We start from the raw sequence: 57,671 nt of genomic DNA, 5'->3' as shown, positions 1-57,671 counted from the left end.
ACTGCCAGGCGCTGCATCTGCCCCTGACGTTCGACCTGTATTCCCGCCTCATCAGCCTGCTGTACCTGCAGACTGTCCCCCGCCCGCCAGGCCAGTCCCTCCATTTTCCCCAGTACACGCAGTTGCTCCCCCGAACTGACCGCCAGCGTCTGCGGCTGATACAATGACCAACGGCTGTCCAGGGACGAAAGACGCAGCGTCTGCGTCGCGCCCTGTTCGTCTCGTAAGGTCAGGGTATGGCTGCGTGCGGTGACACGATCGATGACATAACGGGTCGCCGTTTTGCTCTCGGCATCCCAACGCTCCATCACCATTCCCGCGCGATAGGTGTCACGGGAAAGCCGGTTTTTGCTGTCCAGCCAGACCGGCTCAAGTGCCATCAATGCCGTGTCAGGCTGTCCCAATGCACCCTGCGTTTTCATGGCACTGCGGATCGCCCGGGTAAGGTGTTGTTGATCGGTCGGCCCACTGACCTGTGCCACCACCGGATCACCCGCCTGCCGTGCCGCCACGTAATCGTCGGCTAAACGCGCAAAGCGGGACGGTTTGTCAGGCTCACTCAGGATCTGCGTTTCCACGAGCGCCGTTTGCGCATAGTGCAGGGTATCAATACCGCTCTCGCGCAGTACACTCAAGGCATTGCCGGTCGCTTGCCGCTGGGCGGTATCGAGGATCAACAGTTGAACATTGTTGCGCAGCGCCCCATCCAGCAACGTAACAGTCTCTTTTAAGGTCAGTTTTTCCCCCTCCGTCACGATCAGGGTACTGTTTGGCGTAAACGCCATGCCGTCGTTGAGCACGCGTTGCGGGAATATCGCGGCCTGGCCCAGCACCGCATCCTGTTGTAAAAAACGCTGTGATTTGGCGTCGGATACCAGGATTTGCACCTCGCGTCCCAACGCCTGGGTCGCCCGCACCAACTCAGACACCCGCTGACGCTGCACGCCGGCACCACCGGGACTGGCTAACATCGCGAGCGGAGGGCGCTCGGTCATCACCTGTTGCGCCAGCGGACTGTAATCATGCCGGGAGGACGATGACGCCATTGCGCCGACCGTAACGTGCCCTTGCTCCCCCAGGCTCTGGCCCAGCGTTCGCACGGAGAGCTCATCCAGCACATGAATATCGGAGGTGAATACTCCTTTTTCACGATCTAACGGAATGAGTTGCTGTTGCTCGATGGCGTGATCAATACCGGCACGCGCCCGGGCAATCACCCCGTCGGTGGCAGGCAGGAGACTGACCGTGGCGGCCAGCATGTCCGAATAGGTAAACTGCACCTTACGCTCACTGAGTTGGGATATCGCTTGGCGCACCGTTTTAGCCATATCAACAGCCGCAGGCTCGGCGGGAGCAGGGACGTGCCCTTGCGTCACCCGTTGTGCTGCGGCCTCCCGATACCCCTGGATATCAAATCCGGTCGATTTAAGGGTCGCCATCCATTCTGCCATCTTTTCGGTAGGATCGATGGCCATCTTCGCTTTACGGGTATCGAGTGTTGCCACATCGCGGGATTTCAACGAGGCATCCGGCCCGACCGCCTCCTGGATGGCCTGGCTACGCTGGGAGAAGGCTTCCACCGGCACATTTTTCATCTCCCACAGGCCATGTTTGCCGACCACCTCAACCTGATAACCCATCGCCTCGACTTCGCTACGCAAGGCTTGACGATAAATTTTCCCCAGGGCTATCTGATTGGCGAGAATATTTTCAGAAAACCCGGTTTTCCCCACCGTATCACTGCTTAACGCCTGCCACTTATCACCCTTTCGTGTCGCATTGATCACCACACTATGCGTATGCAGCTGTGGGTCCTGATCGCGCGAGGTGTCATGATTAAAGCGGGCAATGATGAGATTACCGGTAAGTACCGTCTCTGAAACGCCATTCCGCATTGAGCGCGTGGAGGCCAAAGCCTCCGCCTGCTTCAGGGCGACATCCACAGCCCGATTGTGAGCATCAATCAGCCGCCGATCACCACCTAGCATGGCCATCATTGAAACACTCTTTGGCGCAGAAAACGTAAGGTCATACCCAGGTCGATGTTTATTCACACCGTTCTCCATTCGTGAGAGATCGGCGCCATCGGGCAACCGCCCGTGCAATAACTGGGTAAACACCGCTTTATCGACAGCACCCGACAATCCCAATTGTTTAGCCCCCTCGCCATACCAACGGTCGTCCATGCTCCCCAAGACGTAATAGTTATCTTTGCCGGTGTAATACCCACCGGCATTGCCGGCTGATTTTACCTGGCTGAAGCTCATCAAGATGGCAGCCCTCTCTGAATGCGATCAATCCCCCGCCACGTATATCCCTTTGACATATCCAAAGAGATGCACCATAGTGGATATACATGAGATATATCCATGCGGAGGTGTACGATGGAAACGACCGTTTTTCTCAGCAACCGCAGCCAGGCTGTCAGATTGCCAAAGGCCGTTGCATTGCCCGGTGATGTCAAACGGGTCGATGTGGTTGCCGTTGGACGAACCCGCATCATTGCGCCCGCAGGCGAATCCTGGGATAACTGGTTTGAGGGTGAAGGCGTCAGTGCGGATTTTATGGCTAGCAGAGAGCAGCCGCAGGGACAGGAGCGTGAGGATTTCTGATGCTGAAATACATGCTGGATACCAACATTTGCATCTTCACACTGAAAAACAAACCCGCCCAGGTTCGAGAGAAATTTAACCTGCACCATAATCAGATGTGTATCAGCGCGATTACCCTGATGGAGCTGATCTATGGTGCGGAGAAAAGCCAAGCCCCTGAGCGTAATCTGGCGGTTATTGAAGGATTTATTGCCCGCTTGACTGTATTGAACTACGACGCCCCGGCAGCCGCTCACTCCGGTCAGCTGCGCGCAGAGCAAGCCAGGCTGGGTCAACCGATTGGCCCTTATGATCAGATGATCGCAGGCCACGCTCGTAGCCAGGGATTGATCCTCGTCACCAATAATACCCGCGAGTTTATGCATGTCTCCGGGCTGAGAGTTGAAGATTGGGTGTAACCGGCCACTCGGCATAGCCAGCACTCGGGCAGTATTCTCAGTCATACTGGTCACATTGATTGGATAGATACTCAACATCAGAAACCATCCCCCAACTCTTCATCACTCACGACATGGCTGTGGTTAACGTTGACTTCCTCTAGGCGCTGCTTATCGCGTAATGCATGAGAAGACTGATCGGCTTGCCACGCGGCATAGGCGTCGGGATCAACAATCTCACCCTGCGCATCAATACCGGGCGGTAACGCTGCCTCTTGCTTTTCTGACTGAGCAGATGGCAGTAATTCCTGTAAATCACGCTCAACCCCACCGCCCATCGCGGCTACCGTATCCGCTCCCCCTTGTACTGCAGCAACCGCAGCGGCTGCCGCAGTTGTCGCTGGCGTATGACGGGGTGCTACAGTGATGGGCTGGCTATCAACAGATGTAGGCTGAGAGGGCCGCACGCCAGCATCCGCTTGGCTATCGCTTTCAAACAAGCCATCGATACTGCGCCCCTCCTCCTCTCGTGCTGCCAATACGGCGCTAAGACGCGCCTCGGCATCGGTATCGATCACCCGGGGAATAAACTCCTGAGCAATACGGGGGCGCGACTGGTACTTCAACGCCAATTTAATAGCAGGATACGGCCCAGGCAGGGTGACAAAGCAGGTCAAGTCCGGCAGCGTCTGAATATCGCTATAACTGACCAGCGTGACGCGCTCCATATCCTTACCAACGGATACCCCATCACGTACCGGATCAGCACCGTAGGAGTATTGTTCGCTGGCTTTTTGGATCTCTTTCTCACCGATTTCCCCCGCCGCAAACTCGGCAATCTGTTTGCTGGGTGAGCGGAAAAATGCCCGAGTGTTGAGCACATCAAACAGCGTGGCCGCCCCTTTGACGCCATAGATATCTTCCAGCTGGGCATAGGCTTGGAATCCCAGGACATAGCAGCCCCCAAATTTGCGCGCTTCCGGCAGAATTTCGACCAAATCAGGCAGCTTATGCAGCGTCGGCAGCTCATCGGCAAAAATCCATACCCGGCGCTGGCGGTTCTCGCCCATCGCCAACAACCCCCGGATTGCGATGGATAACCACATCGAGATCACCGGTTTCAGGGAGGCGTGAGTATCAGCGTTAGAGGAAATGAACAACCAGCCATTCTGGCCATCTTCCCTGACACTGCGCATCCAGTCGCGGATCGTAAAAGACTCACCATTGCGCTCGATACCCTGCAGGTAACGAATGGCTTTCACATAGTTGGTCAGCACGGCACGAATGGAGATAGCGGTCTTTTCAATTTTCTCTTCTACCAGGTTCGCCGCCGGCGAGGACTGCAAGTAGGCACGGAGCTTGTCGATCTTGATGGACAGCAAAGTATCAACCAGCTTGGCGTAACTACGATCATCGTCCTTACGCATCCGGTAAGCGGCCTCAGCAAAGATGGTTCGCCCCGACCCTTGCCAGAAGGGATCTTCACTGCTGCCCATTGGGATGAGCGTGTTGGCCACGTTATCGAAATCAGGCTGGGTTAAACACTCGCGCCACAGGTCCCAATTGGCGCAACGCACATCAAGGGGATTGAGAATTTTATCTTTGGCGGGGTCATAGTAGCTTTTAACAAATTCACAGGAGCGGTCGTAGACGATAACCATATCGCCCCGCTGGCGGGCATGGTTCATCAGGCGGCGAATAAACTCCGATTTACCGGAGCCGACCGTACCATGTAAGCAAAAATTCTGGATCTCACTGTCCTTAATTAACGGCAATTTTTCGATTCGGATATCAGATTGGCGACCATCTCGCTTTAGCATCGCCGCAACCTCTTTCGGATTATCGGTCAATTGGCGCCCACCCGTGACTTCATCTTCACTCTGCTTCTTCCCCTGGTGGCCTAAAATCCAGGAGGCAACAAAGAAGGTAATAAGACAGGTAATACCGCCAATAATGGCCGCCAGAACAAAACTGCTCCATAACTGCTCGCCGCACCAGATGGTGTATTTATCCTGTAAGATTTGCTCGGCGTTATAGGCGAGCTTCCGGCCATAATATTCAATATGGTAAACCGGCTGCGACCGAAGCAAAGAGCGCATCGGAGCCAGTGTCTGGCACCACCAATACACGCAACCATTAACAAAGGTCTGCCAGGACAAGCGGGCCATCAGCGTTAATGCAGCGATAACCCAAAAAAGCAGAAAAAGACAATAAAAAATAATATTGGCAATTTGGCCAAACATGCGAAAACGCATAGAGGCGATCTGACCGCCCTGGGTCATATCTTTGGCATTAAAACTCATAATATTATCTCTTAATCAGAAAGAGCGAAAAGGTCAAGCGTAGAGGAAGTATGCCGCCAGAGAATTACTGGCGGCACAGATGCAAATCAGGCGTTTTTCGAATCTTTAAAGGCACTAATAACGTTGGAGAATGCTGCCAGTTGGAATCGACCAAAATCGAGCACCATAAACATGGCAAACAAAGTACCACAGGCAATAAATATCATCGGCAGTGACAATCTCATCACCCCACTTAAAAGTGTCATACAGAATGATAGAACGATTCCAGACAGAACATAAATATTTATTTTTCTTGACAAAAAAGAATATAAAATCGACTTATTTCTGAATGCCTTAGGAACTGATAAAAAAAGGCTCCTTGCACTATATGATGAAAGCAGAACCATTAACCCAACAACAAAACCAACAGCCAGGTTATCTACAATATTCCGCCACGAAAAAATAAATGCATTTAAAAATCCGCAAAAGATAAACCAAACCATAAAACAAAGCCCTGGCCAGACACATTCCCAAATAGAGGGGATTTCCATCTCTCCATTGGAAAGAATATTCTTTAACTCTTCTGTTTCGTGCTTAATCTGCATAGGTGTGATCATTTTTTCCGCCCTCTATCATAATCTTCCTGGAGCTTATTTGCTTTTTTTAATAGCTCCTCTTTTGTATCTGCACCGGGAATTGAATCCCTCTGTTCTTTTGCTGATTGATAGCCAACATGATGTTCACGCTGTTTCTGCTTATACTCCTGCCCTAAATGACTATATTCCCCTTTGACTTCACCTGTTTGATTATTGATCTCATTTTTAGCAGAATGCTGCCGATTCTGATTTTCATCGATCATATGATCGACTTTACCTTGTACATTATGAGGAAGATCTGCCTGCTGAGTCTGACGTTCAATGGCTGTACTATTGGTTTGATAGTCCGCCATCACATCAGCCTGATTACCGCCCGCTGATACCGCCCCCATTCCTTGCCCAGCCAGTTGACGACCATGCGCATACTCACCATCAACACGCGGTGCCACCTGCTCATGCACAAACTCACGCGCCAGTTCTTCCCGCTGTGCGGCAACCTCAGGCGACGCAGTGTTGGTCAGGATAGCCTCCGCATTTTCTGGTGCACGTTGCTGCACAAAGCTCACAAACTGTTGCGTCAGGTTTTCACTCATCTGCCCACTCATGCTTTCAGTCCGAGAAGCCATTTCCGCATACTCATGACTGCGAGTATTGCTGGCCGTATACTGATCGTAACTGTTCTTGGCGGAACTCAGCGAAGCAGACAACTGATCCACACGTGAGGCCGCGTTATTCTCAGTATGGCTCCCTGACTGACTGGTACGGTGACTGCTGAGATAATCCAGGCTTTCTTTAAAATCGCGGGCCGCCTGAGTATTGCTATCATGCCGCATCTCATTGGTTTGACGGTGTCCATCAGTAACACTATTCGTTTCACCGTCACTCCATGTATGGCCTTTACTTAACCGACCTCCTGCATAAGCACTGACTCCTGTACCCCATTTACCCAGTTTGGTTGCCAACATATCACCAGAGTCCCATTTACCTCCACCATATACTTCCCATGAAGCATTACCCCGAGATGTTGTATCCATTAATTTATTAAACGCCTGCTCATTACTGATATGGTTAGCCTTGGCATAGCTCTGCACCGCATTCCACATCTGGCCACGCATCATTGACTCCTGGGTATTTTGGGAGTTATCTGCGCCACTGACATAACTGCTGCTACTTCCCATATTGGAGCCAAACTGTTTCAGGCTGTTCCAGGCACTGTTCACACTGTTGGTATAGCCATGCAATGCACTTTCGGCCTGTACCGCCGACTCGCGCGCCATTTGCTGTTGCGCACTGGCAATCTGCCGCGTCACATTAATATCGACCGGCAGTTTCGACATGGCGCTACTGCTGTCATAAACCATATTGCCATCCCGCGTTTGTGTTGCCGTTCCCCCTGCGCCGGTTTGATGGGTCATTTGCCCAAACGACGTAGAGCTATTGGTATTCCAGCTATAACCGTTGACGTTTTCCGTCTGCATATTGCCAAACGCATAATTACCATCAACAGCACTGGATGAGGCGGAGGTTGTCGAACTGAGCGAGGCTGACCCCAAGGATGAGCTGATACTTGAAAACACCTGTCCCAAACCCATGACCATTTTCCAGGAGAGGAACGGGATCATCATCGAGATATACCCGGCAGTCGTGGCGATATCAGAATATTTCACCTGCACCTGTGACAGCTCAGATAATACAATCGGCACACCATTCTGTTTTGCATAATAGGTCATTGCACTATTGAGTATGGCATATAATAACGGCCATGTCTGTAGCCACATAAAAGTAAATAGATAACCTTTGAGCACCGTCATGGTTATCATATTAAACATCCCTGCAATCATCATTACTGGGAATAACCCAATCAGTATTCCCATGATAATAACCTGCATCATGGGCAGTGATCGTAATGCAACCTGGCCGACAGACGCATGCGCCAGACGTTGTTTTTCCAGTGAGGAAGTCGTAGCGATATTCATCAGACTGGCGGTATCGCCATTACGCGCGGCATAGCTGACAATCCCACCCCGTAATGCATTCAGGGTGACATTCTGGCGCAATATCTGTGCCGCATTTTTTGATGATCCGTAAAAATAATTATAGCTATCGCCGATCAATTGACTAAACAGCAAGTCAGGATTAGGACGGCCACCAAACAGTTGCCGAACATAATAGTGCCAGGTTTTACCCCCATTTTGGGTATCGAGTGCTAACATCCGTTTAAGGTCAACGGCGGCCTCAGCACAGGTATGGAAATTATTATTCTTGTCAAAAACACCCCGTAGCGGGCTTGGTTTGGAAAAAATAAGCGTATACGGTTCTGCCGAACTCATTAAATCTTCGAAAGTGTATTTGTGATTAAGGAAAATATCCCCCATCACACAGTTCTGCACATAATCCGTAAACAGATTGGTCATTTCAGGATTACGGGATAAGAAATCCGTGCTACGCGCCACCAGATTCGCCCCAAACAACATCCCCGTCTTACTGTAGGTCACACTGTCGGGCAGGGCAAAGACCATCTCATACCCTCGTACCAAGGCATGGCCGATACGCGTTGTCAGGGAAGCCGGTAACGCTAATCCCACCGGGACATTATCGACCTGATAAACACGCGTCATATCACTGGTATCGATAATCTGAATGGGCGAACGTATCCCCACCATCATCCAGATCACCGTAAGAGACACGGCCCAACCCAACATATCCATCACATTGTGCCGACGAACCCAGCTGATTGCCACCGCCAGGACAGAAAACAAAATCCCCATTCGCTGCAGCGTCTTCCAGGTATCTGTGCCCATAAAGGCCGCAATGGCGTTAAAGGTGCCGCGCAACCATTCACCACCGGCAATGGTATAAATCTCGAGCATCACTGTACCCCGCTAAAGTGGTAGTTATTCTGATAGCGTGTCATCATCCGGGCAGAGACTTGCTGGCGCATATAGCTCATTTGGCGATCAATCACCAGGAGGGCATCCTGTTGAACCTGTACTCGCGCCTGGAATGCGGCAAGTTGCTGCGTCGCCTGATTGAGGTTCTCAATCACTTTATCCATGGCCGCCTCGTCATAATTACTCACCGCCAACGACGCACGGGCCTGTTGGATCAGCTCCTGAATGTACTGCAGCAAGATGTCATAGCCGATATAGTCGGTCAGTTGATACAGCAAACTGTTGGAGACACCCAGCATCTGCGGATCGACTAGGTATTTAAAAATGGGGATAGTGGTACTGGAGATAAAGCCTTTTTCCTGATCCGTTAACGGAGTATCTGTGACTGCCTTATTTTGAATACTCGCTAACAGATTACGGATCTGCGACTTAAACGCCTTGTCCTGACTGACCGTGACATTGGTATTGGGCACGACCTTCAGACATTTATCGGAATCATTACAATGGTAGATTTGCGCGGTTCCGCCTTCCATCATCGCCTTGACCAGGTCACGATCGGTGGTTCTAGCCGGTAACGGCGTGATCTCGCCATCGGGGCCAAACACTAAGGAGCCCGTCAAGGTCATGATAAACTCCTTTAACTCCTTGTTGCCATCGAACATGCGGTTTTTAGTCAGGACATGCCAGATCAGGTTCAGGTTCTTGGTGATACGCTCCTTATCCTTGTCCGACGCTTTGTCGCGAACATTATCCAACTTGCCACCGACAGTACATCCCTGGCGTGATGCGGCCCAATCCGAAAAGATATTGCTCTCGCCAGCAATATCCTGGCAGACCTTCTGCTGGGAGACCTGAGTCCGGGGAAATAACCCACCGACAATGCCTTGTGCCGCCTGGCACGAACTGAGGTTCATGCTGTTAATGTCACTGGCCATCTTCTGCAAAAAGTCTTTGGCCTGTTTAATCTCCGGCACCGTGGTTTGCAACGCCAGGTCAAAAAAGTAGCCTGCCGCATTGGACATAATCTGTTTGGCAAAACGCTGCAGCTGTTCGCCGTTAATGAAACTGAATGCCCCTAAATAAGCGTCAATCCCGCCACAGCCGGCATTAATATCCGGCAAGGTCATCGAAATCAGCTGTATCTGCTTTACCTGCGTGCGTGCATACAGTGAGCCTCCAGACGCATAACCTGCTGCCTGCCCCTGCCAGACCTGGGGTTGGCTGGTATTGGACGCAAAACCGAGGCGGTTGAAGAAATTGTTCATATCATTATTCACATCCGCTGTCGCCGTACAGGACAGACCGAATAATGCACCGCATAAAAAAGCCACCTTACGCAGGGTCATGGTTTTCGCTCCATCAAGGTTTCCTGAAACACCGTATCAAGCCGGGTTAAAAACGCCTGACTATCGGTAGCCCCCTGTAACAGCGGCCAGGTCGCCAGCGTATTCACGTTCACCAGGAATGTCGTCGGGGTGGCGATCGGCATCGGCGCCGGAAAAAAGGCCTGCATCACCGCCACAGGGGCCGGTAACGCCGTGGGATAGGCCTCATCCCCCTGCCCATCGATGGTGTAGGGAAAAACCGATAACCCAATCTGTTCACTGAGGGACTTCAACAGCGGATCAAAACGCTGGCAGTAGGGGCAGTGCCCCTGCATGAATAACACCACCTTCCACTGGCTTAAATCGACACGCTGACCATTACTCAGGGTGTACCAGCGTGCGGCCGGTCGAGCAGGCGCGGGATCTGCGGGTACGGCTTTATCGGCTGTCGCCAATCCCTTCGGGTTATAAAGTGCCGCCACATCATCGCGCACCGACGCCTGGACGGCACCTACCATCAGCAGTGCCACGACAAGACTACGCATCGCCATTTTCATCATGCTGACGCTCCTTACGCTCAATGTCGGCCAGCCATTTATTCAAAATCTTGTAGCCCCCCACGATCACCATCACCACGGCAATCAGTTCGGCCAGCTGGATAGCCATCACCGGCTGTTTGCGTACCAGGCGGGCAACAATATGAAACCAGGCACCCACGGCCACCACCCACATCCCGGTAATATCAATGTCAGGGAAACGAAATTTACGCATACAGGTCACCTTAAAAATTGGGTTTAAAATCGGTCGAGACATTCAGGAACTGCTTGGCCAAATCGTCCTGACTGATAAAGCCATAAGAGAGCGGTTTCACGGTGCCAGCACGCGGATCGACCAGCATCATGGCGGGGAAATAACGCACACCCAGCCGGGCGGCCTGCCCCTGATCCTGACGGGTATCGGGCAACAAGGGGCTGACAACGCCATCGACGGTCACCGGAATAACACTGAGGTGATAGGTTTCGCGGAAATTTTTAATCACCTGCGCCAACTGGCCATCAATCGGCTCTTTCCCGCGATAAAACACCATCACGCCATAATGCTGGCTGAGTTTTTCGATCGCCTCGCGTTGCTGGGCATAATCGGCCGCCAGCTGATTTTTAACTGTGCCGTTGTAGTGGCTGTATTTCAGGTTGTAATCCAGCTCCGGGTGCTCAAGCATGGCTTTTTTAGCACTCATGGAAAATAACCCTGCCTGCTGCGTCCAATAATTCTGTAGCTGGAAATAACGAACAAAGTGAGGCACGCTTGGATAAAGGATAGCGTTATATAAGGCCTCTTTTGTCCCAGCCTGTAATCGCGCCAACTTAGCCATAATATTGGCGTCTTGGGTAATTTTTGGCTCAGAGGGTGGTTTAGGCTTATCTTCATCCTGCTGTTTTACCGGTTCATTATACCACTGCCATCCCGCATCCTGCGCCAGAGAAACCACCGGCATGATTAATGATAAACAAGCAACAAGCGTCAGAACACGCATGGCGTACTCCAATGGAAAATTAACAGAGATTTATTTAGTAACGCGCTTCATTTTATCGGCGATCTGATCACGCACCCGATTTAATAACGCATCATGATTTGGCATTGACTGATTTTTCATTAAGTCCTCAGAGAAATCAGCAAAATCCAGGCGATCAAAATTAATTCGCTGTAACTCCTCTACGGTGATCCCCCGACAATCGGGACCGCTAGCATCACCGAACCCAACACCCAGCTGCCATTCCCGACCTTGTTGCTGGACTATTTTCGCCAGAATACTGTCAAACTGACAGTAGCTCCGTTTCTTTTCTACACAAACACCCAAGACTTTCTTTGAACAAAACTCCCCGACGCTCACCGTCAGTTTTTTCGTTTTCGCTTTGGCCAAGGCTTTTTCTTCACTGCTGCAATGCGCCAAGCCTAAATCCTGCCCCCATCCCGAGTCGGTGCAGCAATTACTGAACCCCACCGCAAACTTCTTGCAAAACTTGGGCTGGCCGGTAAAGGCACGCACATCGATGCCATTCATCGCGGCGATATCCTTACCGGCTGCCGCCACCGCCGCCAGCTCGGAGACGGCCTGAACAAAGTCATTTCCTTTCGTGCCTTTTTGGGTTTTGTCACAAGTCCCATCGAGGCAGAATACATCCCCTCCGCAGATCATCATCTTCCCGCTGGTCCGGGTTTCACAGGAAAAGGTGGCATTCTCATGCAAACAGATTCCCTCTTCAGAGCTAAAGGCACATTTGCGGGTCGCCAGGGTACAGGCCGGATTTTTCATATACGCATCACAGGTACCATTACTGGCCGGTTGCGTCATATAGGTGTCTTTATATTGCCAACAGTCACTATGAAGTGAATAGGTTTTCCCCTCACGCTGAATGCTGCGCGTCCCGCCGGGGGAAATACATTCCTGTTTTAGCGGTTTTCCCTCTCGCTTATCAAAGGGGCAATTTTCTGTCCAGACAATACGTGGTTTAAATTCCTTTGAGCCAGTTTTAACATGCAGCGTGATAACAAAATACCCACTATGTCGATTGTAAAAATTAACCGTCATCCAGGGCATACCAACATGGGAAGTAAACATGGTAATTTTTTGCCCCGGTGAAATTCTGCCTTTAGGATAAAACGTACGCGTTCCCGAGTTCAGCGAAACCCACGTCCCCAAGACGTTAAGTGTCATATCCGTCGTAAAATCCAACTGATTATGGGCCAGCTTTGCCCACATGATTTCGCCGCTCATCCCTGCCGGGACGGTAAAACGCACCTCAGCCCGATAGTTCCCCTCGGTAAAGGTCAATTTCCTGGAGTCGATGATAATATCCTGCTCAACCGTTGAATCGACCCAATCACCCACAATCGAGGCCGTCCGGGTACAATATTGATCGACCTGGACATCCCGCTCACAGGTATAGTTGGTAAACTCACTGCGTGTAACCGTCTTGGCCTCACAAGCCATCTTGTCTTTGCCCACAATACTGTCAGCCCGCTTTTCCACATCCTGGGCTGCCTTGATAAAGGGGGCATCCGGTGAGATAGGCTCTTTAGGATTATTGAGCACCGAATCATTCACCGCCTTGCCAACCTCACTTTTACTCCAGTGCTGTGATCCCTGGTTTTTCAGTGCGCTATCATCCGAGGCCGTCACGCCACCATAATACGCTTGCTGAGGGGGTGTTGCCGTATAATTGGGGATCGCTGTAGCCGGGTTGAAATCTTTCAGGGTGCGCTCTCCTTGCCCTTGTACCTGTTTGGCAAAATCAGCCCCTGCCCGGTAATCGGTTTGGCCATCGGCCCACGCTGTCATCACAACGCCGATTAAGGTTAACGCGCCTAATCGGCATCGCCATGCTGCTCCCTTAGCCATGATGCCCCTCCTGCTGCAAAATCTGCTGCGCCTCGCCAGCACAGGTCCCTTGCTCCACCACTTTCTGCAGCGCTAAATCCAGCCGCAGATTGCCCCGGATCACATCAAAGCCCTGCTCGCAACGCACGACCAGCGCCGGTACGCTGGTAATGTGATAACGCTGATAGAGTGTCGGGTCGATCTGTACGCCCTGTGTCGCCCCAGCCTGAACCAGCTGCGTCACGGCCGTGACGGTCTGTTTCATGTCGTTATTCACCAGGCCGCGTAACGTCACCGGAATGGCATAGCGCCCTGCCTCTTGCAGCATGCGCTTGAGCCCTGTCTCGGGGATCGAGAACGACACAAAATAGAGGGCACCAGCTGCCGTTTTCTCCCCGGTACGCTGTTGTTGTTGCACCAGGCTCTCCAGATAGCGGCGATTGCCGGCATCCAATGGATTGTCCCGAACCTGTTTTTTTAACCACTGCTCCAGCTCAGAATGTGGCGTTTCCCGTAGACGCTGAGCGAAATCCTCCTGCTGTTTTAACCACTGGCGATCGGCCTCTGACGGTGCTCTTGATGCCATGGCCGAGGTATCTAGCTGTACGCTGGTATTGGGTGACGCGATGGCTGCAAGGGGGGCAATCAGCGCGGCCAACGCCGTTTGTCGTAAATTCACGCGATACTCCTTAGAGGAAAACACAGTTACGTTTACGCCACATCAGGTAGCCGAAATTCTTCTTGCTGTTTGGGGCGTTATGCCCGGCCTCCCACCGCATGACGCTGCGGCCCATCGGGTGACAACGCGCGCTATCCGGATACATATTGACCATCTGATAGCGCCAGCGCTCCTTCGGGATAATGGGGGTGGGGTATTCATAGCAGACCGCCTTATCCTTACCGATGCTCTCCATAATCTGCCCTTGCCGATGCAGCTTGAAGGCCATCCGCTCACTGACCAGCACCGAGGACTGCAACGGACTGAACTCATTACTGACCCAACCATTAAAGGGATACATCGAGCCCTGGGCGCCAGCGCACCAAAACAGCGGATCGAGGGGAAGATGGAATGCACTGGCCAACGCATCGGCCGCACAGGCGCCTTGTGCCAGCGGGTTGGCAAAAATCACCGCTTCCGGGTTCAGGATGGTCGTGAGACTGCTGTCCACCCAGGTCGGATCAATCTCGCTCAGGTAGGCAATATCGAGATCACCGCCCTCCAGGCATCCCACAGAGGTGATGATGTTCAGCCAATAGGTCAACGGGTATTTGTACCAGTGCACATGATAGAACGCCCCCGCCACATCCTTATCGCTCTGCCCCGCGGTACCGGTCCCGGTCTTACCGAGGTTGATACTGAATCCGCCCAGGTTCACCATGCAGCCCGGAGAGCGGGTGACATCGGTCAAGGCCATGGGCTCCCAATAACCAATCGCCAATCCAGGACGGATAAAAATCGGCGGGGGTGCGGGACAAAATTGCAGGGGCGAGCCGGGGTTAGCCGTATCAGGTGCCTCCCCACTGCCTCCGACTTTGATGCTGCCAATCGATAGGGGGAAAATACACTTCCAGCACACATCGGTGATCGGGTTGACAAAATGCCCTTCGCAGCTGGCATCGGCCTGTGCCGGTGCGACCGGTAGCCAGGCCGCCGCCAGAATGACCAACGCCGCACCGACGCGCTTGTAAATGGGGTTCATTGGGCAGTGTCCTCGGGTGCAAAGGTTTCAATATGCAGCCGTAACCCACTGGGTGCGGGCGTCACACGCGCCGGTACCGAGGTGATCCCCAGGCGTTGGCATAATGCTCCGTTCTGGTCGAAATAGACCCGGCTATCCAGGGCCACCGAGGCGGCGGGGATATCCCCCTTGACCAGAATAATCTTGAATAACAGCGTGGCGGGCTTCTGCCGCTTCATCCAGGCCACCTGCGCCGGTGAGTCAGCATCGATAAAGTAAAGCGTCTGCATGAACGGCACCGTCTTTAGCGGGTTAATCACCTCCCCCCGCCGGGCAAATAGCCGCCCCTGGTCATCACGCAGATCCTCAGAGAGCTGCACGCTCGGGTCGAAGTAGCGTGAGGCATAGTGTGTCGCCGTGGTGATCCCCTCGACAGGTACCGGACGCTGGCTATGTGTAATCACCCGCTTCTTGAAAGCCTGCATCTCCTTATCCCAGGCTCCCGACTTCTGTAGCTGTGCCAGACGCTGGGTGATCAGCGTCAGCATATCCTGCTCGGCAACCGGATACAGATCGCCCCAGGTACCCAAATCGGCCGCACAGGCCACCTGGGCAACCCAACAGATCCCTAACCATCCCCAACGCCGGCGCATATTACCCCGCCTCCCGCATACGACGTGCAATATCTTGCTGGATAACCCGGGTGATATCGGGCGCCCCCTGCACCACCGCCGGCGCGACCAGGATCAGCACATGGTGCTGTCGTTGATAGGTTTGCAGGCTTTGCTCCAGGGCCGCATTAAAGCGTGCTGATAGCGCCCGGGTTTGCGCTTCCGAGAGTGTCTTCTGACTGGCGCTATCAAAAAACGCATCGACGGTTTGCTTCATATCAAAGGCCACGGCACGCGGTGCGCTGTAATGACCAATGCCCCAGGAAATGGCCGCATTGGCCAACAGCAGGCTGGCAAACAACACGCCCCACCCCAGGCGGCGTTTCCGTTGTGACGTTATTGGTGACGTTGTCATGCTTCCTCCTGCTGATGTTCAGCTATCCAGGCTTCAAGGCTGGCCATCTCCTGGGGAAAGTTGCGGCAGGCCAGCGCATAGACCGCATCATGGATACCCACCCCCTCCCGGCGTTTTTGCTGGATAAACTCGAAGTCCACGCCTCTTGAGGAGTACATGGCGCGACTGAGTGGATCGACAAACAACCGGTGCCAGGAGGAGTAGGCTTCCACCGATAACATGAACGAACTGAACCATTGCTCTTTGGCGGAGCCGAATTTACCGATCATGTCTTTCTCAAACCGGTTGAACTGATCGGGATAAAGCTGGTTGTATTTGGTAAAGGATTTCGTACTCTGCTTCAGAATGATTTTGTAAGAGGAGTTGCCCCAGGCGGCGCGGGCCGCGCTGGAGGCCTCCGGGGAGTCGAAATCGACGATGTTTTGGGTAATGGTGATGTAGGAGCCATTGTGGCGCCGGGCTGTCCGGTAGCCCTTTTCGATAAACGTCCCGACTTTTTCATTCTTGAAGTCCAACAGCTTCCAGCCTTCATCGATAACGTTCAGTTTTTTCAGGCTGCGTGGGGAGTGGTACATGCGGTTCTCGATATAGATAATGAGCGAGAACATCACCGCAATCAGCAGCGAGGGACGGCTTTCCAGACCACCCAGCTCCAACACCACCATGCGGGCATCATCATGCAGCGACGGCTCATCGGAGTTGAAATACTCACCATAAATCCCCGCTGCCGTATACTGATCCAGCAGGATAATCATCTCGTCCAGGCGGCTACGAATGGTCGGTGAATCCCGGTATTGCTCACTGTTGCGGGCATCACTCAGGAAATTCACCACATCATCAATACGCGCCCGGTTTTTTTTGCTCAGCCACGCCGCTTTCACCGCCTGCATCAACAGCCCCTCATGCACCTCATCCAGGTTGCCGTTCGGGCTGGCCATCACCGATAACTGGTCGCGGATACGCTCGGCAGACAGGTCAATGTCTTGCACGTTGGCAAAGGGGTTGAACTTCAGGGTGTCGCCATCGAGGTAAACGCCGCCCATGTTCTCGCACAATGACTTGTAGCCATCCCCCATATCAAATACCCAGGCGAAACCGCCGCTATCCAACACACTGCGGATCAACGGTTGAATCAATCCGGTTTTCCCGGCACCCGACGTCCCGCATACCGCCATGTTGAAGTTGGTGTTGTCCATCTTGTCGTAGAACAGGTCGATAAAGGCCAACTGGCCACGATATGTCGGTGCCAATAAGCCAGAGGGGGCGAGCGGATGATCCGCGACCAGCGGCATCAGATTGGCCACATTGAATGATTCGGCACGGTGAACCACCCCGGCAGCCTGAAGCTCTTTGAAGAGTCCCTCTCCCGCCTTAAAGGGCAAGGCGGTGAGAAAATTACGCAGCTGGTTAAAGCGTGGTGAGATGAGCTCGATCCCGTTTTTACGGTAGCTGTTAAGGATATCCTGCTCGTAGTCCAGGGCCTTCTCGTTATCGTCTTCACAAAAGGCCGTCAGATTCAGGAAATAGGAGACGATTGCGGACTGGTTACTGCTCAAGCGCTGACGCAGCTCACCCCACTCTTTTGCCTGCTTCTCCACCCCAGGGAAGAACTTGCCATAGGAGGTTTTTGACTTTTTCTCACAGTCCAGAAACTTCAGATTGGCCTCTTGGTGGGCTTTCACCTGATCTTCCACCATCAGGGTCAGCGTCAGGATGAACGGGCAGGATATGGACAGCTCCGGGTTAAGCAGATTGCTGTAGTTATCCGCATTACTCCATAAGAAGGCCATCTCCGGGTTACGCTCCAGCTGAAAATTCAGTATCTGGGCCGTACTGGTTTTTTGGCTACGGCCATTGCGTAAACCGATGGTCAGGCTTTCGGCTTTCACCTTCAGATCAAAGGAGTCATCCACACATTGGTAGTTCAGGTCGATATAGGGATCTAATGGTCGATCATTGGGGTATAACTGGCTTGGGTTGTGGTTAATCATCTCCCTGACAATATTGATAAACGCCTGAGCATCGACAGGCTGGGTATAGATACGAGCCCCCTGGAGTGATGCCCGGATAACCTTGACCTTGTTCTCCAGCTCAATCATATCGGCTTTGCTTTTTTTCTTGCTGGGTACACAACAGGAGATAAATACCCGGTAATTTCGCAGGGTGAGTGGCAGGTCCAGTCCTTCAGGTAATGAGAAGCGTTGCTCGGCCGCACGCAAATAGTAGGCGCGGGTAATGGCGTTAAACTTGTCGGCCTGTGGCCCCGACCAGGAGAACTCGCGTAGCCCGTAGTCCACCATCGCCCCAACTTGCTTGCTGGACATCAGGTGAATTGACAACGGGATGCCGCGTGGCATTTTGGTGCGTAACAGACTTTCCAGGGCCAATACTACCTGCTCATTGGCGCCGGCGAGCGGTTGTGCCTCCAGCATAAAGCCAATGGTACTGGCATTAATAAATAACCCGGTTTCTGGATCATAATCTTTATAAGGCAGAATTCGGCTAAACTGCGGAAAGGACAGATTCGCCAGAATCTGATTTGCCTGCGCAGATTCATCAGGCAGTTTGAGTGCAGTCAGTAACGAGTTGACCGTCTGAGTTACAACATCAAGAGGATTATTCACACTGACACCTTTACTATTTCATGTTACATCCAGTACGCTACCGCCCATCCCTTTTTACGCACAGGGCACTCGTAAAAAATAAAGAATGATAGACAGCCAATAACACGCAACGACCTTAGCAACCCCGATTAGTGAATGCGGGGTTTTCCCCAATGTGACGGAGTAATAACAAACAACACCTGACTGGGTTGATGATAAACATCCTGCTTATCGATATAGGGCGCTATCCATAATTGTGCGACCTGCTCGCCGACACGTAATGGTCGAGGATAGCCTGACGCCACGGGAGCCACAGGCATCGGTGCTGTTTTCACCGTCTGCATCGGGCTAATTGGACGATTGGCCGGGTAGATCATTCGCTGCTCAACCGGTGTCGAACCCGTGCCAGTAAAGGGATTACGCGGCGCGGATGGAGCTATTGTGGTACGCGCAATGGGTACCGGCGATACCGATGCAGCCGTCACGGCCAAAGGCACGGCTGTGGGCGCAAAATTCCCCTCAGCCAGGCGAGGCAATGCGGCTGCAACCGGCTTTGCGGCCTCCCCCTCCTCACTCAACTTGGCCTTTTCATTTGCCTGTTGCATCGTCATACAGGTATCCGATGTAGTGGCATTACATTCAAAATCACTGCTGGTCCCAGCGCATCCGCTTAATAACAGGACGCTACCTAATACCGTGAAGATAAGACGCTGCATAGTCATCTCCTTTAATGCTTAGGCGTGGGAAGAATGATTTTTCCCGTCGTATTTTTAAAAATAGAGTCAGGCAATAGCGGGTTATCAACAATCGCTTGACGCAATGTATTAATATCAGACAAAACATTAAAGGACTGGGCTGTTTTCCCGGTCCCAGCTTTCCCCCAAACAAGCACATGACCTGTTTCGGTACAGAATGGTTTTTGCTTATTGACGTTGCTCATACACCTTTCTCCTCAGCGGTTATTTCTTGCATCCAACTCACCACCGCCATAAAAAGTAGTCCGATCACGATCCCTCGCCAGCCCATGCCTTCCATTAAAATCGCATAGGTGGCGTCAGCTTGAGATTGAGTCAAGGCGAGTGATGCAAAATCATGATGAAATTGCACCGGATTAAAAACCAGGGTAGACAGCAGAAGCATACCCGATAAAAACCAGAGCAAAATATTATAGGCAGCTATCCCAATCGCAAAACGACGGAGAAGGTGCAAAGCAAAGCCGCGCGGGTTAGCGAACCATTGCATCACAATACGCTGCGAAACAATCTGTGCCTTTTCCTTAAAAGAAAGCTGACGTAGAGGACGCATAATTATTTCCCTCCCGGCATAAACTGATGTGGGTCGATATTTTTAAGTTGCTTCAGCATCTCATCGGTATTAAAACCATTGAGATTATCCGTAGAGGGCATTGCCATTGACGGCGCTGACCGAGGCATCGCCTCCGTCTCGGCAGACTGACGCTGTTGCTTTTCAGCCTCCAGTTCGTCAACCGTCTTCAGCTGGAAACCATCTTGAAACACCACCGTAATTTCATTGCCGGCACCAATCGGGATAACCGGGTGATATTGCTCTGCCCGCTTGATGTAGTAGTCACTGAGTGTCTGCGCCGCTTTAGAAGAGCCACCGCCAATACCCGACATCAATACATCGGCACCGCTGACTGAGGCGGTCGCTCCTAACCCTACCGCCGGTTGCGAAGCACGATTAATGCCAGAGCCGATACCATCGACAAACCCCGCCCCCCAGGCCCAGCCAAGAATTTTTCCGTTACGCATCACGACCTCACCCTTGATGCCGTTTTTCCCCCGGAAATTAACGTGACCGGCGATCGGGAGATCAATCACCGCCTTCCCTTTGATGCAGCTGAGTTTACGGGTACGCACAATGGCGCGTTCACTCGAGACATCACCGTATGCCTCCAGGCCAACAAAACAGCCTGTCAGGTCATACGTTTTACTGTTCGGCATCTCCACACGGCCAGTGATCCGCAGCTGCATGGGCACCGTGGCTTCATTACCGGTCACGGATGCATTGGCATCGGCCCCTTCGATCAGCATGCCTTTGGCAAAGCTCCCGGAGGGAATATAGGGCAGCTTCAGCGCTGATTTCTCACCGTGCCCATACGTGAACGTCTTACGGCTTAACTGATTGGGGACCGGAATGGACTGATAGGTCACCTGGGGTGCTGGCGGTGTCCCCACACCAGGGTAAAATGCCGTGGGTGGCGGTACGCTGCCTTTCCCTTGAGGAGGAAAGGCCGTCGGCTGTGGCTCCCCCTCGGGTCCGGGTGCCGGAGACGGCGGTGCCGGTGTTGGCTCGGTGGACGCGCTTGCCCCCACCTGGGCGAGTTTTTCTTTCAGCTGGGCATTCTCCTGCGCCAGCTGCTCCATGCGATGCTGATCCTCCACCCGTCCTTTACTCAGCAGATCGATCTCCTGCCGAATATGCTTAAACTCCTTGCGCATTTCCTGCTCGGTGACCTGCATCTCAGTCGTCGCGTGTTGCTGTACCTTGTCATCAAACGCGGTATCAACCACGCCCGTCATATCCGGTGCCGGCTCATGCGCGTTGCCGGTCTGTGAGGCGCTATCAGAACGGAGATCCAGCTCTGAAAGATACAGTCCCCCGCCCACGGCCATCGCCACGACGACAACCACAATCCCCAGCCACAGATACTGTTTCCGCTTGACCAGTGCGTTAATATTCATCAGCGCGCCTCCCCGGAGGTCGTTACATAAACCGACATCCGACCACCACCGATGATTTGCCAGGCAGGTCCGACAAACATAATGGCGCGGGTACCCGGCAGCCAGAAATCACGCTCACTGACCGTTCTTGGGGTGTTACCCGGATTGATAACGGTATAACGCACGACTTTGAGGTGATGGCCAACCCAGACGTTATCGGCAACGCTCTGTAATCCCGCCGGCGTCGTCAAGGCCTCATTGGTCACCGGAATAGACTGCCAACCGGCAGGTAAGGCGCCCTCATGCACACCTTTATTGACCGCCACCAATAATGCCTCATAGGGTGTTGCCTCTTCCCACGCCTGGGGCGTCTCGCCCGTTCCCAGCAGATCACTCACCAGTTGGATAGTGCGCCCTTCCCCGGCACGCGGAACAGCGCGGATAGAGAAATTGAGACCGCGTTCAGTCTCGATGATGAAGGTAAAGGGTTTTTTGTTCAGCGTGGCAATCACAATTCCCCCGCTCGCGGTCTGCTCCTGGCGCGTCAGTTCACCCTCCAGACTGTTGATGGCGGTAATGCGATCACCGGCCACCGTGAACAGATTCGGATCGGTGTTACTCACGGCGATGTTAGCCTGACCACCATTGCTCAAGGGCACCAGAGTCGGTGCCGTTCCTACCCGAATAGCCGCCTGGCTGTAACCGGCAAGCAGGAGGAGCCCCGCCAGTAATAACGGTTTATTTATTTTCATCGTTCACCTCACCAAAACGTGTCAACCAGGTTGTCCCATCTTCACGCGCCATAATTAGGACGTAATGTTTAATTTCGCTGTAAGGCTGTGAGTTCCCAATCCAGGTTTTTAATTCACCCCGGATATCAACCCGCCCGGCAGCCGGGTAGACTTTCACACTGGTCTGATAAAAAGCGGAGTTCACGTTGTTGCTCTTAATCCGCTTGGCATCTTCTGCCAGCCGGATCTTCAGTTCGTTTTGAGCAGCGGGTTTTACAAACGCCAATAAGGCTTGATGGGAGGCATCAACCGTTTCGGGTGTCACGTTCAAGCGCAGCGCAATAAAGGACAGCGCCATCTGCCGTAGGTAAGAGGCATCTGCCTGATTTTGTGAAACAGCAAAAGGTGCAGAGAACAGCATCGGCGTGACCACACTACGTTGCTCGTTCTGCAAACGGTAGTTATTTACTCCTTGAATAATATTCACAGATAAAGAGAGGAGTAAAAATACCGCCATACCAATAAAACCGATGGCCAGTACGCGGCTGGTACTCAAACGGGCACTGTGTTTCATTTTAACTCCTCTGTAACCTACTTAATCCATTGCCGGAAACAGGAGTCTGGTACATCGTGAAAAACACCTTTGAGCAGCGAGGTGGGCATATACCAATAAATCAGATCACGTAACCAGGTACTTCCTCGCCCTTTCTTCAGTTTTTTCACACACCAGAAAACCAGAACCGCCGCGACAAGACCAAAAAGCTGCTTGTTAGCCCATAATCCCCAGCCAAGACAAATAGCCGCAGGAATAAGTTCATCAAGATACAGCCCGAACCAGCGGTTCTGGTTGGTGAGTGTTTCCGGAAAACGGTAGCGACTTAAATCGTTTTCCGACATAAGGGAAAATTCCTATTAGTAGCCAGCAACCCCCATCCCGACGGCAATAAATACCGACAGGATGGCAAAGCCGGCCAGGAATTTGATGTTTTTGGTCATCATATACATGATGCCCCCAACCAACACTTCCGCCAGGACAACCCACTTAACAACACTGGAGCCGCTACCGAAGGTCTTCTTGACGGTATCATCTCCGCCTGCCATCAGGTCTTTACCTGCAGCCAGCGCGACATCCGGTAGCAAGGTCGCGACAGCCGCCGCTGGCAGCGCAACCTTTAGCGCTTTGATCAGTCCCTTCTTGGAAAAGAGGGAGGATTTATTTTTAGATGCAGCAACCCCGTGAACACTTAATGAAGTATCCATGATTTTTCCTTAAATTTAGTTAAATAAGAAACGTTGTGAGAAACAACGCCATCTTCATTGGTGATAGAGATCTAACGTTCTTCTTCCGGACTCTCCTCCACACTATCGGCATTATAAAAATCAGGAAACCGTTCAAGGTGATCAGTCAACCGCAGAACGGCCTCCATCGACTTAGGACGATTACTGCGTAGACACGCAGAGATCAATGACTCATTGGCTATATCGCTAAGTAGGATCGATACAGCTGGACCAGTCCCTATAGGACTGCGTTTTACTCTGGTCATCCCTCCCCCATAACTATGATTAATTCATAATCATCGTCCCACCATTCTTATAAAATGTAAAATCAATTCTTTGTTAAAGAAACAGCAAAAAAACCGGAAAATAAAATTCCGGTTTTTGATTAATTTTTTTACAAAAACATAACATCATCATCAATAATACACTTCACAACAGAGCATATATAAAATAGATTTTTCCCTGATAAAATAGAGCACTTCCAATCTTTAACATCACATAGTATTTCCATTTTTTTCATCGCACTAAAAACTCTTTTCCTGACGACATCCTCATCAAGATCAAATTTAGTAGCAAGCTCAGCATAACCGAATCCTAATAGATAAAATGGGAATATTATAAATTCTTTGTCGGAAAGTCTTTCAAATAAATAACTCATGTCAACATACCTATTTTTAAAAACACTACCTCTACTATCTTTTATTAGAGCTCCTACATTTGAAAATTTATTAAATTGCCACAAGAAGAAGACATTACCATTCTGGATAATAGTTTCAATCCTTACCTGCCAAACATTTTTCTCTATTAAAATATTACGACTTTGTGCTGTAGAGGATGATAAAAATGCGCACTCCAACTCGAACTTAGATAAAAGCATTTTAACATCATTGGAAAAAGATGTGATTTCATCCATTAAAAATGGAACGCTAATCTTCCTACGCTTATTAATAAATGAAATAAGAAAAGGATGATTACAGTACACAAACTGCGCGTTAGAGTTACGCAAACATACAGGAGATTTTGAATCATTAAAAAAATGAATAGATTCAGAATCTATTTGACATAGAATCTCATAGTCTTTAGGATCGCTCGCAGACATAGTACCTCCTCTGAAAGGTTGCTATGGATAGCCGGTATAGCAGGGGCACTACCCTCTATATCGGCGCTTCTCAAATTTTTCAGAACAAAATCTGTTCTAGATTCAATAATAAACCAATGATTAATTATTGTCACCTTATAAAGGTAGATAATTATTGCTTTATTTTAAAATAAATAGATCATTATTCTAATTAAAGATGGGGAGGTATATCCCAATCTTTAATTCAACATGAAATGGATATATCAGAATATTCCCGCAATAGACTTGGCCAACTGGGCTTCTAAAACAGGACGTGCCTCATCAAATTTCAAATTGACTTTATTAGCACTTGAGACAATACGAGTCTGGTACTTATGTTGATCGCCAAATGAGGTACTCGTTTGAACTCGTGCTCCTGAAGTACCTTGTTTTAAGGCAGCAACATCATCTGTACGAACTTTATCTTTTGTGCGAACGGCGATCTGCACATCCGTTACCATCGTATAATTGACATCTTCGACCATCGCATCAGCAGCCATTCCAATTAACCCAGCGGCCAACCCTACGCCTAATGTTGCTCCAGCAGAGCTAGAATTATAAGCCGTTATCCCCGCCCCCAATGCTGCCCCGCTAATTGCCCCTTCATATCCCTGATTCAAATACCCCTGAGCATCACGCAAGTTCATTTTATCAGCTTTAAGCACGTTAGCCTGAATCCAGTATTGTGCCGTACCCGCTGACGATGTAACCCGATAGCCTTTAGCCTCCATATCTTTTGCAATAAGTGATTGCAGCCCATTCAAGTCCTTGTCAGATGTATTCTTAACCTGAATAAAGACGGTCTTCTCCCCCGTAACGGCTGGGTCTAACCAAACGGTTTGGCTCATCTGGGTTTTAACTTCAAGATTTCGCTTTTTGATTGCCGTAGACATGGCGCCACAACCAGAAAGGAAAAAGACAGAAAGTACCGTTGCTACTGCGAGGAATTTCGTTTTTTATGCATAAAAGCCATCTCTGTATTCAATGATAGGACCAATAGAATTCATTTGTACTACTTAATCACTCATCATCATGCTCACTTGGAAAGAATTTTTCTATAACCTGGCGCACATCTTCAAGAATATCAGACCTCATATTACTATAGACAAACTTCTCCTTCCCTTGAACGTAAGGGCTTAATGACTCCATCCCCATCACTTTACATATCCCGAACTGTGTTTTAAGAACATTCTCCAATAAAACCTTATTAAACTCCATTTGATTGAAAACAGACTCTTTACGCTCCATCTGAGCTGTGTAAACCCGCAAACCTAACTCTAACAACATAGAACCGATGCTAGACATATTGGCATCCTTTGCCAAAGCCCCTTCCACTCTGCGCTGTTCGATAATGGCGTTAATCTTCTCTTCCACTTCATTACTAACAAAGATTTGTAACCGGCTCATCTATTTATCCTCCAAAGAATCAACATATTTACACATAGAGTATGTACATACTATTGACCAAGTTTTGACTAGAGTATCTACATACTCTATGTAAGATCAAGTAGAGTATCTAGATACTATCAATGAAAAAATAGAGTATGCAGATACTCAGGAATAGAGTATCTACATACTATCGAGTTAAAAATTAGAGTATGCAAATACTATCAACTAGAGTATCTACATACTCTAAGATAGGGAAAACATCTCTAATATCATGAAAAATATGTATATAGTATACAAAGAGTATAGCTAATAGTATGTAGATACTCTAAACATAGTATCTGTAGAGTATGTTTTTTAATTTCTAAATTTTTGCACACTTTTTTAAATAGATAACATACTGTATTTACAGGAAAATCAGCAAAACTTTAGTTTTGCGTGGGGTGTGGTAACAATGGTGGCAAAGAGCATATATTTTGTTGAGTAGATAATTTGCAGGGTTTACTATATTTCAGCCTTTGACTCATTTGAGAAAACCTACATGAAGACTCGCTTCTTATTGCTTCTATTTACCCTGATATCTACATCATCGCTAGCTAATGATTGTTTTGACATGGCAGGACGTGACTACCGCATAGATCCTGACTTATTGCGTGCCATCGCTTGGAAAGAGTCAAGGCTCGAGCCCAAAGCGATCGGCCGAAGCCCAGATAAAAGTATAGATGTAGGGCTTATGCAGATTAACTCACAACACGCTGATACATTGCGTCCTTTAGGTATCACTATGCAGCGACTACATAATGACCCCTGCCTCAACATCTACACAGGTGCGTATATCCTCGCAAAATCATTTAAAAAACTGGGCATCAACTGGAACGCAGTGGGATCCTACAACGCAGGATTTAAACAAACACCTCAGCAAGCCCAGAGACGGTACAACTATGCCAAGGAAATACACGTCTATTACCTAGCACTAAAAAACAGCAAGACATCACTTATTCAAACCCAATAATGACAATAATAGGTATAGATATGCAGAACAACATCTGAGGCTTTCAGTGAGAATCACAAATATTTGTTGGTAAATTATTCCACACCATGCCTGCAGGTAATAATGAATGTTGAACTTATCCACATATCCATAGGTAACAACGCCAGTGCTGTTTTTCCCCCAACCAGGGGAAAAACAAACGAGAAGCGGGTTGATTCGGTAACGAATCAATGGCACCTGTGGGGATGTGGATAAGTTTGGAAACATTAGGGCGCCCCTTTGGGGGCAGATGGGCGGATGCAAATTTATTTTGCATCCGGGTGGGCGGGGGAAATAAGCATTCATACCTCGATGGTATGAATGCTTATCAGGGCGAAAAAAACCATTGCATCAAAATAAAAACAACATTATTCTAAACATTGAAACAGTAGTAACATCGCCCCGGATTTGATGGGCGTCAATCCGGGGCGAAATTTTATTTCGCAACATCTTTGAGATATAAGTGTGCTTTCGATGCCGCACTTGCTGCTTTAAAGATAAACCGTTTGTCATTTTTTAGCACAGCCAACCAGGCTGCGATATAACTTTCATGCTGTACTTCTCCTGACACGCCAAGATCTGCCATCAAGAACGCTGAGCCTAACTCAGCGACCAACTCCTCATAGGCATAATCCTTCGAGCCAAAATCACCTTTCATTTCTCTGTTTAAGCGATTTTTTCCTCCTGACCAATGAATCAGCTCATGTAACCCCGTTGCATAAAAGTTTGCGGCATCATTAAAAAGATGCCTACACGGCAAAACGATTTCATCTCTTGATGGGCAAAAATATGCATCCGTCCCACACTCACGAATCTTTGCTCCTGTTGCCTTGAAAAAAAGCTCAACATCATCGCGAAAATTAAAATTTTCTTTCGGCAACTCCATCGGCTCTATGGCTAAACCGTCCACTTGCTCAACATTAAATACCGTGAATGTTTTCAGAACAGGGAAACGCTCAAGATCGCCATATTGATTTTCCCGTTCAATCATTGAGTAAAAAAATACAGTTGTACCATGCTCCCCCTTACGCACCTGCCCACCTAAACCTTGAGCTTGCTTGTACGTTAACCAACGGGTATCAGCATATCCATATTTTAATGCACTTTCCCACAGCAACATAATATTCATACCGTGATATTGCCCGCCAGTTGTAAGATTCACAGGCATCCCAGAAATCCCCGTCTTACTCCACGGACACACCCAAGGTTTTACCCCTTGCTCTAAAGCTGCAATGATATTATCGGTCACTGTCTGATAGAGATCTTTTTTCTCCCCGCATCTTTTTTTGACCATACTTGCCCGGCATCTTTCAGTAGATTCGGAAGCGGCGGTGTTGACGTTTTGTGTGTTCATGCTGGGCTACTCCTTTTGATTATTACGGTCATCTCTCAGTGAGTTCATCGCGGCAATGGGCGAAGTAGCGACGGCAGGCAGGGCATTGCATGGGCGCCGTAGGCGTGCATTTCACCCTTGCAATGAACTGAATGACGGTGCTATGCCACGCCCACGCGAGGACACACTGAGTGATGACGCCAACCCGACATGCACAGCATGAACACACCCGCCACGTCGAAATGACGTGGCGCCCTCAGACGGTCGGCAGTTTTTTCGCCGACCGGGTGATAGCGGCGCGCCGTTTACGGCGCTACAAGCGTAGGGTTTTCCAACATCGCTTAGCACCCGCAGGGGCGGAGACACGCAAGCGTGGCTCCGTAAGACTAAGTCGGACAGGTACAGCCCGGCTTAGTCGTTGCCAGGCGACAGCTCGACCGCGGGGGGGCTACTCTTGTGGTGCCCCAGGGGGTAATATTTTGGTGTTAAGCTGCAATAGGCGTAGAGAGAATAGCCATCAGCACAAGAGACAGCCGGTGTAGCCCCGATAGTAGGAAAATTTTATCAGCCAAGGAACGCGGATAGGGAAAAGCGGCGCGTTAGCGCCGCCTTACCTTATGCACCGAAGGTGCTGCGCAATTGTCTGCGATCGTTCAGGCTTAATACGCAATGAACAAACAAGCGAACGCCAAAACAAGGCAAAGCAACAGCGAGGGAATCGCAATAATGAGATGATTCCGAGCTTTCATCCTAAAAGCCCAAATATCCCTGGTAGTCAAACCATGTACGCTGATATCAATCATCTCTGCCCGACGGGCAATCTGAAGAAATAGCACGGCTCGCATTATCATCCATAGGCATACAAGCGCCATCGTACAGAAAAAGATTAGAGTGCCGATGATCAGATGCTCACTATCAAACGGCGATACCAACGTTAAAGAAGTAGAGGAGATCGCCACTCATGCCTCCTTATTTATCGCTATATTATAATTGTTAGTTTATTAGGGATTAGCCAGCGATCAATAGCTTGTAGGCTAGACAATGCTGATCTTGCCGTATGGGCAATATCGTCCACGACGCGCCATAGCGGCTCCCCCGGCAACTACGCCCAGACGGCCATCTGGCAATGTATGTACAAGGAGGTTGTGTAGCAGACCGACAGAAACCACCGTATCTGCCAGATCTCGCACACTTTGCTTTTTTCGGATCTTTACTGAAAATGAGCGATGCAAACATAGGCATAACATATATATTGCCTGTACATATGCCTAACATATGCATATACTTAACCTATGCAAATGGCCATCAGGCCATAATACTAGGAGGTCATCATGCGAACCGTATCTATTTTTAAAAATGGCAACAACCGCGCCGTCCGGCTGCCCCGCGATCTGGATTTTGAAGGTGTGAGCGAACTGGAGATCATCCGGGAAGGAGACAGCATCATCTTACGTCCCGCCCGTCCGACTTGGGGCTCATTTGCACAGCTAGAAAAAGCAGATTCGGATTTTATGGCCGATCGCGAAGACGTGATCAGCGATGAAGGACGCTTTACGTTATGAAACAGCGCCGAACCTATATGCTCGATACCAACATCTGCTCCTTCATCATGCGCGAACAGCCGGAAGCCGTGCTAAAACGCCTAGAGCAAGCCGTTCTGCACAACCATCGCATCGTCGTTTCGGCTATCACCTATGCTGAAATGCGATTCGGTTCCATTGGTAAGAAGGCCTCGCCACGCCATGTACAATTAGTTGATGCGTTCTGTACCAGGCTGGACGCTATCCTGCCGTGGGATAAGACAGCAGTCGATGCCACCACTGCAATTAAGGCCGCGTTAGCCGCCGCTGGTACACCAATTGGCCCGAACGATACGGCGATCGCCGGACACGCCATCGCTGCCGGAACGATTTTGGTGACGAATAATACGCGGGAATTTGAGCGGGTAACGGGGTTGATGCTGGAAGATTGGGCGAAATAACGCAGTATTACCGACATTCCGCGGCTCTCTCGCGTTAACGGTAACGAAGTAGACAGAGTTGTATTGTCGATTATTTAGGCTGTTAACTCAATAAAATTGAGCCACTGAGGGATAATGCAGACGGCGAAAAGCCTTTCGTACCAGGGCCATGGTCAGTGTTCCACGTCACCTCAGCAAAGTCCGGCTCTATGACTGCAATCAATGCCCCGTAAAACCACCACAACATTTAGCTTGGCAAACAAGGGGGCGATTCAGGCCTGGTATGAGTCCGCAGCGCCTTCATCCCGGGGAAGACCTCAGCGTTATTCTGACATTGCCATCACCACTGTCCTGGTGATTAAACGCGTATTCCGGCTGACCCTGCGGGCTGCGCAGGGTTTTATTGATTCCCTTTTTGCACTGATGAACGCCCCGTTGCGTTGTCCGGATTACACAGTGTCAGTAAGCGAACAACGTCGGTTAATGTCAGTTTCAAAACACCCACTCGGGGTGAAATCGCACACCTGGTGCAAATCCTGCCGCCATCCTGACCTAGTAGGTTATGTACGCACGGAAGTGGCGGTTCATCCCCGCGGACGCGGGGAACACGGACAGCTGCTCCGGGCCGTGCTCGTTTACGCCCGGTTCATCCCCGCGGACGCGGGGAACACTCGTAGATTGTCATGGTGACAACCTTCTGCGCCGGTTCATCCCCGCGGACGCGGGGAACACTGTATCGCTCGCTGTCGCTCTTTCTCTCTTAGCGGTTCATCCCCGCGGACGCGGGGAACACATTAGCTGGACGTTTGACTGACCTGACTTAGCCGGTTCATCCCCGCGGACGCGGGGAACACATGAAGCGCCACCGACCCGCGGCATTCTGTCCCTGGTTCATCCCCGCGGATGCGGGGAACACGGGTTAACGTCGGCCAGAAGGAAGCGCTCGTGCGGTTCATCCCCGCGGACGCGGGGAACACGTCCCTACTGCCTCATAGGCTGACTGAAACTCCGGTTCATCCCCGCGGACGCGGGGAACACCCAGGTAACTACCGTGATCAGTACCCCGCCCACGGTTCATCCCCGCGGACGCGGGGAACACCAGGCACTCGCATTCTCGAAGTATTGGATCATCGGTTCATCCCCGCGGACGCGGGGAACACGCTTCGCCACGCTTCACAGAGTAGCTGGCCGACGGTTCATCCCCGCGGACGCGGGGAACACTCGGCAGATCGCCCGGTCAGGATAACAATCGTCGGTTCATCCCCGCGGACGCGGGGAACACCGGTCAGATGATTTGGTGCAAGGTGCGCGTACCGGTTCATCCCCGCGGACGCGGGGAACACGGCAAACCAGTTAACAAAAGACCTAGAAATTCTCGGTTCATCCCCGCGGACGCGGGGAACACGCATCGTTCATTGCGTCATGAAGCGCATGGTGCGGTTCATCCCCGCGGACGCGGGGAACACAATCCATTGAAATGGTGCGAAGGTACGCACACCGGTTCATCCCCGCGGACGCGGGGAACACTTTGCGGGCACATACGATACACACGTTGTTCGCGGTTCATCCCCGCGGACGCGGGGAACACGCGTTTTCGGATTCCGTGAAGTGGCCGGACAACGGTTCATCCCCGCGGACGCGGGGAACACCCCCTAAGACGACAGAGGTTACCGGTCAGACGCGGTTCATCCCCGCGGACGCGGGGAACACTTCCTCACCGCGGGAACCTTGATGGTTGGAGCCGGTTCATCCCCGCGGACGCGGGGAACACGTTTTCAGCTCTTTCACTTCTTCGGCGGCCGCCGGTTCATCCCCGCGGACGCGGGGAACACATGTATCAGCATATTGTGAGGGATGTCGCTGGCGGTTCATCCCCGCGGACGCGGGGAACACTTTGCTTTATTCTCGCCTGGGTGTGACGGTTGCGGTTCATCCCCGCGGACGCGGGGAACACATACCCATTTATGATGGCGGCCAATCTGATCTCGGTTCATCCCCGCGGACGCGGGGAACACGCATCAGCTAGGCCTGATTTTGATGGCGATTACGGTTCATCCCCGCGGACGCGGGGAACACCCCGGTATCCATTGGCGAATGCCGCGCGCTCTACGGTTCATCCCCGCGGACGCGGGGAACACACTTAGCATATCTTATTGATTTTTATGTTTTTTTATAGGGGTTTAAAAACACCACATTATCCAGATTATTAATGAACAATAACTTATTGATTTATAATAGGTAGAAATGAAACCAACCTACAGCCATCCAGATCTACCGGTATTCTTCGATTAGCCCCTAAAGTTTGAAAATCAAATCCCGAATCATTGTTAGTAGGCCATGCCATCACAATATTACCTTGCTCTACCAGCGCCTCGCATTGTTGCCAAATCATCTCCCGTACCCGGCGTGATACATCTCCGACATAAACTCCGGCGCGTACCTCCAGCAGCCAGATGGCAAGCCGACCACGCAAGCGTGGGGGAACGTCTTCAGTCACAACCACCAACATACTCATCACGAACTCCTGTGACCTATATCTCCCAGGCTGGCAGGTTCAGGAATAGCTGGCGGCTGCGCATCCTTAGGAGGTACCGGTGGATTGATTCCTCCGGCAGCAAGCACCTCATCAATTAGCGGGATCAGTTTTTCCAAAGTTCGCTGTTTGTTAAAACTGTCACGACAGGCCAAACGCACGGCGCGCTCCGGATTGATATCGCCCCGGGCAGCAATCTCGAAAGCCTGGGGCACTACGGTCTCAAACTTGATAATATCAGCAATATCATAAACAAACGAAAGCGGCTTACCACTATGAATAAAGCCAATGGCAGGAGCGTATCCCGCCGCCAGAATCGCTGCCTCCGTAATACCATAAAGACAGGAGGTCGCGGCACTGATACATTGATTAGCCCGATCTCCCTTAGCCCAGTCCTTGGGGTCATAGCGCCTACCTTGCCACTTTACCCCATAGCGAGCGGCCAGCAATTTGTAAGTCTCACGCACCCGGGCGCCTTCAATACCGCGCAGCTGTTCCACCGAACGACGACTGGGAGGCGGTTCACCAAAGCGCAACGCAAACATCTTGCGAACTACGTTAAGACGTAGTGTTTCGTCAAGCGCAAGTTTGGCCTGAAAGAGCAGCCGATCGGAGCGCGCCCCACCCGGCTGACCTGCTGCATAGAGGCGGACCCCTGCCTCCCCGACCCAAACCAGCAATGTCCCAGCCATCGCCGCCAATTTGACGGCGGCATGAGAGACACGAGTACCCGGCTCAAGCATCAGGCAAGCAACTGTGCCAATGGGGATATGAGTACGAACTCCCTCCCTATCCACCAACACAAAGGCACCATCGATCACATCAAGTTGCCCATACTTAAGAAACAACATGGATCGACGATCTTTGATGGGTAACGGTTTAATCGGCGGTAACATCATAATTTAGCTAATGAAAGCAAGCCACAGCCCAGGGATTTTGCCGGGCCGATCCCCTCTTGCAACGCCGTCAACAGCGTATGGATATCATTTACTCTCAGATAGCCTTCAAAGGTAGCCGTCATCACACTAAGGCGGTTAGTACCTTTACTACCGTATTGCATGGCAGAGTGACTGACCAACGCCTGAACAGGCGTAAAGCCGTGGCGTAGCCCTTGGCGACTCAGCCAAGCCAACTGTTCTTCCTCGCTAGATAATCCTCTGCGTTTACCATCATGGGTCACGGTCGGATTAGCCCGCAGCCGAAAACGATAGATACGCTCATGCTCTATCCACTGCGCAGCCATCAAAATCTTTTCTTGCACCTCGCCCAGCAGATAATAAGGAAGCGCACGTAGCGGCCCCCAATCAGCCGCCGTTTTTGATTGCACCAATAATTGAGGCTGCTGCCAGTTAGCGCTGGACTCAAGACGCCATAAGAAACGCGCCGGTGCTGTTTCTTCGTCAGGCGCAAAAGCCCTAGCCAGAGTGCGATGCAACTCGTAAGGATTAGTCAAATCCCGGCGCACCTCTCGACTTCTTGGATTCAAGATCAATCGGCTTAGGTGCAGTTTGTTCAGGGGCATAGCACCTCCCTAGGTTCCAGTTGCTGAGTGAGCACAAAGCGAGGGCCAAAGCGACGTTCAGCAAAGGGAGCGATGGGTTGATCAAACCGTACCGCCCCTTCTGTGGCCTCCAGTAATAAACGACGGGCCTGCATCCCAGCACCTTCAATTAAGTCTGGATAGTCGCGCAAGGCTGCCAGCAGAGGAGACTCTTGCAGACCATCGGATAGATACACCGACGGTGAGGGAGGACACCCTTTTCGGCCCAAACTGAGTGGCCAATGGGGATAGCGTAGCGCATGGTGAATACGCTTCAACCAGGCAGTCTCGCCCTCAAGAGCGACCAAAAATGCTGCATCGCTCAAATAATAGCGTGGGCTGACAACAGTGCGTTTCATATCGACTTTACCCGCCGCATTGACCACACCAGTAGCAGTCTGATAATCGCGCAATACAATCCCTTCCCGGTCTACCCTGACCCCCATAATAAGGCCCGCGAGATCATCGACAGGCTCACTCCGATCACGCCCAAGGGCGGCGCAAATAAGCCCCACAACCCCTGACTTGGATGGTTCAAGCTGAGTATCGCGCTCATCAAAGTGGCTTGTCGTTCCCCAAGATTGCATGGGCCCTTGTAACCGTAGTAGCAGTGTCGGCATATTATTCTCCCCACTGCGCCTCGACAGTATCGCGTACCCAAGTAGCCAGATCGCTTACTGAACGATGGGCCTGGCTATGCGCGAGCGCCCACCCGCCTGTGAGATCGATATGCGCCCAACGATCCCCACTATCACCGTAGACAGGAGCCAGCTTGCAGGCGTACTCACTCAGCGCAGCTACTGATTGCTCCGTCAGGCTTTTATCATGACGGGGCTGAATAGGCCGCTCGAACGCGTTGGCTAAGTTGAGGGGGCTTTGCCGCAGACTTACACCGATAAACTCGGGTAGATTATGGGCAGCAAAGCTGTTCTGCTTGCCACTCGGAACTGCGCGGACCATGGACTGGATCAGCGCCTCAATAGCCGATGCTGTCAGCGCCTTATCACCTTGTAGATTCTTCAGCAACTTGCTCACATCGAGCAGAGCATAACGGTAAAATGTGGCGGAATTGAACTCGATCTGGCCAATCATACCCGCACCAGTTTCGTCAGGACCGCTGACATCATCGACCGCGGTGAAGTAATCAAAATCACGCTCAACCCGATGGGTGCTGATGGCATGAGCTACCTGGCAGGCTGCATCCTGATTGACCTGGGGCAAGTCAGCCAGCATACGCCCGAAGAGAGCGACATCCACCGCCTTCCCTCCATCGAGCAACGCCTTGGCCTGTTTTGCTAACTCTGCAGGGATGGCCGCTTTACTCTCTTTTTTACTTTTTTTCTCACCAGTAGCCGGGAGCACCAATACCTCCCAATGATCTTCAATCAATGCGGCAAAACCGGCTATCTCACGCTCACCAAGAAACAACAAATACTCGGTTTTCCCCCCATCTTTGAGCTTGAGCCCAGCGGCAGCCAAGGCTACTTCAATCTTGCCGATCGCTTCTTCTTGATCTCGATCAGCAAGCCTTTCCAGCAGTAATGCTTGTAGCCTCTTGGTGCGCAGTGCGCGATATTCCGGAGGGATCAGCTGCTGGTCACGGCAATAAAGACGCATGGCGCGCTTAAAACACTGACTACTAACCCGTGCCCGTCGCTGCCCCCCAAAGATGGCATCCTTGGGAGCTCCGGTGTCATCTCGATTCAGATTAGAAGGGGCAAAGTTCTGGATAAGATGCAGTTCAACAAACAGGGCCATCATTTTTCTCCTTGAGGGATTGCGTCGTTTGAATCGGTATGGGCGGCTACGCGGTAAAAATCTGTAGCCCAACGGCAACGTAACTTATCGAGCTGCTCGCATCGGGTAGGATTAAGCCAATCGGTGAGATCTCTTAGTAAGTCGTTATAATCGATGGCTATCCCCTGAGATCTCAGCAATGTGACAGCATGGCGCAATGGTTCAGCCAAGCTTGCACCATCACACTCAAGCAGTGCGATAAAGCGCCCCTCAATGGAGGGACTCTGTTCCTGCTGGCGATAGAGAATTCCCATCGCCTGTGCCAAGGTCATTGCGCCATGCTGAGGATGGAGCGCAAAGAGCCCAGCCACTAAATAATGCGACTGACGACGTGCTGAGTCAGGATGCTCATTGGCAGCGATAAAGGGCTCAACATAGGGAAAAACGCGAGGAGCACTGCCGGGGGGAAAGGTAAGACTGCGCCGCAGCTCAGCCAATGCCCCACGATTGCGCTGGGCGAGTCGCTGTAGATGGTCAACAAAAGCGTGATCACTCATTGCACTTCTCCTGTTTCGTTAAGGGCAGTCAGTTGTTTCCTAATCGCTGACCACACACGGGGCTGCACCTTGGCATTAGCGCGCCAAAGGCGCGCCCCACCGCCTTGACTTGTTAGCAACGTATCCCATGCAGCTAAAGCGGCGCCTTTTAACGCCCGCTGCCATTGCCTCTCAGCCACATCAGGATCGTGCTCTAACTGTTGCAGGGTCGTCATCAGGACACGCTCTGCGCGGGCAAAAAAGCACGGCGCCACCGGGCCGGCATCAAATAGGGCGCGAGCACGACTGCGGGTATCCTTTTGTTGGCTATCAGGCAAGGTATCTGCAATCAGTTGAACTGCGGCTCCCTTGAGTGTGCTAAACAGGGTCTCAGCCATTTCCAGCATCTGACGGGCCTCGCGAGTTACCTGAGGATGGTCAAGCAGCGCCAGCGGCAGCGAGACGTTCTCTACCCGCCACCGTAGGAGCTTGGCCTGCTCACTGGCCAGACCGGCGACCAACAGGCGAAGCTGTTTTTTACCCAGCGATTTATTAAGCCGGGTGGCATTATCCAAGATCGCAGCCGGAATCGATTGGTTACCCCCACCATCAGGCAATAGGGCAGGGAGATCGCGCCACAGTGCTCGTCCTTCGCTAAAAGTAAGACGAACCGGTCGGAGACTCCCCGCTCGATAGTTAGCCATTGGATCAGGAGCATGAGGATCCTCTTCCAGTCCCTGTCCCGCAGCAAAACGCAACCAGCTGATGCTCCCCTCTTCCTCACATTGAAAGAGGACGGCGCGAGTCTGACGGGTATAGCGATCATTAGGGCCGCTGGCGAGCACGGCGGCCGCTTTCAAATTGGCGATAGTCAGCGCGGGCCGCTCCCAGCTCGGTAAGTCTTCATGTCCATCAGGTGTGCTAGGATGTAGGCCCAAAATGAGGGTTTGGGCCAGAGTATCCCCTTGCGGTAAGACTGCCGCCGTGTCGGCCAGAGGACCTGCCTTATCAGCATCACGAAAGACTTTAACCAAACCGCCGGGTGTGCACTGTAAAAAACCGAGCAGAGTACGAATAGCCTGAAGCGGGGAGAGCGACCCTGGCGCACTATCCCAGGCATGATTAAACACTACGGGAGCATTGCCACAGACACTAGCTAAATCGATCTGAGTCCAAGGTTTAAACCTATCACAGGTTTCCGTGGCCGTAGCCAACGCAGCCACCTGCATAAAAGGATATTCAGGGTGAAATAGCCAGAAACGATCGCGCCACTTCTCTAAGTAAGAGGTAATGGCCTCGCTAGGCAACCCCTGAGTAAACCAGATGCGTAAATCCTGCTGCCCCCAACTCGATGTCTTCATGCTTAAGGCCCGATGGGTGATAGCAAGCAACAGGCGATATTGGGCCATCAAGGATGGAGGCGCAGTCTCGGCTAATGCCACCACATGGGAGGCCTGCTCAAAGAGGGCCAACAAACCTAACTCCTGAATCTCACCGCTATCCATCCTGACGGGTAACCAAGGCTCATCGAGCAGATTACATCTCTTTATCATCATCACTCCTTGGGTTATTCCTTATTCCGATAGATAAGCCCCAATGTCTGATCGAGCTGGATAGACCACCCGCCTTCCCACTGCGCCCTTCCCTCACTATCGAGTAACAGTGGATAGCAGTAACGAAGCAAGGGACTCTCGACAAACCCTCTAACCTCGGGTTGGCACGTGATATCCTTGACTAGGGCTTGATTGGAAATACTCACTTGTCGGGCACAGAGTTGGCAGGCCAGATCTCGGGTCAGTGGCGCATTCAGATCAATGAGATTTCCCCCCGGTATCAACGTAGTACCTTGTTCACTGGCAAAAAGCGGGATAACCGTGATGCTAGGCTTACCCAGGCGGGTACAGTTAGCGAGCCCCATATCTTCACCCTCGCCTTCTTCGTGGCCCCTCGGTTTACCTGAATAAGCTGATGCCGGATCGGCCTCGGCCCTGATAGCGATATTACAGGCCAGCTGTCGCTGATATTGTAACGCTGCAAGGTGCGCGGCGTAGCTGTACTCCTCGATATAGCGGCGTAGCTCATCCCCAACCGAATCGGGCAACGTGCCATCACCATAAACAGCCTGTACCAACCGATCAATATCGAAGGGAAGTTGCAAATGAGTCTCATCCAGGAGACGAACCCAGGTCATGGCAAGTAGATAAGGATCGTAGACAAAGCGCCAACGGGTAGTGGTCAAATCGGGTAACGTGCCCGGTAAGAGGCCTGCCACAGTCAGCACAGGTTGGCGATGTGCGTCAGGACGTGCTGAGCGTTGATGGCGGTGCAATCGACCAACCCGCTGCAACAGCAGATCGATTGGCGCTAAATCGCTTAACAGAAAGTCAAAATCGATATCGAGTGACTGCTCTACAACTTGTGTCGCTACCAGCAGGGCTCGAGGTGGTCGCACTCCGTCCTTACCAAAAGTAGAGATGACCTCGGCTTCCCGCTGCGCACGCTCATCAGTAGGGAAACGGGCATGAAATAACAAAAGCACAACCTCTTCAGATAGTTGCGCTTTTAGCTGCATAAAGAGTTGCTGCGCCCGCTCAACTGTGTTGACGATAATAGCGCCGCAACCACCTTGAGCGAGGGACGCGAGTGCAATACTCAGCAAATCTTCCGGTGTAGTGCCACATCCAGCCAGTCTGACTGGCGCCATCATCCGACTTTCTATCTTGTCATCCCAGTCAAGACCACGAGCATCGGCTAACACCAGACGCGGATACGCCAGTACCGGCAATGCGGTTGGCTCCACTTGCCATGACTTGAGCAAATCATTACGGCGCCTTGTCGGTAAAGTTGCGCTCATTAGGATAACCGAACATCCCAACTCTTTAAGCCAACGTAATAGCGCCTCAATAAGTCCCTCTGTATAAGTGTCATAGGCATGCACTTCGTCGAGTACTACCACTCGATTAGCTAAGCCCCAAAGGCGCACAAAATGGTGCTTCACATTCAGCACCGAAAATAATGCTTGATCGATAGTGCCTACACCATAAGGAGCAATCAGTGGCCGCTTACGACGAGAAAACCAGCGCGCCGCCTCTACACTTTCAACCTGCTTACCCGCAGTCCCCCACACATCCTGAAGCGCAGCCATCATCTCCTGGCGAGCTGCACCACTGTGGATCAATTGCAGATCAGGCATTTGCCCATGGGTAAACGCAGTAATAAACTGTTGGGCTCGGGCAAACAAGGCATTACCGGTAGCTTGCGTCGGCAGGGCCAGATAGAAGCCGCGATGACCAAGTGTACGCTGTAGATACAAATGAGCCATAAAGGCGAGTTCGGTTTTTCCCTCCCCCATCGGAGCCTCAACCAACAGCAGTGCAGGTCCTTGGCTCTTTTGCAACAAGGCAATACCCTGACGTTGCAATGCTCTTGGCATGACTGACGTACCAGTAGAGAGGATGAGGCCCAATTGCTGCTCAAGCGATATGGGAGCAGAAAGCAAAGGCGTAAAGGGAAGCCAGCCGATAGCTCTCAATGCCTGATGGGCCAATAACTTGGCATGGGCATAATACGCCTTGAGATCATCGCAGCGCATTCCACTTGGGAACCACTCGGTATTGGAGCCGATCCAATCGGCAATGGAGGTCAAACCGGCAAGCCAGTTAATCGCAGGTAGTGGTAACTCGTCGGTGACGATATCTCCTGTCGGAGACAACACCTCCCAATAGGTATCGAGCAATACCTGCCGCGCTTGTTGCCAAACTCGCTCTTCCCTTGTTGCCAGCCCCCTCTCAATTTCTTTTTGCTGTAACGGGTAGCCATGATGCGCCCCGACCGCTTCGGCCACCTGTTGACACCACGTGATATTAGCCCCTGTGCGTACCGGTAACCACGCCTCCAAAATAGCGGTCGAAGCCCAGTCATGCCGATCGCTGCGACGTGATGCCTCAGAAAACGTCAGTCCTTGCGTCTTGGCTAGCTCCAATCCCTGCGGCCATTTTGCCTGAAAACCGGGAATAGCCTTGCCAATGTCATGCAACCCGACAAGCGTAGCTAACCATCGGAGAGTTACTGTAACGGGCAGACCAAATTGACCGGCAAGCCTGCTATGCGTTGCACAGGGTTCAAGTTCCAAGATCACCTCAGCCACTGCTGCAACATCCAGCATATGACCGAGCAAGGGGTGACCCTGCTCATCGTTGCTCTTCGCCCAGAGGACTGCCGCCTGTGGGTTCAAGGCAGAGAATAAGATAGACTCTTTGATCTCATCCACCTCCCGTATTGTAAGTGCCCTGAAAAGGATACGACGCAACGTCTACTTTATGGTTGAGAATTACTAGGGTTGCAGTACATGTAGGCACTTCGATAACCGAATACTACACATCTCAAATAAAACAGATCTTCGTGTACGGAATGTATTTGTACCCCACTTCATAATTCTTATTCTGAAGTACCAAGCACACGATTGACAACGAAACGACTGGCACCGGCGAAACACCTCATTTCACGTATCTGTTGACCATCTTGCATTAACTGGAAGTTGAATGCTTACAGTCGATTCATGTCACTATTTTAAACAAAATTAGGCAGAAAACCGCACCTTATATCCCCGTTCTGAAAATCGGAAGTTTCACGGCATACTGGATAAAATCAAGCTCAGGGATCAAGATAACCCAATGGAGATTTCACCCTGAAATTTTCAACAAAAACCATTTAAATTCAATTTGTTAACTCATGAAATCACGTGGAGAAACATTACAAGTATTCACAAGCTAATACAGAGTGCCTATGGCACCAAAACGAAAAGCGGAGAGGTTGCCAGTAGCAGGCGTATCGAATAGGTATGAGTTCTGCCAAGTATCAGTACTGGGTAGTGCTCAGATCCGATAAGGCGGTGAAACGACAGACTGGATGGATACCAAAGGAAATATTCTATTGTTCAGTACCAGCGGTTTAAGGAAAATCCATCTGAGTCGTATACTTCAGGCTGAAATCGTGGTGATTTCAGCCTGAAATTCTCACATGAAATTCTTTAAATTCATTTAGTTAATAGCGAAATTTACGTGGAGAAACATTACGAATTCTCTCGAGCCAAATGTGCCGCAAGTACCGCTTGAATCGCCTCATCAAGTGCACTCTGTACCTCGGTAGATAGACGATTAAACTCATAACTAAACACTCGCCCATTTTGCTTCTTGCGAGCATAACGATTCTTATCGTTAAAATCCCATAATGGGGTAACTACCGGTTTTGTACGCTCACTATCAGTGAGTTCATGACTATGCTTGCGGAACAATGTCATGATGAGATCTTTACTCTCGTCAGGAGTCAGAGCCTTAGACTGGATCTCACACAACTCATCTTGAAGCAAGGCTACAAATTGTTCTGATGTATAGGATGACAACTGGAGCTTATTATCAATATCCAGCAATACTTTATAGTCAGGAAATGACAGTTCTGACTGTACAGGAAAAACAGCTAACAATGATGAGGGTACACTCGCCGCCTGCAATGCTCTGGTCACCTTAGCTTCAGACAACCCTTCCTGCTTCGCAATTTCTTTTTGGGTTAACCCGGAGTTACGCAACGACTGCAAACGTAATCCGATCTCTCGTAGGTTATGCTCTTTTGCCGTCTGAATATCTTGAGCTAGCTGACGAGCATCCTGTACGGAGATTTCATCTTCTGTGACCATCGCGTCTAATGGACGTTCAACCAACAAAGCGGCAGCTCGCCGGCGAGAGCCATCTAAGATCTCAATCTGCTCTTTCCGCCGTATGCCTATAACGGGAAAGAATTGTTGCATCGCTAAAGTCCGAGTAATGCTTTGCAATGACGCAGGAGTCAATGCAGCCTGTTCTCGACCGTTTGTTTCCTGCTCAACAAAAGTTTGTGTTTCAATCTCATGATAAGGGATCACCACCCGTGTAAATCGCGCTCTTTTTCCTGATGCTAAGGTAAAAACCTGGCTAAAGGAATCTGCCCCCTCAACGGCAACTGATGGGGTCAGAGAAGGCGTAGTAAAGGTGCGCCCAATCGTTTTACGTTTTGTAGACATGCTCACCTCAGTTCATACGGATAAATTCAATACGGTCAAAAACGGCTTTCGCAAAATCCTCTGCCGCAAGCCTAGCGTTTTTTAATGCTTCAGCACTTCCTACATAGGTAGCCGGGTTAGCAGAAATCACGGTATCAAATGACTCACCACAGCGTTCAAATCCGTCCAGGCGGGGTAAACTGACATCCAACATATCTCCCCCAAAAATCTCCTTTGCCAAGCTGTGACACAGCTTATGATCAGGTTTATTAGACAATTTTGACATAAAGCCGATATTGCCTTTCAAACGACACGGATAACCTGATTGCTCAATCAACTCGATAAGCTCTGGCAGTCGAGTGAGATATTTCAGTGTTGAGTGAAAGTCGACTTGTGCCGGCGGAATAGGAGTCATCAGAAGATCCGCTGCTGCAATCGCATTTTTGAGAAAGGCATCCAGATGAGGTCCGCCATCAATGAGGATAAAGTCATAATCTTTTACTAGTTTATCGACGATATTCTCACGTAAAACAGCATGTGGGTTTTGCCCTGAGAGGTGTTCATGACATAACGAATCCCAATCAGAGGCAATAAAAGCATCATCGATTGAAGCAGGGATCACATCGACTCCCGGGATCACTGAAGGTACGATAAACTCGCTCAATAGCTCTTCCCGAGAGACATTTTGTAGCATAGCTTGCGCAGAAGTAGTCTCAACCAAGCCAACAGCATGATGATGATTTAAAAACATTGTCGCTGAGGATTGTGGGTCAAGATCAATGACTAAAATACGCAAGTCTTCCATCAACAAGGCAGGATGAGTACGTAAGGCATGGGCCAGTGATACGGTCGAAACCGTTTTAGATACGCCTCCTTTCAGATTACCTACAAACAAGCAAAGCGCTTCATGGTAACGATCTCGATACTTAGGAACGCCACGATAGTGATAAATATCAATGATATTCTGGATCGTGAGGGCATACTTTTGAGATGAACCAGCAGCACGTTTTTCAAAACTATAGCCTTGGGCCTCCATTTCACTAACAGCATAGTCAACATTTGCTCGAGTTAGTTTAGGTAGCTTGGAGAGTGCTGCTTTTGCATAAACCTGATAAAAGGTATCACCTTTTAATTCAGCTTTTTGTTGCTGGATCTGTTCGCTGAGGGAATGCAGCATTCTATCCGCACGTTGTGCTAACTTGACTGCTGCTTGAGAGTTGGCATACATGGCTATACTCCTTTATGTAAGTTTTATCAGTATAAGCAATAATCCAGCATAAAAACAATTTTTAGATCATGTTTAGTGATGTGTTTCACTTCTTCATAAGGATCAAGAAAAGATCAAATGCCTAAGGCATTTGTTGATCTTTCTCTTTAGATCTTTCTCTTTGTACTCTGGTTTTTTGTTTGTTTTCAATGTGTTGAGTGTGTTGATGTGGAGCATTTTCCTGTGTGGTGTGGATCCTTTTTCTGATTAACGTGGATCCATTTCATGTTTAGTGTAGAGTTATTTTCTGTTGATAAATCATTGAATTGCATCACCAGTGATCATCTTTTGTTAAATAATGATCCGATGATCTATTTGCTATAGGTGGAATCATTTTCTGATAGTCGTACGGTTCTAACGGTGGAATGATTTTCTGTTCCCTTAATGTGGATTTATTTCCTGTTGTATGATTTTTCCTTTTTAGGTGGAAACATTTTCTGTCCTGGTTCTTGAAGAAAAGGTGGAGTGATTTCCTGTTATAAAAAAATCAATTATTATCAATCGATTATGTGTTGAACATTTTTTGCCTCACCCTATCTTATGTGGAATAATTACTTCAATATTCCACTATCGGGTGACAGGGATGAACCATGACAATCTGACTGTTGTTCAGGGAAATGACTTATTGGAAGGGGCTTATGGTGTCACGCTTGATGAGATGAGGTTGTTGAATCTGGCTTTAGCGCAGATTGATAGCCGTAAACCTCAACCTGATACCCTCTATAAGCTCTATCCTAAGGATTACCAGAAAGTCTATGGTGTGAATGTGACCAGTAGTCATCGACAGTTGCGTGATGCAGCGGAGAGTTTGATGAAAAAACCGGTCACCATCTACCGTGAAGATAAGAATGGAAAAATCCGAACCGTTAAGTTGTCCTGGTTTTCCCGATTAGAGTATGTCAGCAGTGATGATCATAGCGCGGTGGTTCTACGCTTTGGCCAAGATGTTGCACCCTATCTTTACGAACTTAAAGAGAGTTTCACTAAACTCGATTTCCTCAATCTAGCGAGACTCGATACACCTTTTTCGATCCGCCTTTACAGTTGGCTAGTGAAGGCGCGTAACCTACATCGCTATCGTAAAAATGATGCGATTGAGGTGACATTAGAAATTGAGTGGATGCGAGAAAAAGCTAACCTACTTGGGAAGTATAAAGATTATCGAGACTTTAGGCAGAAGTTGCTTCAACCGTCGATAGATAGGATCAACGCTGCTACCGATATTTCGGTGATCTGGGAGCCGGTAAAAACCGGACGTTCAGTGACAGCGATCCGTTTTGCTTATGTCGACGAGTCGACCCCTGAAGTGGTAAAACCTGTTCGCCCCCGGTTACCGCGCCGTCCCCATGTAACAGCAGGCTCAGCTGCCGAAGGAGAGTGGGCGCGTAAATGTATTCAGGTTTTAACAAACTACCGTAACAGTTTGTTGGATTATGATGATCAGGCTAAGTTGACCGTGCCTGATCTCCGAAAGTTAGCTGGATGGTATAAGACGATTGGTCACAGTGCGTTGGAGAAATCGGTACTGAAAGAAATCAGTTTACGTACCCGTCGCGTGAAGACATAAAATCTTTCCACCTATAGCGTGAGAATTATCTGATGCAGATAATCTCTCCACCTTTCGCTTAGCATGGAAAACGGGTTGAACTGGGAAGCTGTAGCAGTGCTCGAGCTTCGTCTGAGCTCATCCCAAATCTCACACCTATCTGTCCGGCAACATCGAGTGCAAACACCCGCGTATAGATCTCGGTACTTTTGTAGTCACGGTGTCCCATAAAAGACTGCAAAATTTTAGGGTGAACACGGTTATAAAGAAGATGCATGGCGAAGCTATGCCGGAAAGTATGCGGCGTAATACTCGCTATGGAGAACTGAACCCCTTCATTAGTTGCGGCTTGTAGTGCCTCTTTTAACCAGTTGCGTGCCGTATCGTCCGAAATCTCCCAAACTGGCCTGGTGACATAACGATTAAATGTTGCCAAGTGATCCCGTAATCGACGGACAAATTGGGGATCGAGTAAAGGAACGGTTCGTTTTACGGGACTATCTTTTCCTGGGCGGCCCCGGCGTCCTGCGGTTTGATTACGCTGTTTGAGGGTTCGTAAGATCACAAAGGGTTTGACCGCATCCAGCACTATCTCCCGAGGGGTAACACTCAGGGCTTCATTGATCCGCGCGCCGGTATTCCATAAAAAATCGAACAGCATACGTTTACGAAGATCTTGAAAATGGTCGAGTAACACTGTTATCTCGGGAGCCAAGAGGTAGGCCGGCTGGTCCGAGGTACTCATGGCCATCCGGCGTAGAGCAATGGCTTGAGCGACATCAAAGGACTGGCCAGAGGGGGTGAGCAGAGGGCCTGCTGTGGTGTCACGCGTGATCAGTGTCATCGGTACTCCTTCTTTTTGTTCAGTGAGCAGAAAATCATTCCACCTTTCCGACCAGACGATCTGGCCGCTTCCAAGTGGAGAGGGGGATGAATAGTGCGTGCGCTACGTAAAATCTGCAGTAGGATAGCCTTGATGGATTTTTATTTTTCACGTAGCGCGATCATCCGTATCATGGTGCATATTGCGTGTTTTTTCTGCTAATTGTCGGGTGTGTTTGTACTATTGTGCCTGATCCTGACGCGGGGATCGTCTGCAAAAAATCCCCTCGCCTGGATCCTTTTTTCGGTAAAACACACCATACAAGAATAAATCACGAATCCAAGGAAGGGTAGGTGAAGGGCTGAGGAGTGGAATGATCTGTCGATAGAGCACAACCATTACAACATATGGTGTGTTGTCTCAACATGCAGGCACATCATGTTGATTGTCCACAGAAAATGTGGATAACCCTGTGCAGATCGTCAATATAGGGGTTTTACCTAATGCTCCGAAATGATGTAAAGAAACCTCTTGGAGTGTTAGCTTACAGCTAAAAGTAAATTTCTAGGGGAAAAATATGGTTAAATAAATAGAGAAAGAGGAGGACATCAGATGCTTGATATAGTTAGTGATGGATCAAATTTTTTCAAGGAAGGATGTTGTCTATAGTTCGGTTGGGGTTTTTACTTTCCTATTTCTAGTTAATGAATTATGGAAATATAGTTCATTATAAGTATCTATATCTTGCTTAATTATATTTTAAATAAAGAGAAGTCTATTATCATGATTAGGTGTTTTGGGTAAATTCACTTTTCGATAAATGTTTATGGTATAGATGCTTATTATTTATATTCACTAGTGTCAGTGATGATAGTAATTTATATTATCCATGTAAGAATGCTACTTCTATATGTGATAGAATTATTCATTCCCTTTATCTTTCTCTACAGATAACCAGTCATAAAAACTCGTAAAACATGCCAAGACTCAAAACCTAATCTTTGAAGGAGGGTTGATCTATAGTGATAATTAGTAGTTGAGCTTTTTTGACATGTTTTCTCATATTTAGATATATTCGTCAAAAAAGATTCCCAAAAAGAATTAGTATCTTTAGTCACGGATGTTTTTTTCTCTATAAAATAGCTAATTGCTGATAAGAGATTATCTGAAAATCCATACAATGAAATGCTACCACTGATTAACGTGATGCCACATTTTCTAATAAGGAATGCATTATGTATCTTTTCTGGGCAAGTAATAATTACATACATGCCATATTGTTTATTAAAAATATATGCTAAATACAAATATTCCCACCATCCTAATAGAGGAGCTGAACTAGCACAGATAATTATCACATCATCTTGACTAAGATTTATGTTGGAATTGAAATAAATACTTCTAATTAAGTTTTTTGAAAGAATGGTTTTTATGCCAATTTTTTCATAAAGATCATTGCCTAATATTAATATATTCATGTTATGATAGATACCATCGAGTTGCTTTCCCTTTTACATGTTGCTCAGGAGTAACGAATCCCTGATGAGAAAGTTTCTTCAAATAATAAGTAGCACAGTAGATAGTTACACCAATACCATTTGCGATATCTCTAGTCTTTAATGGACTGACATGTGCATGTTTCTCCTTCATAAGAAAGAGTATTTTATTGGCCATATCATGATTCATTGTATATCAATAAGCAAAACTTGAGATGCTTTGAACTTACCAGGGATAAGCCTTCCATTAATTCGTAAAATTGAACTTATATTTATCGAGGTTGTACTATCTTTAGGAATATAAATATTTCCACCACTGGATAGACCATTAATAACTAACTTGCTAGATATTCCATTTTTAAGGTCAATGTCTTTTGGATTATCTGCACTATTACCATCTAACCATTTTAATTTAAAATTAGCCCCTTCGCCTTGACAGGAAAGTTGCATTGCAGATGTTACTGTGTTCCCTGAAATATCAGCAGGGGTTATTACCCCATGAGAAAGTTGGATATCTTTCCCTGGTCCAACTGATGCAGAGCACCAGCTTTTTACACTAGTTGTTATATTTATGGAGACCGGTCTAAAAATGTATAAGTAATTCTTTAATTTAGATATAATTTCACCCTCACTATACTCAGAACGTCCAGATGTTACATATATACTTACTGCTTTACTATCACTACCTGCTTGATATATCTGAGATACCCTATATGTCTTCTTCATTCCATTACCAACAAATTCCCTATCACTTCGTGTTCCTGTTGCACTACCTCCAATTTGATAATCAGCACATATTCTTGGTGCTTTACCAGTTTCAATCCCCATTGATTCTGAATCTACGAGATCTAATCTCATATTTCCCATTTCTATAAAAGGTGGCCAATTATAAAGCTCGTATTTTTTTGGTTTAGATGATGGGAAGGAGCATCCTGTATCTCCAGGGGTCCAGTTTAATGTTGCTGTATATAATGCTCCGCTCCCAGGAGGAGTAAGCGTACGGATGCTAAGTAAATCTCCTTGTTTTAAAAACGGAGGAATATCTGCGATCGCAGAAAATGAAGTGACTAAGTTTGAACCCTCAAGATATGTGTTTAGTTTTGCATGGCTTGAACCGCATAAAAATACTGCACTGTAGAGTATTGCAATAGAGTATTTGTTTTTCATAAAGATTATCCTAACGTTTATTGGTTTTTAAAATATTGAAAGCATCATTAGATGATGTCAGAATTAGTTTCAAATATATAAAAGGTATCTGCTTATTTTGTGTGTGGGTTTCTATAATTTTTCTTACTCCATCGTAGAAAATTTTACTAGATAAATAGTGCTTTATGACTATTTTGTTTTCGCAAACACTAAGGAATGCACGTGATAATATTGATGAATATGTGTCGGAACTAATGGTGAGTAATTTATATCTATATTAGAAATAAGATATGCTCATATTGGCTGAGGCACTAAATTTACCTGTTGATAACTCATCAACGCCATTTTTGACAGGTACTGCTGTAAATGTAAAACTTTTACCAGAGAAACCATCCGTCAGAGGGTAGCCTATTGTATTTTGTCCATTACTTTCTCCATCACCTAGATTTAATTTCGTTGTCATGCCACTTCCTTGATAAAGAGCTATGCCGAAGTTTGGGATACTTGTTGCAAGTACATTAGTATTACCACTTAGTTTTGTACCTGTAACCTTAATCCACGCGTCTCCTTGAGAGTCACTGCAGTTGACAGGTATGCTAACTTTCTTCTGGTGCTTCTCATTTTCTATATCTGTAATTGAAATATTATCAAAATCTACCTCAATAACTTTATTATCATTTATTTTGCAAGGTGGTATCTGTAGTGTCCCAGTAACATTTATCTGGACATCGATTGCCGATACCTGCATGGAAAATAATAACACAAGACCTATAAACATATATTGTGAGATTTTTTTTGATTTTGTCATTTTTTTCCTTTTTTATTTTTTATTTAATATTATTAACCTCTGCGTTACTCGTTGAGGATTACTTCACTCTCGCTACACTGCCCTATATATCATGGTTGCACCAGATGAGATTTTTGGTGAGTATCCACTATTACTATCTGCTTGTTCTGCTGCTAAAACTATAGTTATCATTCTATGCCTATCTATTTAATGTTAAGAACATTTTTGAATAAAGATGTATACTCATACAATAGTTACGATATGACTATGTATCTCTCATCCATAAAAAGTGACATATCATAATCTCTGTCAATTTTATTCGTAACGAACTTCCATATTAGCCGACGATGAAAACTCCCCTGCTGTTAATAGTTCTATGCCTCCTTCATGCCCCACACCTGCAGTAATTATAACTTCATAATTACTACCGCCTATATTATTGATGGCATTATTAGAAAGGTTCTGATAAGTTCCTAGATTTATTCCTTGACCTATGTTTTCCTTTGTTCCTTGGTGAAGATAAATAACCAGTTTTTCAGTATCATACTTAGATGTTTTTATACTGTTTTGAGCCACAGAAGCTTGACTTCCTGTTATTTTTATTTTCGGTTTCCCAAGGTTATAAGGACAGTTCACCGGTACTCGAATTGTCTCCCAATTATAGCCTGTGTTCGCAGTACTTAGTGTTTGTATTTCAATATTACCAAAATTTGTCTCAATCAAATTTCCGTTATTAATCGTACAATCTGGAACGATAAGATTACCTTTGAATTGCAAGTTGTCTGAGGCTTGTACACCGACAGTCAACATACACCAGAATATCGCCATTGCCGTTATCTTATTGTTAATGGTTTTCATAAAATCACTTGACCTCATTGTTCGTTTTTTAATTGTAGCTCAGTTCAAAAGTTGCCATTGCATAAAAGCTACCGGGTTCTACACTTTTAGTGTTGATTGCTTCTGGCGTTGCTTGAATATATGCGTTATATATCAACGTAATGCTGTCTTTAGTCACTTCGTTGCCATTACCTTTATTATGTACTTCCCCTAAAGGTAGAAAAGTTTTTCCATCTGTATCCACAATGCCAATCCCTAGACGCCCGCTATTTATACCACCAACTTTCAGATAGCCAGATAATGCAGGTTCAGGCTCCCCATGGAATGTCAGACGAACGAATTTCCCTAATGTGGTCAGGTGGCAGTTTATCAGCTTTACTGAAAAGGACTCTGTTGGTGAGCGCCCTGGAAAATGCCAAAAATCTTTTGCTGGTCGAGCTTTAAATATAACATCCTGTATTAAACTTGCTGCTGCAATCTGACAAGGTCTGTCTAAAAGACTACCCTTAAAACCTAACTCGGATGCCCCTCCTGCTGCAGGTAAAAGTACTATGGATAGTAGGGAATAAAGTAACATCTTGGACACGTTGTTATTTAACATAACGACTCTCCCTCTTATTCATAGTCCAACCGTAAATGTAGTAGGGCTATGTTGTTTTGTTGATTCATATAGGACTTTCCCTGTGTCCTAACTGATTTTTGTTGGTTTAGTAGTACCTGCTGTTGTGCTTCACTCAACCAGTAGGTAAGTTGGTTTTTTCCACCGAACATGATGGCACGACCACTGCTGATCATCTGTTCGCTTGGCTGGAATACACCTCTCTCAACTCCAGTCAATAGGGCTGTTTGCATCACCATCATACTGGTACGTCCTGCGGGTGATTTAGTGGATGTCACTGCGCCACCATCACCACAGCCCAGTAAATTCAGTTTTAGCTCATAACGCGTAATCATACCGTTGACACGTTTTTGTAAGGGTAGCGCTACCTCAGTCGTCTCAAGTTTACAAGGGGATGAAAGTAATGCACCACTTACTAGCAGCATCCCTGTTCGGCCGTTATATTCACTCACCCACTGATGACGGGTCTCATCTGCTGCAAAAAAATCATTTTGCCTCACTAGTTCATCCGCTTGCAGAACACTGTTCATGCTACAGGTTACCAGTAGTGCAGCTAGATAGATCTCTGCTGTTGTCCTGCTCATTTCCGCCACCTCATCCAACTTTACGTCCTTATTTCTTGACTGCTGTACAGCGATTGCCACTACAGGTAAACGGCAGGACTGGGCGGCCACCGTAGTCATTGATGTAGCTTAAGTACGGAGTATGGTATGTTACCGACTTTACTGTTTGCGCTGATTTTGGTGCTAGCATTACTGCTTCAAACTCTCCCTCTTTAGCTTGCTTTTCACTGCCGCCTAGACCAATTATGGTTATGTAGTAGGGGGTAGGGTTCTCAATCTGATATCCGCCAGATGTTTTATTCAGTACTAATCGATCTTGCCATACAGTATTCGGTTGTGTTTCGATAGCTTTTGGTCGATAAAATAGTTTGATTTTGGTCTGTAGAGCTATCTGAAGCACATTCGCTTTATCACTTCTTGGAGGTATTTCTCTAAGATTGAAGTAAAATAGGGACTCACGATCCTGAGGAAGTTTACTGATATCAGGAGTACTGCTCAAACGAACCATACTTTTAGCTCCCGGCTCTAGTCGCTGTACCGGTGGTGTAGCTACTATTGGTCCGGTGATGATTTTTTCTTGTTTTTCATTCTCTATCCAGGCCTGTGCTAGATATGGTAACTGTTTATTGTCGTTAGCAATATTCAGTGTTATCGATTTCTCTCCACCGTTAAAAATTGCACGCGTACGATCTAGAGAAATCGCTGCCTGTACTACAGGTACTACACTTAGGCACGCTACCGCCATCAGCGTCTTTTTCATCGCCAGTTTCATTTTTACCATTACTTTCTTCTCTCTGTTTTTGTGCCGATGGTGTTCTATCTACAAAACAACATCGTTCATTTGTTTACATGCATTCCGTCACTTCGCTTTACGACATGGAAGTAGTAGTTGTTTTGTCGACTCTAGATTTCCGGGAATATCTACCACACACTGCGTTTTACCGTCCCAGCCTACATTCAAAGTTTCACCGGGATTTATCCCACTCAGCCAAGTTAATCCACTGTCTGCTATCATACCCAGTTCACGTCCTTTCGCGTTTGTCACACTGGCACCAAATGGTGGATAGCTGTTGTCAGTCAATCGCAGCACAGCGAACAAACGTAATCCTTTAAGTACCGCAAACTCTCGGTAACCAATGGCTCCCTCCGTTAATACAGACTCCACTACCGAACGAGTTGCCTCCATATCTTCCGGCAGTTTATTCAGATCTACCGAGGTCGTATTACGGTAATAGCTACTCACATCTGTCACTACACCAATACCCCAACGGTTAGTTGAGACTCTGCCACCGTCGACAGGTACATCACCGACGCCATCGGTATCGATCAGCAGTCGAGTGCCTCCATTCATTCCTCCGGCATGCAAGGCTGCACCTTTAGTGGTGAGAGTGGCACCACCTGATACGCTCATTCCAAATGAGGTATAGTTATTCTGTGCTGCGGAAAAGTTTGCTGATAGATTCGCTAATGGGCTACTGTGGCTGTAATAGGCGCTTATTTGACCTTGTGATGGTTGGCCGTTACCTGCATTGATACCTGCATTTAGGCTATAATTATCCAACCCCCCATTTAGTGTGTTGCTATACCCCACTACATTAGTGTAACGGTCATTGCTCATACTACCACTGTAACTGGCGGTACCTGTTCCCCATGGCACAGACAAGCGCAGAAAAACAGAATCGTTATATGTTCCTCCGTCACTATTGCTACTTTGTTGATAGCGAGAGCGAGAAGCGCTCAAGCCAGCTGAAATATTTTTAAAACCAAATATATCAAAATAACGATTTAGCGATAATGTATAATAGTTTGCGGTGCGACGATCCCAGTAGGTTTGGTGGCTGTATTGTAAGCTAAGTGAGGTCTTTCCATCCTCAAGATTCTTATTTAGTGATAGATCATATTGCTCTTTCTCTCGTCCTGTAAAATCATTACGGTAACGTGCATCGAGATATTGCTGCATCGTCATATAGTTTCGCTCAGAGAAACGGTATCCGGCGAACTGAATATCTGCATTCATGTCATCAAAGCGCTTGGAGTAACGCAGACTCCAAGACTTTCCTTGCTTTGCATCTATTCCAGATAGACGAGCCATTGATTGCGTCACATCTGCCGATAATGTGCCGAACTCACTCAGATCACGGCCGACACCGACAGCCAGAGCGTTATAATCCCCAGCAATGATAGCTCCACCGTAAAGCGACCATTGATTGCTGATACCCCATGATGCCTCTCCAGCAGTAAATATCGGACCTTCAGTGAAATGCTCATAACTTCGAGATCGCCCTGAAATCAGCTTGTAACGTATCTGCCCTGGCCGAGTCAGATAAGGCACATAAGCCGTATTAACTTGAAAAGTCTTCTTCTGACCATTTTGCTCAATAACCTCCACATCTAGGCGGCCACGTACAGAACTGTCCAAGTCTTGAACAGTGAATGGGCCAGCCGGCACGGTAGAGTCATAAAGGATGCGTCCCTGCTGCGAAATCACGACACGCGCATTTGTATCCGCGATTCCTGAAACTTGCGGTGCATAGCCACGTAATTTTGGCGGTAACATACGCTCATCGCTTTCCAAGCTAGCTCCGCTGTAACGCCATGAACTGAAAATCGCTGAATTGATATAGTTCTCACCTAGCGTCAGATTTGCATGCCAATGTGGAATAGCGCGATACATGTAAAAGCGACTCCAAGTGAACTGACTCTCGCTTCCCTTATCGCTCCCAGTTGTATGGTTTAGATTTCCTTGGTAATCAGCCCGCAAGCGCCATGCAGTAAAATTAATACCTGCGGTACCGTTATACCCAACAGACTGAGATTGCTTTCCCTGATGAGGCTGATTGACAGTTCCACTGATGTTGTAATCAAAAAGTAGCCCAGGTATACCATTATCCCAACGCGATGGTGGCAACCAGGAAGCATCGGAGTATTCTAGCCAAGCTTGAGGTATATTTATATGCAGGGTACCCTCTGGCGGATTTGGGTGAACTTCCACGCCAGGTAACTGCTGAAAGTTGGCACATTGCTCGTGTCCCTGGTATTTTACTTTTTCTAATGCTGAAGCGGTTAATCCCATCCGCTCTACCATATCAGGTGTTAGACAAGCTTGCGGTAATGGTTTCTTTTTTTCGCCATCTCCTTCCGAGGTTGGTAATTCCACAACATTAACTTGGAAAGTGGATGGAGAAATATTCTGGTCATTTACCATAATTTCCATCTGGTAATGACCAGGTAGAATGTAGCCAGCTTGAGAGAAACGAGAAAAATCAATATTATTTCTATCTTCAGCATCTAATACATCTGTATTAAAGTCGACAGCATAAGCTTGCTTGCCCACCAGTGAACCTATTAGTACATATATGATTATATTAATATTAAAACAGGCATTGATTCTCATTATCACCCATTACCTTTAATATAGTTCACCCCTGCAAATAAAAAACATATACTCCGACACAATCAGGATGTGAGTTTATTTTTCTGTAGAAATAATTAATATTTGGGGATTTTCTACCCGTCATTTCTAGGGTGTTGCTATTTGTTTGTTATTCATAATCTACTTTAAATCGCAATGCAGCATAATAATCCCCGGCCTTTAAAGGCTGTCCATTACGGACAACACGCAAGGTATAATCCAGCTCATCCTCATTCCCTTCGAGTAATAATGGTGGCATTGCTTTCCCAACCTGGATCAAGTTACCCTGATTATCAAATATTTGTAGATTTATGCCTTTTGCCTGACCAATTAATAAAAACTTTTCAGGGGTCTCTCCCTTAATACCATCAAAAGTTACCCGGACACGGATTCCTGTGTAAGCTCTATCTCCTATTACAGCTAACTCACAGTTGCGCAGCCGTAGCCTGAAACGTTTTTCAGGCCCTGCGAAACTATTTTGTAAATCACGAACTGGAGTCGCCCCCATATCAATCGATTGGTATGTATCTTCCATTGCTAATGTACAGGCCGGAGCAATCACCTCCCCTTTAAAACTTGCCCGACCATGCCACCAGACATGTCCCTCATTCCAGTATTCAGGTAGGTTCATACTGGGAGGGGGAAATGAAGGCAAAGGTGTAGATTGAACTATTGCACTCCAAAAAAATATTACTGAGAGGACGATGCGCCAGTACATGCATTACTCCTTCTGCCACGGTGATACAATAAGGCAGGATCTAAAGATCCTACCTTATTAAGCCTGGATGTAACGATTATTGATATGCCAGAGTAAAGTCAGTAACTGCTGTAAAAGCACCTTCTGTGACTGCTGGGGCACCAGTATTAGCTGCAGTCACCCATGCCTGATAGTGCAGAGTATTAGAACCATCAGTGATGGGAATCGCAGCAGTAGCTTTCCCAAATTCAACATCTTTACCATCTTGACCAACCATTACAATGCCTGCGCCAGTATTTGAAGCACCCAGCATTTTTTTACCACCATCTACAGTGTTACCACTAAAAGTGACTTGAACTGTTTTATCAACGCCCCCCAGTTCACAATTAACCAGTTTAATATTTACGTCTTTTTTAGTAGAAATTCCACCACTATTTAAGTGAGCTTTAGAAATTTGGCCAAAATCAATCGTCTGATCCGCTGACTCTGGGGAAATACCACACGGAGCATTAATAATCTCCCCTTTAAAATTAACGGTACCAGACCCTTGATTTGTCGCAGCATTAGCACCAAAAGAAACCAGAGCCATTGCAATTGCACCAGTCATTACACTTTTAATCATTTTCAACCATTCCTTTTTTATAATGAAATATACCAGCATAAATATTTTGCTGGTATTAGTAAGCTTGAGAAGCTCACTAATATCAGCAAATTATAATGCTGTAATAGCTCAATGCTGTCATATTCTAATGTTCAAATAAATAGTAGCTTGCCATCTGTCCAACAATATTATTAACATGAGTAAGTCTTTTTAGACTTACAGAAAAATAACTTAGGGATACTTTGTATTTTTCGCATGCCTCTCCTCGTGTATATCCTAATACGAGAAAATCCATTAATGCCCGAACTACTTTTTCACTCCTAATAGGAGATAATTCTATTAATAACCAAAAATGAGACTCTGATATCTCTCCTGGTATTAGTGCTGCTTTATCCTTATTTATAAAAAAGGAAGAACTTTCCTGCATTTACATTATTATCCTTTCTAATGCTTAGTATGTTTAGATTGACATTATTTATTTCATTTTTATCACAGTTTTTTCTTCCAAGAAAATAAAAATTAGCGATCTTTTATCTTACTCAATAACAAATGAGTGGATGTTTATTCTTTTTTTGTCGTATTTAATAGTTTTATTGCGCTGTGTTAAATAGGTTATACAAAATAAAAGATCGTTATCTTGTTAAATTTTAGATTGTTTAACTAATTAATTAGTTGCACATAGTATGTCTGCGGTCAAAAAAACATATACAATAAAAGCTAAATAAACTACAATATGTTAATATTAAATGATGAAATTAATTTTTTGCTATGTAGTTCTAACTGAGCAATAGGCCTAAACAAAACTATGTGTTAGTAATATCTAATTGTTTAACTTAGTATTTTTTTTCGTTTTACTAGCATGAGTTAAATTCAATAAGCGTTAGGTGATTCAGTAATGAATGAAGTCAACATTTGAATCGTTACAGGTTTAACAGACACCTCAGAGTCATTTATGGACTGACCCCACCCCAGTAAACGATTCTGCCCTATAGATTGGACTGACCCCACCCCAGTAGACGATCCTGCCCTATAGTTTGGACTGACCCCACCCCAGTAGACGATCCTGCCCTATAGTTTGAGCATAGGAGAGCGTATGGGCACACCACGATTTACACCTGAATTTAAGGAAGATGGACTGACCCCACCCCAGTAGACGATCCTGCCCTATAGTTTGAGCATAGGAGAGCGTATGGGCACACCACGATTTA

55 protein-coding genes, 2 pseudogenes and 1 CRISPR repeat array (1 of these 58 running past the window's edge) are annotated in these 57,671 nt (G+C 48.3%); of the genes and pseudogenes, 7 read left to right on the top strand and 50 right to left on the bottom strand.

What is annotated here, in order from left to right; genetic code table 11:
- Positions 1-2,270 carry the start of a conjugative transfer relaxase/helicase TraI gene (traI, locus tag ACEQFP_RS15130; protein WP_068872231.1) on the bottom strand. It extends 2,968 nt beyond the left edge of the window, so the window shows 2,270 of its 5,238 coding nt (coding positions 1-2,270); its start codon is at positions 2,268-2,270; its stop codon lies off the left edge, out of view.
- A 114-nt stretch (positions 2,271-2,384) separates the two neighbouring features.
- Here traI and vapB (ACEQFP_RS15125) point away from each other — a divergent pair, with 114 nt between their 5' ends.
- Positions 2,385-2,612: a type II toxin-antitoxin system VapB family antitoxin gene (gene vapB / locus ACEQFP_RS15125; protein WP_068872245.1), complete on the top strand. Its 228-nt coding sequence runs from the start codon at positions 2,385-2,387 to the stop codon at positions 2,610-2,612.
- Positions 2,612-3,010, top strand: coding sequence for a tRNA(fMet)-specific endonuclease VapC (vapC, locus tag ACEQFP_RS15120; protein ID WP_068872236.1), 399 nt, complete (start codon positions 2,612-2,614; stop codon positions 3,008-3,010). Before vapB (ACEQFP_RS15125) ends, vapC begins: the two co-directional genes overlap by 1 nt.
- Before the next feature lie 77 nt (positions 3,011-3,087).
- Here the strand turns inward: vapC and traD are convergent, their stop codons facing one another.
- The 25 genes and pseudogenes from traD to traM all read right to left on the bottom strand — a co-directional run bounded on the left by traD (position 3,088) and on the right by traM (position 25,987).
- A complete protein-coding gene (gene traD / locus ACEQFP_RS15115) occupies positions 3,088-5,292 on the bottom strand; it encodes a type IV conjugative transfer system coupling protein TraD (RefSeq protein WP_370546704.1) in 2,205 nt (734 codons plus the stop codon).
- Between the two features lie 86 nt (positions 5,293-5,378).
- Entirely contained in the window at positions 5,379-5,876 is a 498-nt protein-coding gene (locus ACEQFP_RS15110; RefSeq protein ID WP_139108605.1) for a conjugal transfer protein TraS, read from the bottom strand.
- 8 nt (positions 5,877-5,884) lie between these two features.
- The gene (gene traG / locus ACEQFP_RS15105) at positions 5,885-8,737 is read right to left on the bottom strand and encodes a conjugal transfer mating-pair stabilization protein TraG (RefSeq protein WP_068872068.1); all 2,853 of its coding nucleotides are present in this window, start codon (positions 8,735-8,737) and stop codon (positions 5,885-5,887) included.
- Positions 8,737-10,104, bottom strand: a complete 1,368-nt coding sequence (gene traH / locus ACEQFP_RS15100; RefSeq protein ID WP_068872070.1) for a conjugal transfer pilus assembly protein TraH — start codon at positions 10,102-10,104, stop codon at positions 8,737-8,739. Before traH ends, traG begins: the two co-directional genes overlap by 1 nt.
- On the bottom strand, positions 10,101-10,640 hold the full coding sequence (gene trbB, locus ACEQFP_RS15095) for a type-F conjugative transfer system pilin assembly thiol-disulfide isomerase TrbB (protein WP_068872140.1): 540 nt from the start codon (positions 10,638-10,640) through the stop codon (positions 10,101-10,103). Before trbB ends, traH begins: the two co-directional genes overlap by 4 nt.
- Complete coding sequence (traQ, locus tag ACEQFP_RS15090; RefSeq protein WP_068872072.1) at positions 10,621-10,854, bottom strand: type-F conjugative transfer system pilin chaperone TraQ; 234 nt, start codon at positions 10,852-10,854, stop codon at positions 10,621-10,623. Before traQ ends, trbB begins: the two co-directional genes overlap by 20 nt.
- Positions 10,855-10,864: 10 nt before the next feature.
- Positions 10,865-11,617: a type-F conjugative transfer system pilin assembly protein TraF gene (gene traF, locus ACEQFP_RS15085; RefSeq protein ID WP_068872074.1), complete on the bottom strand. Its 753-nt coding sequence runs from the start codon at positions 11,615-11,617 to the stop codon at positions 10,865-10,867.
- Between the two features lie 30 nt (positions 11,618-11,647).
- Positions 11,648-13,483 carry a type-F conjugative transfer system mating-pair stabilization protein TraN gene (traN, locus tag ACEQFP_RS15080; protein WP_370546697.1) on the bottom strand — a complete coding sequence of 612 codons (1,836 nt, stop codon included), beginning with the start codon at positions 13,481-13,483 and terminating at the stop codon, positions 11,648-11,650.
- Positions 13,476-14,141 (bottom strand): type-F conjugative transfer system pilin assembly protein TrbC, encoded by a 666-nt coding sequence (gene trbC / locus ACEQFP_RS15075; protein WP_254654781.1) that lies wholly within the window; start codon positions 14,139-14,141, stop codon positions 13,476-13,478. Before trbC ends, traN begins: the two co-directional genes overlap by 8 nt.
- A 10-nt stretch (positions 14,142-14,151) precedes the next feature.
- Entirely contained in the window at positions 14,152-15,162 is a 1,011-nt protein-coding gene (gene traU, locus ACEQFP_RS15070; RefSeq protein ID WP_068872076.1) for a conjugal transfer pilus assembly protein TraU, read from the bottom strand.
- A complete protein-coding gene (traW, locus tag ACEQFP_RS15065; RefSeq protein ID WP_068872077.1) occupies positions 15,159-15,794 on the bottom strand; it encodes a type-F conjugative transfer system protein TraW in 636 nt (211 codons plus the stop codon). Before traW ends, traU begins: the two co-directional genes overlap by 4 nt.
- A gap of 1 nt (position 15,795) precedes the next feature.
- A complete protein-coding gene (gene trbI / locus ACEQFP_RS15060; protein WP_068872079.1) occupies positions 15,796-16,167 on the bottom strand; it encodes a type-F conjugative transfer system protein TrbI in 372 nt (123 codons plus the stop codon).
- The gene (traC, locus tag ACEQFP_RS15055) at positions 16,164-18,791 is read right to left on the bottom strand and encodes a type IV secretion system protein TraC (protein ID WP_068872081.1); all 2,628 of its coding nucleotides are present in this window, start codon (positions 18,789-18,791) and stop codon (positions 16,164-16,166) included. The genes trbI and traC overlap by 4 nt, the downstream gene beginning before the upstream one ends.
- Positions 18,792-18,919: 128 nt before the next feature.
- Positions 18,920-19,486 carry a type IV conjugative transfer system lipoprotein TraV gene (traV, locus tag ACEQFP_RS15050; RefSeq protein WP_139108606.1) on the bottom strand — a complete coding sequence of 189 codons (567 nt, stop codon included), beginning with the start codon at positions 19,484-19,486 and terminating at the stop codon, positions 18,920-18,922.
- Positions 19,487-19,497: 11 nt separating this feature from the next.
- Positions 19,498-19,710 (bottom strand): hypothetical protein, encoded by a 213-nt coding sequence (locus ACEQFP_RS15045; RefSeq protein WP_068872085.1) that lies wholly within the window; start codon positions 19,708-19,710, stop codon positions 19,498-19,500.
- Positions 19,707-20,075, bottom strand: a complete 369-nt coding sequence (locus ACEQFP_RS15040) for a hypothetical protein (RefSeq protein WP_068872086.1) — start codon at positions 20,073-20,075, stop codon at positions 19,707-19,709. The genes ACEQFP_RS15045 and ACEQFP_RS15040 overlap by 4 nt, the downstream gene beginning before the upstream one ends.
- Before the next feature lie 2 nt (positions 20,076-20,077).
- Entirely contained in the window at positions 20,078-21,478 is a 1,401-nt protein-coding gene (gene traB, locus ACEQFP_RS15035; protein WP_068872089.1) for an F-type conjugal transfer pilus assembly protein TraB, read from the bottom strand.
- Positions 21,475-22,206, bottom strand: coding sequence for a type-F conjugative transfer system secretin TraK (gene traK / locus ACEQFP_RS15030; protein ID WP_068872090.1), 732 nt, complete (start codon positions 22,204-22,206; stop codon positions 21,475-21,477). Before traK ends, traB begins: the two co-directional genes overlap by 4 nt.
- Positions 22,193-22,759 (bottom strand): type IV conjugative transfer system protein TraE, encoded by a 567-nt coding sequence (traE, locus tag ACEQFP_RS15025; RefSeq protein ID WP_068872092.1) that lies wholly within the window; start codon positions 22,757-22,759, stop codon positions 22,193-22,195. The genes traK and traE overlap by 14 nt, the downstream gene beginning before the upstream one ends.
- Positions 22,760-22,776: 17 nt before the next feature.
- Positions 22,777-23,082: a type IV conjugative transfer system protein TraL gene (traL, locus tag ACEQFP_RS15020; RefSeq protein ID WP_035599570.1), complete on the bottom strand. Its 306-nt coding sequence runs from the start codon at positions 23,080-23,082 to the stop codon at positions 22,777-22,779.
- A 15-nt stretch (positions 23,083-23,097) separates the two neighbouring features.
- Complete coding sequence (traA, locus tag ACEQFP_RS15015; protein ID WP_035599572.1) at positions 23,098-23,445, bottom strand: type IV conjugative transfer system pilin TraA; 348 nt, start codon at positions 23,443-23,445, stop codon at positions 23,098-23,100.
- Positions 23,446-23,516: 71 nt separating this feature from the next.
- Entirely contained in the window at positions 23,517-23,729 is a 213-nt protein-coding gene (locus ACEQFP_RS15010; protein ID WP_074428760.1) for a TraY domain-containing protein, read from the bottom strand.
- Positions 23,730-23,857: 128 nt separating this feature from the next.
- On the bottom strand, positions 23,858-24,562 hold the full coding sequence (locus ACEQFP_RS15005) for a hypothetical protein (protein WP_139108607.1): 705 nt from the start codon (positions 24,560-24,562) through the stop codon (positions 23,858-23,860).
- A gap of 242 nt (positions 24,563-24,804) precedes the next feature.
- Positions 24,805-25,503 (bottom strand): annotated as a pseudogene (traT, locus tag ACEQFP_RS15000) (complement resistance protein TraT); the annotation flags it as partial.
- A 97-nt stretch (positions 25,504-25,600) separates the two neighbouring features.
- Entirely contained in the window at positions 25,601-25,987 is a 387-nt protein-coding gene (gene traM / locus ACEQFP_RS14995) for a conjugal transfer relaxosome DNA-binding protein TraM (RefSeq protein ID WP_068872098.1), read from the bottom strand.
- A gap of 520 nt (positions 25,988-26,507) precedes the next feature.
- On the opposite strand from traM, the gene ACEQFP_RS14990 reads away from it, so the two are divergent.
- Entirely contained in the window at positions 26,508-26,978 is a 471-nt protein-coding gene (locus ACEQFP_RS14990; RefSeq protein WP_068872100.1) for a transglycosylase SLT domain-containing protein, read from the top strand.
- Positions 26,979-27,432: 454 nt separating this feature from the next.
- Here ACEQFP_RS14990 and ACEQFP_RS14985 read toward each other — a convergent pair whose 3' ends face one another.
- Entirely contained in the window at positions 27,433-28,350 is a 918-nt protein-coding gene (locus tag ACEQFP_RS14985; RefSeq protein ID WP_068872102.1) for a zincin-like metallopeptidase domain-containing protein, read from the bottom strand.
- A 1,310-nt stretch (positions 28,351-29,660) separates the two neighbouring features.
- On the opposite strand from ACEQFP_RS14985, the gene vapB (ACEQFP_RS14980) reads away from it, so the two are divergent.
- The 3 genes and pseudogenes from vapB (ACEQFP_RS14980) to ACEQFP_RS14970 form a co-directional block, all read left to right on the top strand.
- On the top strand, positions 29,661-29,891 hold the full coding sequence (gene vapB, locus ACEQFP_RS14980) for a type II toxin-antitoxin system VapB family antitoxin (RefSeq protein WP_035600875.1): 231 nt from the start codon (positions 29,661-29,663) through the stop codon (positions 29,889-29,891).
- Entirely contained in the window at positions 29,888-30,310 is a 423-nt protein-coding gene (locus ACEQFP_RS14975) for a type II toxin-antitoxin system VapC family toxin (protein ID WP_068872113.1), read from the top strand. Before vapB (ACEQFP_RS14980) ends, ACEQFP_RS14975 begins: the two co-directional genes overlap by 4 nt.
- A gap of 246 nt (positions 30,311-30,556) precedes the next feature.
- Positions 30,557-30,819, top strand: a pseudogene (locus ACEQFP_RS14970) (transposase); the annotation flags it as partial.
- A gap of 50 nt (positions 30,820-30,869) precedes the next feature.
- Positions 30,870-32,427: direct repeats of the CRISPR family, unit length 29 nt; unit sequence CGGTTCATCCCCGCGGACGCGGGGAACAC.
- A gap of 83 nt (positions 32,428-32,510) precedes the next feature.
- On the opposite strand, the gene cas2e reads toward ACEQFP_RS14970, so the two are convergent.
- The 10 genes from cas2e to ACEQFP_RS14920 form a co-directional block, all read right to left on the bottom strand.
- Positions 32,511-32,804 (bottom strand): type I-E CRISPR-associated endoribonuclease Cas2e, encoded by a 294-nt coding sequence (gene cas2e, locus ACEQFP_RS14965; protein ID WP_068872115.1) that lies wholly within the window; start codon positions 32,802-32,804, stop codon positions 32,511-32,513.
- Entirely contained in the window at positions 32,804-33,721 is a 918-nt protein-coding gene (gene cas1e / locus ACEQFP_RS14960) for a type I-E CRISPR-associated endonuclease Cas1e (protein ID WP_139108608.1), read from the bottom strand. The genes cas2e and cas1e overlap by 1 nt, the downstream gene beginning before the upstream one ends.
- Positions 33,718-34,344 (bottom strand): type I-E CRISPR-associated protein Cas6/Cse3/CasE, encoded by a 627-nt coding sequence (cas6e, locus tag ACEQFP_RS14955; protein WP_217490966.1) that lies wholly within the window; start codon positions 34,342-34,344, stop codon positions 33,718-33,720. The genes cas1e and cas6e overlap by 4 nt, the downstream gene beginning before the upstream one ends.
- On the bottom strand, positions 34,335-34,982 hold the full coding sequence (gene cas5e / locus ACEQFP_RS14950; RefSeq protein ID WP_068872122.1) for a type I-E CRISPR-associated protein Cas5/CasD: 648 nt from the start codon (positions 34,980-34,982) through the stop codon (positions 34,335-34,337). The genes cas6e and cas5e overlap by 10 nt, the downstream gene beginning before the upstream one ends.
- A gap of 1 nt (position 34,983) precedes the next feature.
- On the bottom strand, positions 34,984-36,123 hold the full coding sequence (gene cas7e, locus ACEQFP_RS14945) for a type I-E CRISPR-associated protein Cas7/Cse4/CasC (protein ID WP_217490967.1): 1,140 nt from the start codon (positions 36,121-36,123) through the stop codon (positions 34,984-34,986).
- Entirely contained in the window at positions 36,120-36,656 is a 537-nt protein-coding gene (gene casB / locus ACEQFP_RS14940) for a type I-E CRISPR-associated protein Cse2/CasB (protein ID WP_068872126.1), read from the bottom strand. The genes cas7e and casB overlap by 4 nt, the downstream gene beginning before the upstream one ends.
- Positions 36,653-38,191, bottom strand: coding sequence for a type I-E CRISPR-associated protein Cse1/CasA (casA, locus tag ACEQFP_RS14935; protein WP_217490968.1), 1,539 nt, complete (start codon positions 38,189-38,191; stop codon positions 36,653-36,655). The genes casB and casA overlap by 4 nt, the downstream gene beginning before the upstream one ends.
- A gap of 11 nt (positions 38,192-38,202) precedes the next feature.
- A complete protein-coding gene (gene cas3, locus ACEQFP_RS14930; RefSeq protein WP_175384172.1) occupies positions 38,203-40,905 on the bottom strand; it encodes a CRISPR-associated helicase Cas3' in 2,703 nt (900 codons plus the stop codon).
- Positions 40,906-41,706: 801 nt separating this feature from the next.
- Entirely contained in the window at positions 41,707-42,690 is a 984-nt protein-coding gene (locus ACEQFP_RS14925; protein WP_068872129.1) for a ParB family protein, read from the bottom strand.
- A gap of 7 nt (positions 42,691-42,697) precedes the next feature.
- Complete coding sequence (locus ACEQFP_RS14920) at positions 42,698-43,897, bottom strand: AAA family ATPase (RefSeq protein ID WP_068872130.1); 1,200 nt, start codon at positions 43,895-43,897, stop codon at positions 42,698-42,700.
- A 622-nt stretch (positions 43,898-44,519) separates the two neighbouring features.
- Here ACEQFP_RS14920 and ACEQFP_RS14915 point away from each other — a divergent pair.
- Entirely contained in the window at positions 44,520-45,503 is a 984-nt protein-coding gene (locus tag ACEQFP_RS14915; RefSeq protein WP_068872131.1) for a replication initiation protein, read from the top strand.
- Between the two features lie 58 nt (positions 45,504-45,561).
- Here the strand turns inward: ACEQFP_RS14915 and ACEQFP_RS14910 are convergent, their stop codons facing one another.
- The 13 genes from ACEQFP_RS14910 to ACEQFP_RS14850 all read right to left on the bottom strand — a co-directional run bounded on the left by ACEQFP_RS14910 (position 45,562) and on the right by ACEQFP_RS14850 (position 56,890).
- Positions 45,562-46,326: a tyrosine-type recombinase/integrase gene (locus tag ACEQFP_RS14910; protein WP_081307020.1), complete on the bottom strand. Its 765-nt coding sequence runs from the start codon at positions 46,324-46,326 to the stop codon at positions 45,562-45,564.
- A gap of 923 nt (positions 46,327-47,249) precedes the next feature.
- Positions 47,250-47,783, bottom strand: a complete 534-nt coding sequence (locus ACEQFP_RS14905; protein WP_139108609.1) for a hypothetical protein — start codon at positions 47,781-47,783, stop codon at positions 47,250-47,252.
- 1 nt (position 47,784) lies between these two features.
- On the bottom strand, positions 47,785-47,979 hold the full coding sequence (locus ACEQFP_RS14900; RefSeq protein ID WP_370548789.1) for a FaeA/PapI family transcriptional regulator: 195 nt from the start codon (positions 47,977-47,979) through the stop codon (positions 47,785-47,787).
- 8 nt (positions 47,980-47,987) lie between these two features.
- A complete protein-coding gene (locus tag ACEQFP_RS14895) occupies positions 47,988-48,968 on the bottom strand; it encodes a hypothetical protein (protein ID WP_074428762.1) in 981 nt (326 codons plus the stop codon).
- Between the two features lie 256 nt (positions 48,969-49,224).
- Complete coding sequence (locus ACEQFP_RS14890; protein WP_068872132.1) at positions 49,225-49,755, bottom strand: fimbrial protein; 531 nt, start codon at positions 49,753-49,755, stop codon at positions 49,225-49,227.
- Between the two features lie 294 nt (positions 49,756-50,049).
- A complete protein-coding gene (locus ACEQFP_RS14885; RefSeq protein WP_068872134.1) occupies positions 50,050-50,592 on the bottom strand; it encodes a fimbrial protein in 543 nt (180 codons plus the stop codon).
- A 28-nt stretch (positions 50,593-50,620) separates the two neighbouring features.
- Positions 50,621-51,172, bottom strand: coding sequence for a fimbrial protein (locus tag ACEQFP_RS14880; RefSeq protein ID WP_396464353.1), 552 nt, complete (start codon positions 51,170-51,172; stop codon positions 50,621-50,623).
- A 14-nt stretch (positions 51,173-51,186) separates the two neighbouring features.
- Positions 51,187-51,774 (bottom strand): pilus-assembly fibrillin subunit, encoded by a 588-nt coding sequence (locus ACEQFP_RS14875; RefSeq protein WP_068872153.1) that lies wholly within the window; start codon positions 51,772-51,774, stop codon positions 51,187-51,189.
- Between the two features lie 28 nt (positions 51,775-51,802).
- Positions 51,803-52,534, bottom strand: a complete 732-nt coding sequence (locus ACEQFP_RS14870; RefSeq protein ID WP_074428764.1) for a molecular chaperone — start codon at positions 52,532-52,534, stop codon at positions 51,803-51,805.
- A 78-nt stretch (positions 52,535-52,612) separates the two neighbouring features.
- A complete protein-coding gene (locus tag ACEQFP_RS14865; protein ID WP_074428765.1) occupies positions 52,613-55,147 on the bottom strand; it encodes a fimbria/pilus outer membrane usher protein in 2,535 nt (844 codons plus the stop codon).
- 148 nt (positions 55,148-55,295) lie between these two features.
- The gene (locus tag ACEQFP_RS14860; protein ID WP_068872139.1) at positions 55,296-55,883 is read right to left on the bottom strand and encodes a fimbrial protein; all 588 of its coding nucleotides are present in this window, start codon (positions 55,881-55,883) and stop codon (positions 55,296-55,298) included.
- Between the two features lie 76 nt (positions 55,884-55,959).
- Positions 55,960-56,484 carry a fimbrial protein gene (locus ACEQFP_RS14855; RefSeq protein WP_068872157.1) on the bottom strand — a complete coding sequence of 175 codons (525 nt, stop codon included), beginning with the start codon at positions 56,482-56,484 and terminating at the stop codon, positions 55,960-55,962.
- A 124-nt stretch (positions 56,485-56,608) separates the two neighbouring features.
- Positions 56,609-56,890, bottom strand: a complete 282-nt coding sequence (locus ACEQFP_RS14850) for a PapB/FocB family fimbrial expression transcriptional regulator (protein ID WP_074428766.1) — start codon at positions 56,888-56,890, stop codon at positions 56,609-56,611.
- Between the last annotated feature and the right edge of the window lie 781 nt (positions 56,891-57,671).

The organism is Edwardsiella sp. A.80236 (assembly GCF_044540725.1).
In the GTDB taxonomy this organism is placed as follows: domain Bacteria; phylum Pseudomonadota; class Gammaproteobacteria; order Enterobacterales; family Enterobacteriaceae; genus Edwardsiella; species Edwardsiella tarda.
This window is presented reverse-complemented; position numbering and strand designations above follow the sequence as displayed.

Excerpts from the sequence above, each read along its gene's own strand:
- traA (WP_035599572.1), bottom strand. The coding sequence starts at position 23,445 with ATGGATACTTCATTAAGTGTTCACGGGGTTGCTGCATCTAAAAATAAA.
- cas5e (WP_068872122.1), bottom strand. The coding sequence starts at position 34,982 with ATGCCGACACTGCTACTACGGTTACAAGGGCCCATGCAATCTTGGGGA.
- traV (WP_139108606.1), bottom strand. The coding sequence starts at position 19,486 with ATGCAGCGTCTTATCTTCACGGTATTAGGTAGCGTCCTGTTATTAAGC.
- vapC (WP_068872236.1), top strand. The coding sequence starts at position 2,612 with ATGCTGAAATACATGCTGGATACCAACATTTGCATCTTCACACTGAAA.
- vapB (WP_035600875.1), top strand. The coding sequence starts at position 29,661 with ATGCGAACCGTATCTATTTTTAAAAATGGCAACAACCGCGCCGTCCGG.
- traE (WP_068872092.1), bottom strand. The coding sequence starts at position 22,759 with ATGAAACACAGTGCCCGTTTGAGTACCAGCCGCGTACTGGCCATCGGT.
- ACEQFP_RS14860 (WP_068872139.1), bottom strand. The coding sequence starts at position 55,883 with ATGTACTGGCGCATCGTCCTCTCAGTAATATTTTTTTGGAGTGCAATA.
- ACEQFP_RS14920 (WP_068872130.1), bottom strand. The coding sequence starts at position 43,897 with ATGTATGCCAACTCTCAAGCAGCAGTCAAGTTAGCACAACGTGCGGAT.
- ACEQFP_RS14990 (WP_068872100.1), top strand. The coding sequence starts at position 26,508 with ATGAAGACTCGCTTCTTATTGCTTCTATTTACCCTGATATCTACATCA.
- ACEQFP_RS14910 (WP_081307020.1), bottom strand. The coding sequence starts at position 46,326 with ATGACACTGATCACGCGTGACACCACAGCAGGCCCTCTGCTCACCCCC.
- ACEQFP_RS14850 (WP_074428766.1), bottom strand. The coding sequence starts at position 56,890 with ATGCAGGAAAGTTCTTCCTTTTTTATAAATAAGGATAAAGCAGCACTA.
- cas2e (WP_068872115.1), bottom strand. The coding sequence starts at position 32,804 with ATGAGTATGTTGGTGGTTGTGACTGAAGACGTTCCCCCACGCTTGCGT.
- ACEQFP_RS14865 (WP_074428765.1), bottom strand. The coding sequence starts at position 55,147 with ATGAGAATCAATGCCTGTTTTAATATTAATATAATCATATATGTACTA.
- ACEQFP_RS15010 (WP_074428760.1), bottom strand. The coding sequence starts at position 23,729 with ATGACCAGAGTAAAACGCAGTCCTATAGGGACTGGTCCAGCTGTATCG.
- casB (WP_068872126.1), bottom strand. The coding sequence starts at position 36,656 with ATGAGTGATCACGCTTTTGTTGACCATCTACAGCGACTCGCCCAGCGC.
- traM (WP_068872098.1), bottom strand. The coding sequence starts at position 25,987 with ATGAGCCGGTTACAAATCTTTGTTAGTAATGAAGTGGAAGAGAAGATT.
- cas6e (WP_217490966.1), bottom strand. The coding sequence starts at position 34,344 with ATGCCCCTGAACAAACTGCACCTAAGCCGATTGATCTTGAATCCAAGA.
- casA (WP_217490968.1), bottom strand. The coding sequence starts at position 38,191 with ATGATGATAAAGAGATGTAATCTGCTCGATGAGCCTTGGTTACCCGTC.
- traH (WP_068872070.1), bottom strand. The coding sequence starts at position 10,104 with ATGACCCTGCGTAAGGTGGCTTTTTTATGCGGTGCATTATTCGGTCTG.
- traL (WP_035599570.1), bottom strand. The coding sequence starts at position 23,082 with ATGTCGGAAAACGATTTAAGTCGCTACCGTTTTCCGGAAACACTCACC.
- ACEQFP_RS14915 (WP_068872131.1), top strand. The coding sequence starts at position 44,520 with ATGAACCATGACAATCTGACTGTTGTTCAGGGAAATGACTTATTGGAA.
- traU (WP_068872076.1), bottom strand. The coding sequence starts at position 15,162 with ATGAACCCCATTTACAAGCGCGTCGGTGCGGCGTTGGTCATTCTGGCG.
- ACEQFP_RS15005 (WP_139108607.1), bottom strand. The coding sequence starts at position 24,562 with ATGTCTGCGAGCGATCCTAAAGACTATGAGATTCTATGTCAAATAGAT.
- traD (WP_370546704.1), bottom strand. The coding sequence starts at position 5,292 with ATGAGTTTTAATGCCAAAGATATGACCCAGGGCGGTCAGATCGCCTCT.
- ACEQFP_RS14900 (WP_370548789.1), bottom strand. The coding sequence starts at position 47,979 with ATGGCCAATAAAATACTCTTTCTTATGAAGGAGAAACATGCACATGTC.
- vapB (WP_068872245.1), top strand. The coding sequence starts at position 2,385 with ATGGAAACGACCGTTTTTCTCAGCAACCGCAGCCAGGCTGTCAGATTG.
- ACEQFP_RS14885 (WP_068872134.1), bottom strand. The coding sequence starts at position 50,592 with ATGAAAACCATTAACAATAAGATAACGGCAATGGCGATATTCTGGTGT.
- ACEQFP_RS14975 (WP_068872113.1), top strand. The coding sequence starts at position 29,888 with ATGAAACAGCGCCGAACCTATATGCTCGATACCAACATCTGCTCCTTC.
- traF (WP_068872074.1), bottom strand. The coding sequence starts at position 11,617 with ATGCGTGTTCTGACGCTTGTTGCTTGTTTATCATTAATCATGCCGGTG.
- ACEQFP_RS14855 (WP_068872157.1), bottom strand. The coding sequence starts at position 56,484 with ATGATTAAAAGTGTAATGACTGGTGCAATTGCAATGGCTCTGGTTTCT.
- ACEQFP_RS15040 (WP_068872086.1), bottom strand. The coding sequence starts at position 20,075 with ATGCGTCCTCTACGTCAGCTTTCTTTTAAGGAAAAGGCACAGATTGTT.
- ACEQFP_RS15110 (WP_139108605.1), bottom strand. The coding sequence starts at position 5,876 with ATGCAGATTAAGCACGAAACAGAAGAGTTAAAGAATATTCTTTCCAAT.
- traQ (WP_068872072.1), bottom strand. The coding sequence starts at position 10,854 with ATGCGTAAATTTCGTTTCCCTGACATTGATATTACCGGGATGTGGGTG.
- ACEQFP_RS14870 (WP_074428764.1), bottom strand. The coding sequence starts at position 52,534 with ATGGTAAAAATGAAACTGGCGATGAAAAAGACGCTGATGGCGGTAGCG.
- ACEQFP_RS14880 (WP_396464353.1), bottom strand. The coding sequence starts at position 51,172 with ATGTTAAATAACAACGTGTCCAAGATGTTACTTTATTCCCTACTATCC.
- ACEQFP_RS14905 (WP_139108609.1), bottom strand. The coding sequence starts at position 47,783 with ATGAATATATTAATATTAGGCAATGATCTTTATGAAAAAATTGGCATA.
- ACEQFP_RS14925 (WP_068872129.1), bottom strand. The coding sequence starts at position 42,690 with ATGTCTACAAAACGTAAAACGATTGGGCGCACCTTTACTACGCCTTCT.
- trbI (WP_068872079.1), bottom strand. The coding sequence starts at position 16,167 with ATGACAACGTCACCAATAACGTCACAACGGAAACGCCGCCTGGGGTGG.
- traG (WP_068872068.1), bottom strand. The coding sequence starts at position 8,737 with ATGCTCGAGATTTATACCATTGCCGGTGGTGAATGGTTGCGCGGCACC.
- trbB (WP_068872140.1), bottom strand. The coding sequence starts at position 10,640 with ATGAAAATGGCGATGCGTAGTCTTGTCGTGGCACTGCTGATGGTAGGT.
- traW (WP_068872077.1), bottom strand. The coding sequence starts at position 15,794 with ATGCGCCGGCGTTGGGGATGGTTAGGGATCTGTTGGGTTGCCCAGGTG.
- cas7e (WP_217490967.1), bottom strand. The coding sequence starts at position 36,123 with ATGATGGCCCTGTTTGTTGAACTGCATCTTATCCAGAACTTTGCCCCT.
- ACEQFP_RS14875 (WP_068872153.1), bottom strand. The coding sequence starts at position 51,774 with ATGAGCAGGACAACAGCAGAGATCTATCTAGCTGCACTACTGGTAACC.
- ACEQFP_RS14890 (WP_068872132.1), bottom strand. The coding sequence starts at position 49,755 with ATGACAAAATCAAAAAAAATCTCACAATATATGTTTATAGGTCTTGTG.
- ACEQFP_RS14985 (WP_068872102.1), bottom strand. The coding sequence starts at position 28,350 with ATGAACACACAAAACGTCAACACCGCCGCTTCCGAATCTACTGAAAGA.
- ACEQFP_RS15045 (WP_068872085.1), bottom strand. The coding sequence starts at position 19,710 with ATGAGCAACGTCAATAAGCAAAAACCATTCTGTACCGAAACAGGTCAT.
- ACEQFP_RS14895 (WP_074428762.1), bottom strand. The coding sequence starts at position 48,968 with ATGAAAAACAAATACTCTATTGCAATACTCTACAGTGCAGTATTTTTA.
- cas1e (WP_139108608.1), bottom strand. The coding sequence starts at position 33,721 with ATGATGTTACCGCCGATTAAACCGTTACCCATCAAAGATCGTCGATCC.
- traN (WP_370546697.1), bottom strand. The coding sequence starts at position 13,483 with ATGGCTAAGGGAGCAGCATGGCGATGCCGATTAGGCGCGTTAACCTTA.
- traK (WP_068872090.1), bottom strand. The coding sequence starts at position 22,206 with ATGAAAATAAATAAACCGTTATTACTGGCGGGGCTCCTCCTGCTTGCC.